This is a genomic window from Flavobacterium labens (assembly GCF_048286755.1).
GTDB lineage: Bacteria > Bacteroidota > Bacteroidia > Flavobacteriales > Flavobacteriaceae > Flavobacterium.
This window is the reverse complement of sequence record NZ_JBLVPL010000001.1, coordinates 1,326,446-1,384,116: the sequence shown is the minus strand read 5'-3', so window position 1 is coordinate 1,384,116 and position 57,671 is coordinate 1,326,446. Positions and strand designations below refer to the sequence as shown.

Below are 57,671 nucleotides of genomic sequence, written 5' to 3'. Positions count from 1 at the left end.
CAAACAGAGAAGAGGCTGTTTTTCTTGAAAGATTTATCAAGAAAATGAAAAGCAGAATTTTTATTGAAAAAATAATTAAAAACCCTTCTATTCTTGAAGACATTTTATCCAAAAAATAATCCATGCATCCCTGGTTCTCCCGAAGCCTCGGGACTGGAGGTACCACAAAACCCGAATAGTCCCGACGCTTCGGGATTCGGGTTTTTTGTTTAACATCATTTCTAAAGATCCATTATCTCCATATTCTTTATTCAAAATCCACAACTAAATATTATGTTGGCGAAACACATAATATAGAAGAGAGACTAATAAAACACAATCAACACACCTATTCTGGATCATTTACAAAAATCGCTAATGATTGGGATTTAACCCTCCTTTTTAATTGTTCAAACAAAGAAGAGGCTATTTTTCTTGAAAGATATTCCCTGTCCAATGCACAAGAAAACATTTTCTCTTATCAATGGATCAAATTTGAATGGAGATGATTTAAAAATCGCTACTTATCCGGTAAAAATTGTTGAAAATGCGGTCTTCGTAGGCTTTTTGGAATAATTATGTATCTTTGATTTTAAACATTTCAAATGACAACAACACCATTCCAGAACGCCAGCACATGGATTGATGCAGAAAATGCACAAGATCCAAATCACGAAATATACCAATCAATTTCTCATCCAAAAGAATTATTATATTCGAATCGAATGTATGAAAGACTGATGGATTTTCATCCAAATGCATCCGAAGCCGTTCAAATTGCATCCAAGGCACAACATATTTGCCGATGGAAAGTAGCCAGAGAATCCTACCCAATTGACCGCGTGGGTTATTTGAAATGGCGTGAAGATTTAAAAAAATTCCACGCTAAAACTACGGCTGTAATTTTAGAAAAAGCTGGATATTCAGAAGAATTCATAGCACGGGTTACGTTTCTTATAGAAAAAAAATTACTCAAAAAAGACACCGAAACACAACTACTCGAAGATGTAATTTGCCTGGTATTTCTAGAATATTATTTAGACGCATTTGTTCACAAACACGACAGGGAAAAACTGAAAAATATCATTCTGAAAACTTGGAATAAAATGTCTGAAAAAGGACATCAGGAAGCCCTAAAAATAAACTTCAGCACTACAAACTTTCAATTGATAAAAGAGGCTTTAGAATTGTAATTCAATTTCTTCATGAAAAAAAAGCTACAACATCCATAGACTCCGTTTCATTCAAAAATTTAAGGAGACTGTATTTATTCGCCTTATTGACGATTGCCATTACCGTATTATTGAGCCAGCTCTTAATACAATACAACCTGTACAGTCAGCAAAGCGATTCACGGATAATCAATATTTCTGGAAAACAAAGAATGTTGAGTCAAAAATTGACAAAGGAGATTTTAATTTTGTGACGGATACTTCCAAAAGCGAGCAGGAAATCATCCGAATCAATGAAATAATCTCGCTTTGGAAATTCAACTACAATGCTTTAAAAAAAGAAAGAAAATACCAAAGAAGCATTGCTACTTTTGGGTCTATTGAAACTATTTTGAGTTTAAATCAGTACAATGTCAAGGTAGAATTGCAATAAATTCCACAAATTATAAAATATAAAAATGGGTAATTATTTCACAAAGCAAGATTGTAAAATAATTACCCATTACTACTATATAACCCGTTGGGTGTAATTCAATTTGTTTAATTTTTTAACCACATAGAAACATAGATATTTAAATTTTGGAGGGTGTTTCACTTTTTTAGAGAAACCCATAGCTATGTGAACCCAAGACCCGAGCGATAACGAACAGGCGAAGCAATTGGGCTATCCGACTCTTTTTTCTATGTTTCTATGTGGTTCAATTTTTTTATTTAAGACTAATTGAAATTTTTATTAATTACACCCAACGGGTACTATATAGACTTTACTTATCAAGAAAGAAAGCCGAAGAACTTTACTAATTTCTATTCAAAGCACTGCTATCCACTCTTGATGGCGTATCTTTTCCGTTAATGATACTAGAAGAACTGATGGCAATGGCTTTAATGATTTGTGTCATGTTAACCATATCTAGAGTTTCTATTTCATCACTTACTTTGTGGTAATTAGGTTCGCTATCCATTTTAGACGTAGAAATCGTATGTGCAGGAACACCCAGTTTTGCCAGAGTCGCATTATCGGAACGATAGAATAATTGTTGTTCCGGATAAGGATCCGGGTAAAATTTAAAAGCTGAACCTTCTAAATTTTTCTGCAATATTTCTCCCATACTTGATTTTTCATAACCTGTAATATAAGCTGAATTTTTACCCCATTTCGATTCGGTTCCAATCATCTCCAAGTTAAACATAGCCATAACTTGATCTGGGTTTAATTGTTTCGAAAAATATTGAGAACCATAACCGCCTATTTCTTCGGCTACAAATGTGGTAAACAATATCGTACGCTCATTATTATTTAGTTTCTTGAAATACTTCGCTAACATGATTACGGCTGTAGTTCCCGCTGCATCATCATTGGCACCATTATAAATAGAATCGGTTGCATCATGTTGCTCCCCTTCTGCAGGCGAACCCACACCCAGATGGTCGTAATGTCCTGAAAACACTACATATTCATTAGGTTTGCTTTTTCCTTTCAATACGCCTACTACGTTATTCAATGCCTTTTTTGTAACGGTATTGGTGCCTTCTATTGAAAACTGCGTCGCCTCAGTAGCGCCAAAAACAAACACCACCGTATTTCCTTCAGGATTAGCGCTCATTTGCGTAATGTGTCTCACATTTGGGATTCGGGCTTTAAAAGAAGCATCTACAAGAACCAACAGGTTTTTAGCGCTCTGGTAATATTCGTAAAACTTCGGGCCAAATTTATCTCCGGCATTTATTTTCACTACCTGAACATCACTTTTTTCAGTCATTGCCATTTGCGGTTGGTAGGAAAACGAAACCACATCCGCTTTATCTATTGCTTTACCATCGATTAAAACTTTCAGGGAAACATTTTTAGACTCCGTCATGAAAAACTCCTGCTTAAAATCTTTCGCACCGTTAAATGTCTGCAGTCCTATTTTCTTAAATTGAGATTCAATAAATGAGGAAGCCTTATCGATACCCGGAGTAAACGCTCTTCGGCCTTGCATATCATCTGCCGAAAGCACTTTCTCTATTTTGGTAACGTCTTTTATTTTGATAATTTTATTGATGGACTGCGCCTGCAACATACAAGCCGAGCAAAGTACAACAGCACTTAAAACAATTTTTTTCATAAAGTATAGCATTTAATGACAATAGATTCCACAGTAAGAGTGCAGTATTGAAATTGTGTTACAGTAAAACTACTAAAAAGATTTTAGAACCGCATTTACAATTTGGAGCAGAATGATTGCAGTTTTCAAGAACGAAACCTCCTGCTGTCCGCTGTATCTCGCAATCCCGTCCCGATGTTTCGGGATCGGGATTACGAGGATGCCGCTACCATCAGGGCTAGGAATCACGAACTATTTTCATAATGACATTTTCAATAGAAACCACACGAAAGGATTGACTTCGTCGAATTTCATTTCGTGCGGTAGCGGGGCGGTGTATGCCTGAAACATCTCTTAATTAAAAATTAAATATATTGTAACACAAGCAATAATTAGAAACAATAAAAGACATCCAATTTTGCGACTACTCTTTTCGAGACCCAATTCGTCAAGTAATTTTATTGCATTTTTTTCTTCAAGAAAGAAACCACGCCAAGCAATATCAGGTATCGATAACCACCAATTAATTCCACATTCAGAGCACTGATAAATACTATAACCAAATTTCGGATATACACCGTCATCTTTTATATACTTCAATTGTCCTTTACTTAATTTCTTTGTTAGCAATATGTCAAAGTCTTCAAACTCTTTTAGAGTTTCAAAATTTTTATATCCTTTATCAAAACAGTTATTACACATTTGGTTTCTTTTCAAATATTTGATTTCCCCGCTACCGCACGAAATGAAATTCGACGAAGTCAATCCTTTCGTGTGATTCGTAGTCATTAAATAGTAAACATTCTAAAAACAACTACATCCAAGAGCTACCGCACGAATCCTTTCGTGTGGTTCGTTGTCGTTAAACACCAAACATCCTAAAAACAACTACATCATCAATTAATCCTTTTTGACCTGAATAATCAATAGCACTACTGTAAGCGTAATCTTCTGCTTTATAAACTAAGCCTCCTTCTACAGGATTATTGTGTACATAGTCAATCTTTTGTTGAATAACTTTATTGCTCCACAACTCAATAGGTTGATTATCATGACGCCAAAATTGATAGTGTTTCACATTTGAACTTTTTTCAGCTTCTTTTTTAAAAAAATCCAACAAGAATTCTTTTCTACTCTCTCTTGGATTTTCTTGTATACTTTTTACAATTGATCGACTGGTAAACCGTTTTAAATCACCAATCAATAATTCAGGTTTCTGCTCTTTTATACTCCTAAAAACTAAATGCACATGATTGCTCATAATACACCAAGCATGAATTTCTAATCCTTTATTTTTTTGACAAAATGCCACACTTTCAAGAAATAAATCTTTGTACTCATTACGAGTAAATACATCTAACCAACCTACAACCGCAAAACTTATAAAGTTCAAACCCTCTGGATTATGAAATTTATAATTTCTACTCATAGTTACTGTTTTTAAGATTAATATAGAAAGTTTAGTTTTAATTTACACGAACCACACGAAAGGATTCGTGCGGTAGCGGGGCAACTAAACTCTAGCTGATAGCGGCAGCAGTTTCACGTTTTATTCGTAGTTTTTTATTGTTGCCAATAATTCAGCTTTATAATTATAAATTTCGTCAATAGAAGATATTTGTTTTTTCTCTCCATTATCTTTACCATTGTTGAAAAGTTCAATGTATTTATTTGATGAATTAAAATGCAAGCGACAAATAGGTTTTCTATTATTATCATCTAATAAAATACCAAAATACGATTGTGTATCTCTAAATGCAATTCTTGAAGCTGGCAAAATTTCTCTTAAAATTGCTTTAATTATTTGAGAACCTTCCATTTCTTCTTCCGTTGTTATGAATTTTGGAGCTTCGATATTATCGTCGATTGCTTTAATTTGTTCAGTTGCTTTTGAAGGAACTGTTTCAGTTATATTTAAAGCATTTTTCAATCTGAAGTTTATTGATTCATTTATTGAACTCGAAATTGCTTTCTTAGTGTATTCTTTAAATGTTGCTAGTCTTGGTGCTGTCAAAGGTTTATTGAAAAATCGATTCACTAAAAGTCTAACTATTTCGTCTGAAGGCTCTTGTACTTCTTTTTCAAATTCGTTTCTAATTGCTTTTATATATTTTAATCCTTCTGCGGAATCTAAAATTTCTTCAAGATTATAACCGTTTTTAGAGAAATTTTCTAAAATTTTTAAACTCGTATCTTTTAAGTTTGAAATATCCAAAGTGAAAAATGGTTTTTCATCCATTATATTTGGTTTCTCTAAATCTGCATAAAAATTATAAATATGTCCGTTTGTTAAAACACCAAAACGTGATTTTGAAACGTGATAATATCTATGAAGTTGAGAGTTATGTGCATCAACATTTTCTTTCCAATTTTTACATTCAATTATTAAAATTGGTTCTCCATCTCGTTTAATTACGTAATCTATTTTCTCTCCTTTTTTAGTTCCAATATCACAAACAAATTCAGGAATTACCTCTGTTGGATTAAAAATATCGTAACCAAGAATTTGAATAAAAGGCATTACAAAAGCATTTTTTGTTGCTTCTTCTGTATTTATTTGGTCTTTTAAGGAATCAACTCTTTGATGTAGTTGTTGCAATTTTAATTTTAAATCTTCCATTTATGTTGGTGTTTTTGTTTTGAATTTCTGACGGTTACAGCTAGCTTGCATATAGGTCTAACGTTATTAAACTTATAACCCTTAAATTGGGTAGATAGACCTGACTGGCGTCAATATTTACTCATTTAAAAATATATAACTTAATACCGTAAATACTGATAAAAACTAATTAAGCTTAATGTCTTTTCCAAAAATAACCCCTTCTTAACTATAAACTTTACGGGAAACCTCATTCACGTTCTTTTTTCCTCAAAATCCCAAGCCCCAGTAGCAGTGGAAACCGGGTTGTAACGAATAACGGGATTAGCTCCTAAAAAAATTTGTAGAAAATTAACCGCCAATAGCAATCATTCGGCGGTTATCTTGACTCAAGGGGGATTGTTCATCCTCGATAGTTGTCATTCCTGCGCGTACTTTCTTTTTGTTTTTAATGGCAAAAGCAATCAAGTTTTCTATCGCTTCGCCATTTTGGAAAGGCGTGAGTAGATCTGTTTCGGAGTTGGAGAACAGACAGTTTTTTATTTGCCGTTTGCTGTAAAGCGAATTCTGTTGCAATGCAAGAACAGCACTGATTTCAATAGTTGCACTTGCAACTGAAGTATATTTATTTTCGAAAGCAAGGGCACAGATAGTATTTGTGTCTGTTTTTGAAACCTCAAATTTCTGTTGTTCGTTATTGAGCATATTATAAACCAATCATTTCACATCACAACGTTATTACGACATCCAAAAGATACTATTGTAAACAAAACGATTTCAAAACACATTTAAGATTCTAAGCTTGGCTTTATTTCAAAAAGGATAAAATTTACCAAACACATACATTTTTTTTAATAAAAATGCACCTTTCATAAATTTAAAACGATTTTATTATACAATTCTCTTTTATATAGTTGCTAAATTACTATATTTATGCAAAATTTATATATATGGAACTTTTAACGTGTCCGAAATGCCAAAACAACCACATTATAAAAAGTGGCATAATTAACAGCAAACAAAGGTATTTATGTAAAAAATGTAATTATTTTTTTACGGTAAATAAAATAGGCAAAAAGATCGATGATTACTATGTAACCAAGGCATTGCAACTCTACCTTGAAGGGTTGAGTTTTCGTGAAATTGAGCGAATTATTGGGGTTTCCCACGTGACCGTAAGCAACTGGGTAAAGACCTTCAATATAAAAAAACCTTCTCACGCCAACTATCATCCTACCTATAAGATTTTTAGCCACTTAGAACTGGTAGAATATTTAAAAAACAAACAATTACTGTCCGGAGCAGGTATGATAATAACAGAACTTGGAGATAAGTTTATGCTTATAAAATGGGAAAGATTTAAAGATTAACTATATACATTTACACAGAAATATATCTAAATTTTTTTTCAGAATAAAATAATAGAATTTGGCACTTTATTAACCAACCATTTAATAACCAAACTTTTATTTATGAAAAAAATATTTTTTATAGCGGCAGTACTCTTATTGTCCCTAAAAGGTTTTTCACAAGGCTCCACAGATTATGGCAGCGGGATGAAATTCAATTTGAACGAAGATGGTTCAAAATTCATGCGTGTAATTGCATGGAACCAAATTTGGATGCGCTCTGCTCAAATGAATCCTGGAACCATGATAGGTGGCGAAGCAACTTCGACCGCAACAGACATTGGTAACCGACGTTTGCGCTTTCTCGCCTACGCACAAATATCAAAAAGATACATGATTGTAACCCATTTTGGGATTAATAACCAAACTTTCATCAATGGTGGAGCGGCAGGGACCTCTGGAACGGGTGGATATGGAGCCGGCAAAAAACCTGGTTTATTTTTCCATGATGCTTGGAACGAATATGCGGTTGTATTACCACAAAAAGAGAAAAAATTTAGCATGTCATTAGGTGCTGGATTGCATTATTACATGGGATTATCCCGCTTAACGATGGCTTCTACACTTAACTTCTTAACTATTGATGCGCCTATTTTTAACTGGCCATTAATTGAAAACTCAGATCAATTTGCGAGACAAGTGGGGTTATTTGCAAAAGGAAAATATGGTAAATTAGAGTACCGTTTGAGCTATAATAAACCATATGCTACAAACCTAGTTCCTACCAATGTAACGACTGCTGAAAATGCTGTAGCCGTTGATAATAGCGGAATGACAAAATGGTCAAAAGCTGGTTATTTTGAATATCAGTTTCTAGAGCAAGAAGCAAACGTACTGCCTTTTAAAGTGGGGAGTTATTTAGGAACCAAAAAAGTATTCAATGTAGGTGCTGGTTTTTACACCGCTCCTGACGCGACAAGATCATCTGTAAACGGAACTGTCAACAAGCATGATATCAAACTTTTTTCAGCTGATGTGTTCCTTGATTTACCAGTAGGAAAAAAAGAAAATAAAATGGCTTTAACGGGATATAGTGTACTGTATGATTATGATTTTGGACCTAATTATTTGCGTAATGTTGGTATCATGAATATTGGATCAGTAGATCCTAATTTCGCAGGAAGCAGAGCAATTGCAGGAGCTGGAAATGCACAACCTACAATAGGATCCGGAAACATATGGTACACACAAGCCGGAATATTATTGCCTAACAAAGAGGCGAAACCTAAAGTTCGTATTCAACCATTTGGAGCTGTTACTTATAAAAACTTTGATGCTTTAGAACAATCAAGCACTCAATTTGATGTAGGATCTAACTTTTTTATAGACGGCCATCATGCAAAAATAACAGCACAATATTCTACTAGACCTGTTTATACCGCTCCAACAACTCGTTCTGGATCATTGGGAGACTTCATAGTACAAATTCAAATCTATCTATAAACCAATTTTAAAAAATATAAATTTATGAGTACAAAATCAACAAAAGGAATTTGGAAAGTCATTTCCGCATCCTCAATGGGTACAATGATCGAATGGTATGATTTCTACATCTTTGGAAGTTTAGCCGTTGTTATTTCAACTAAATTTTTCCCTTCAGATAATCCTACAGCAGCTTTCTTGTCAACTTTGGCAACATTTGCAGCTGGATTCGTAGTTCGTCCTTTCGGAGCTCTTTTCTTTGGTAGATTAGGCGATTTAATTGGAAGAAAATACACGTTCATGGTTACGCTTTTATTAATGGGTGGGGCGACATTCCTGATAGGTTGTATCCCGAGTTATGAAACCATTGGATTCATGGCACCTTTATTAGTATTAATTCTTCGTTTGCTTCAAGGTCTTGCTTTGGGTGGTGAATATGGCGGAGCCGCAACATATGTGGCCGAGCATGCACCAGTAGGACAAAGAGGATATTGGACTTCTTGGATTCAGACTACCGCAACAGTTGGTTTGTTCATCTCTTTAATGGTAATTCTTGCTACAAGAAATATCTTAACACCAGAACAATTTGATGAATGGGGATGGAGAGTTCCGTTTTGGTTATCCATCGTTATGGTTGGAGTTTCGTATTTGATTCGTAAAAACATGGATGAATCACCTGTTTTCGCCAAAGCTAAAAGCGAAGGAAAAACAAGTACAAATCCTTTGAAAGAAAGTTTTGGAAATCGTTACAATATGAAATTTGTGTTATTGGCTTTATTTGGAGCTACAATGGGACAAGGTGTTGTTTGGTATACTGGTCAGTTTTATGCAATGAATTTCATGAAAACAGTAATGGCCATTGACTCCTCTCAAGTGGATACTTTATTAGGAATTGCTTTAATTATTGGAACCCCATTTTTCGTATTTTTCGGTTGGTTAAGTGATAAAGTAGGTAGAAAATACATTATGATGGGCGGAATGTTATTGGCCATTTTATTATACAGACCAATCTACAAACAAATGTACGAAACCACATCGGTGAAAAACAAAACCGAAATGGTCGAAAAAACTACGGTACTTGCTGAATTGAAAGAAAATAAAAAGCAAACCATGGATTCTATCTATACGACTAACAAAGAGTATGTGGATGGAACTACTTTTCAAGAAATAAAAACCGTACATTTAGAAAACGGAGCAGTAATAGTTGTGGATGGTAAACCAAAAGTGGATACCAAAACCACTATTAAAATTAACTCTAGTGACAATTGGGCTTTGATATTTCTAGTATTTGTACAAGTAATATTTGTAACGATGGTTTATGGACCTATTGCAGCATTCTTGGTTGAAATGTTCCCGGTAAAAATTAGATACACATCAATGTCATTGCCATATCACGTAGGAAATGGAATTTTTGGAGGGTTACTTCCTGCTATTTCAACCTATTTTGTGACCAATGCAAAAGACTTAGGCCATCCGGAGTTTTACTTGGAAGGACTTTGGTATCCAATTGTTATTGCTGCTATCAGCTTTGTAGTTGGAATGGTTTACATTAAAAATAAAGACAAAAACGCTCACGTATAAAAAACACAGCTATGAATCAAATAAAAAGAGTTTTAGGATTAGTTTGGATTGCTTGTGCTGCTGCTGCAGCGTATTTTTGCATCTTCACTTTTGGATTGCCAAAATTTATGTCAGGAAAACAAGAGGATCTAGTATTCGGGATTATCATCCTTTTTATACTTACACCATTAATCGTTTTAGGATTAGGAACCTTTGGGTATTTTTCCTTAATGGGTGATTATGATGAAAAAAAATAATTAAATTGCCACAATAGACAGTCTCTGCATGTAATTGCAGAGATTGTTTATTTTTTTTAAACATAAAGATTCAACAACAGAATCTTTAAAAAGCGAAAGCAATACCGCTGAAAAGCAAACTGCATCTTCTTATGAAAAAGAGACATGAACAAAAGTTGGTTATACTTTCAATGCTAATGTTATTAGCTTTGAACGTACCACTCTTGCTGTTATTTGACAGTTCAAAACCACTTTTTGGATTCCCAATCATCTACATTTATATCTTCTCGGCTTGGCTGTTTTCAATCGCCATATCGTACCTAATCATAAAAAGATATTATGAATAGCATTGGACTCTTATTAATATTGGTGCTTTATTTGTCGATTCTTTTTTACATTGCCTATTGGTCCGAAAAAAGAAGCCATTCTAAATGGACAAATAATCCATACATTTATTCCTTTTCATTAGCCGTATATTGTACAGCCTGGACCTATTACGGAAGTATCGGTGTTGCTGCAGAATCTGGTTTGAGTTATTTACCCATTTATTTAGGCCCCATATTAATTATCCCAACGTGGATGATTATTCTTAAGAAAATTATCCGAATTTCGAGAGTAAATAAAATTTCCAGCATTGCAGATTTTATTTCTTTACGATACGGAAACAGTAGATTTCTGGGAGCATTAGTTACCATAGTTTGTATTTCTGGAATTTTACCCTACATTTCCTTACAACTTAAATCGATATCAGATACCTTTCATATTGTTACAAAAACACAAGCAAGTTCAAATATTTTTACTGATACTACAACCTACGTATGTCTTGCTCTAGCCCTTTTTGCATCTTACTATGGAACTAAATATGTTGATGCATCTGAGAAAAGACGCGGAATAGTAACTGCCGTAGCCATGGAATCTATCCTTAAGTTAGTTTTCTTTTTGATTGTGGGGATTTATGTTACCTATTTTGTTTTTGACGGTTTTGATGATATTTATCAAAAAGCGGCTGTCCTCAAGGATTTTGACAAAAAAAATACGATTGGTGGCATTACAAACGGAATCAACTGGTTCTTCCTTTGTATTCTATCCATGTTTGCTATTTTCCTTTTGCCAAGACAATTCCACACGGCGATTGTCGAGAACAATAAAGAAAGCCACATTCGAACTGCCATTTGGCTTTTTCCATTGTACCTGCTACTTTTCAACCTTTTTGTTTTTCCAATAGCTTGGGGCGGCAACATTCTTTTTGAAGGCAAAGGACATAATTCTGATACGTATTCCTTATTGATTCCACAGTTTTTTGACAATAATGTATTGACAGTGATGGTTTTTCTGGGTGGATTTTCTGCAGCGATTTCAATGATTATCGTTTCGTCTATATCTCTAGCCACTATGTTAAGTAACAACTTCTTGATTCCGTATGGCTTTATAGGTTCCTTAGAAAATTCGTCGCAAGAAAAAAACAACAAACGCATCGTAAACAGTCGTAAAATCGGAATTTTTTCTCTAATTATTTTGGCCTATGCCATCTACAGATTATTTATTCTAGACTATTCACTGGTTTCAATAGGCTTAGTAGCATTTGTAGTCATTGCCCAATTAGGGCCCTCCTTTTTTGGCGCTATCTTTTGGCGACGAGGCTCAAAAAATGGTGCTATCACAGGAATCATTTTCGGATTTGCTGTTTGCTTTTATACCTTACTAATTCCGTATGCAACCGGAATGACTAATTCAGTCAGTCTTTTTGTTACCGAAGGACCATGGGGCATTTCCCTCTTAAAGCCATTTCAACTTTTTGGATTGGATTATTTAGAGCCTATTCCGCATGCTGTTTTTTGGAGCTTATTGATTAACATCATGAGTTATGCTGCAGTATCGGTGAGTTTCAAAGGAAATTACAGAGAACGTAATTATGCCGAAATGTTTGTGGATATTGACAAATACATCACCAATCACGAAAACGCTTTTGTGTGGAAAGGAACTGCTTACATCTCGGATATTCAAAAAGTGTTGCAGCGCTTTCTTGGCGAAGACCGAACAAAACGAGCTTTGACTATTTTCAATTTAAAATACAACATCGATAAAAATATTACGACTGCCGATGCCCGATTTATAAAGTTTGCCGAGAATTTATTGACAGGACATATTGGTACGGCTTCCGCCAAAATATTAATATCGAGCGTAGTCAAAGAAGACAAAATCAGCTTGCCCGAAGTATTGCGAATTTTGGAGGAATCCAAAGAAAACATCATCATCAACAAGAAGTTGACGGACACTTCGAATGAATTAAAAAAAATATCAGAACAACTCAAAAATGCGAATCAAGAACTCGTCAATAAAGACATCCAAAAAGATGAATTTCTAGACACTGTTACCCATGAATTGAGAACACCAATAACCGCCATTCGTGCAGCGAGCGAAATTCTTCATGATGATGACGACATTCCGGAGAAGTTGAGAAAGCAGTTTTTGCAAAACATCATATCGGAGTCCGATCGTTTGAATCGTTTAATTGATAAAATTCTGGATTTAGAAAAATTTGAAACTGGAAAACAAAAAATTTATTTGTCTAAAAATAACATTACAAAAACCATTAAAAACACCTTAGAATCCTTAAATCAATTAATTAAAAACAAAAAAATAAGCATTGAATTTGATGATTCGAACAAGGTAATAAGAGCTTTTTATGACGAAGAACGAATTGTTCAGGTGATTCATAATTTGTTGTCGAATGCCATAAAATTTTGTTCAGAAACAAATGGAAAAATAGCTATTTCGATACTTGAAAATGAAACCAATATAGAAGTAAAAATTCACAATAATGGTAAAATCATTAAAGAAGAAGATGCTGAAGCAATTTTTGATAAATTCTATCAATCCAGAAACCAGAATATCAAGAAACCAGTAGGAAGCGGATTAGGATTAGCCATTTGCAAACAAATTATAGAACACCATAAAGGAAGCATTTGGAGTGAAAACAATGTAACTGACGGAGCCACTTTCATCTTTACATTACCCAATTATAATACAACAGAAAATAGTTAAAAATGAAGAAGATTTTAATTGTAGATGACGAGCCAAATATTGTAATGGCTCTGGAATATACTTTCAAAAAGAACAATTTTGAAGTTTTTATAGCACGCGACGGCCAAGAGGCTTTAGATATTTTAGAAGTACAACTTCCAGATGTGATTATTCTGGATGTGATGATGCCCATGGTTGATGGTTTTGCCACATTGGAACAAATAAAAAAAGACGAACGATTGCGGCATTGCAAAGTCATTTTCCTTTCAGCAAAAAACAAAGAAAAACACATTGAAAAAGGACTTTCATTAGGTGCAAATTTATATGTGGTCAAGCCTTTTTCAGTCAAAAAATTAGTAGAACAAGTACAGGATTTAATTCAATAAAGAACAAATTCAACACCATGAAATACGAAGAAATTTATACCCGAAGCATCGACCAACCAGAAGCATTTTGGGCAGCACAGGCCGATGAAATTGAATGGTACAACAAACCGGAAACGATTTTGTCGAAAGATGAAAATGGATATCCGCTTTGGTACAAAGATGGCGAATTGAACATTTGTTATCTCGCATTAGACAAACATATTCAAGACGGATATGGCGATCAAACCGCCTTTATTTATGATTCTCCAGTAACACAAACTATAAAAAAATACACCTACTCAGAGGTAAAAACCGAAGTGGCAAAACTCGCAGGAGGTATGCAGTCGCTAGGATTGAAAAAGGGAGATACTGCCATAATTTACATGCCAATGATTCCTCAAACTGCTTTTGCGATGTTGGCTTGCGCGAGAATTGGAGTGATTCATTCGGTTGTTTTTGGAGGTTTTGCGCCACATGAATTGGCCATCAGAATCGATGATTGCAAACCACGAGCAATCATAACAGCATCATCCGGGATTGAAATAGACCGATTAATTGCTTACAAACCTTTGGTCGACGAGGCCATTGAACTTGCTTCGCACCGACCAAAAAAAGTAATCGTTTTTAATAGAAAATTAGGCGCTAGAATTCCGTTTAAGAAGTATGATGTGGATTACGATGCATTAGTTTACGGGTCCGAAGAAACCCCTTGTGTTCCTTTGAACTCCAATCATCCACTGTATATTTTATACACCTCCGGCACTACGGGAAAACCGAAAGGAATTGTAAGAGATACCGGTGGTTATGCCGTCGCATTGAAATTTTCGATGAAATACATTTATAATGTAAAAGAAGATGAGACTTTTTGGGCAGCATCAGATATGGGTTGGGCAGTTGGGCACAGCTACATTCTTTACGGGCCGCTATTAAACCGAAATACAACCATAATTTTTGAAGGAAAACCCATAAAAACTCCTGATGCAAGTACGTTTTGGAGAATAATTTCGGAGCATAAAGTGGGTACCATGTTTACCGCTCCAACCGCCATCAGAGCCATCAAAAAAGAAGATCCTGACGGAGAATTCATCAAACAATATGATTTGAGCGCTCTTAAAAACCAATTTTTAGCGGGAGAACGTTGTGACAATGCCACATTAGAATGGTACCAACAACACATTCCTATTCCTGTAATTGACCATTGGTGGCAAACAGAATCCGGCTGGCCAATGATTGCCAATTCTCTTGGTATTGAAAAAATGCCGGTGAAATCTGGTTCTGCCACAAAAGCAGTTTGTGGGTATGACATTCGGATTTTTAATGAAAACGGCGACGAACTAAAAGCCAATGAAGAAGGTTTGGTAGTTGTAAAACTGCCATTACCCCCGGGAAATATGTTGGGTATTTGGGAAAACGAAGCACGTTTCAAAGCTGGATATTTCAGCAAATTTGACGGCTATTATTTGTCTGGCGATGGAGGCTATAAAGATGAAGAGGGTTATATTTTCATCACCGGAAGAACGGATGACGTGATAAATGTTGCGGGACATCGATTGTCAACGGCTGAAATGGAAGAAGTTGTTGCTTCCCATCATTCCGTGGCTGAATGCGCTGTTATTGGAATTCAAGATGAGCTGAAAGGACAAATTCCTTTGGCTTTGGTGGTAACCAAATCAGGAGATGACATCGAACATTATCAATTGGAACAAGAAATAATTAAACTGGTTCGACACCAAATTGGGGCAGTTGCTTCATTGAGAAATGTAGTGATTGTACAGAGATTACCAAAAACGCGCTCGGGGAAAATCCTGCGAAAACTGATGCGCAGCATTACCGATGGCGAGGAATTCCAGATTCCATCCACCATTGATGACGAATCCATTGTCGAAGAAATCGTTACCACATTAAAAAAGTATAAAATAGGCGTTTATAATTTATAAAATTTATCAATAATCATGAGTTACTATAAAATTAACAATTTAGAAGAATACTTCAAACATTACAAAAAATCAGTTCGTGAACCCAAAAAATTCTGGGACAAAGTCGCGTCTGAAAATTTTACTTGGTACCAAGAATGGGATAAAGTAGTCGATTTTAATATGGCTGAAGCCGATATAAAATGGTTTACCAATGCAAAAGTAAACATTGTAAAAAACTGTATCGACAGGCATCTTGCCAAAAAAGGAGATAAAACAGCTATCATTTTTGAACCAAATGATCCAAATGAAGAAGCTTTGCATATTTCGTATAATGAGTTGTACGAACGTGTTTGCAAAATGGCAAATGTCTTAAAAGAACAAGGCATACAAAAAGGAGATCGTGTTTGTATTTACTTGCCAATGATTCCTGAATTAGCGATTACCACTTTGGCATGTGCCAGAATTGGAGCCATTCACTCGGTTGTTTTTGCAGGATTTTCCGCTTCGGCAGTTGCAGCAAGAATCAACGACAGCGAATGCAAAATGGTAATCACTTCAGATGGTGGTTATCGCGGGAACAAAACGATTGATTTAAAAAGTATTGTTGATGAAGCCTTATTGAATTGTCCTTGTGTGGAGAATGTTTTTGTGGCTAAAAGAATCAACTCAACTATCAACATGAAAGAAGGTCGTGACCAATGGTTGCAACCACTTTTAGACCAAGCTTCTGATAATAATGTAGCTGAAATCATGGATGCAGAAGATCCTTTGTTCATCCTTTATACTTCCGGTTCTACCGGAAAACCAAAAGGAATGGTACACACTACAGCGGGTTATATGGTGTATTCCGCCTATACCTTTAAGAACGTTTTTAATTATGAAGACAATGATATTTTCTGGTGTACCGCTGATATTGGCTGGATTACCGGACATTCTTATATTCTTTACGGGCCGTTATTGAACGGAGCTACTACGGTAATTTTCGAAGGTGTTCCATCCTATCCAGATTTCAGTCGTTTTTGGCAAACCATCGAAAAGCATAAAGTTACTCAGTTTTACACGGCACCAACAGCCATTAGAGCTTTGGCAAAAGAAAGCATCGAATACGTGCAACGCTACCAATTAACTTCTTTGAAAGTGATTGGATCAGTGGGAGAACCCATCAATGAGGAAGCTTGGCACTGGTACAACAACCACGTAGGAGACAAGAAATGTCCAGTCGTGGACACTTGGTGGCAAACGGAAACCGGAGGAATTATGATTTCGCCAATTGCATTTGTAACGCCAACAAAACCTACTTATGCTTCATTACCATTACCGGGAATCCAACCTGTTTTGATGGACGAAAAGCGCAATGAAATCGAAGGCAATCAGGTTACTGGAAGTTTATGTATTAAATTCCCTTGGCCCGGAATTGCAAGAACCATTTGGGGCGATCACCAGCGTTATAAAGACACGTATTTTTCTACCTTTCCAGGTAAATATTTCACTGGAGACGGCGCTTTGCGTGACGAAGTTGGGTATTACAGAATCACGGGTCGCGTAGATGATGTGGTTATTGTTTCCGGACATAATCTGGGAACTGCTCCTATTGAAGATGCCATCAACGAGCATCCTGCAGTTGCCGAAAGTGCTATTGTTGGCTTCCCACATGACATCAAAGGAAATGCCTTGTATGGTTTTGTAATTCTTAAAGAAACGGGGGAATATCGCGATAGAGAAAACCTGAGTAAAGAAATCAACCAACACATATCTGACCATATTGGACCCATTGCAAAATTGGACAAAATCCAGTTTGTTTCCGGTTTACCAAAAACCCGTTCTGGAAAAATCATGCGTAGGATTCTGCGTAAGATTGCCGAGGGAGATTATTCAAATTTTGGTGACATCTCAACATTATTGAATCCTGAAATTGTGGATGAAATCAAAGATGGTAAAATATAGTTTTTTTTAGTTGTAGTAATTTGTTGAAAACTGTTCCATTTATGGAGCAGTTTTTTTTATACAAAAAAGGCTGTCTTGGTAGAGACAGCCTTTCAAACATTTAAAACAAAACAAACAAACCGTATTATTCCTTAATAAACTTCAATACCTGAACTCCATTATTCTCATTATACGCTTTTACTATATAAAACCCTTGATTCAAATCACTAATTATATATTGATGTCCTTCTGATTGATTTGCATCAAACGTTTTTACCAATTGTCCTGTTATAGAAAAAATTTGAACTTTAGAAGTTGTAGCATTTAAAGTAAAATAACTGGAAGCCGGATTTGGATACAACGCAATCGTTGGTAATTTTTCGTAATCAGTTATTGCCAAAGAAGCCGTTTTGTTTCCATAGATTCGGTATTCACCTGGCGGAATTGTTATCGGGTCATTTACATTAGTCACCGTAATTGTTGTATTATCCATCAAATTATACCACTGTCCCGTGTAAGGAAATCCAGTTGCTACATTTTGCGTGGTTACATTAAAATTAGCCAAGATCAAAACATCTTTAAGTTGGCTTGACGCCAAAGCACTATTGGTAATTTTGATATTTGGATACAACGAACTGGTATTCGACATAGTTGCAGTTCCTGAAAAAACAGGCTCTACCGTTTTCATCGTAATCATTTTGGACCAATCGTTATAAATTTTACTTCTATTGGTATCTCCAAGCCAATTATTAACCCATTGCGGTTGCTGTTTTGTATCTAATTTACAATCCCCAGATATTGCATCGGACGACGTGTTTACCGTTCCATTGTTACACGCAAAAATAGAATTTTCCCAACCTAATTCCCCAAAGTGCCAAATCATCTTTGGTCCTGGAACCAATAAAGAGACAGCTCCAATTGCTGACATTCTAGACAAAGCTACATTTAGTGTTTTTACATTATGGGCTGCATTGGCACTATTCCCGAATTGTAAATTTTTATACATTAGTCGTTCTTCATCATGACTTTCGGCATAACCAATCAATCTATTTGTGGTAAAGCCTCTGCTCGTACTATTCATGCGAGAAATATTTCCAGAATATCCCATAGACAATTCATTGTATTGACTGGTCATTATTCCCCACATCATAATTCCCTTACTAATTCCATCAGACTCACCTGTAATTCTGTAATTCGCCCAAAGTTGCTCTTCATCATCATTCCCTAAGTGTTCAAAAATAGTATAATGTGTTGGGTCTAAACTCCAAGAATAATCAGCATATTTTCGCAATACATCCACTCGATCTTGTTGTTTAACACCAGTGCAAGCTTCTTGACCACCAGTAACATTAGCAGGACAATTTTGAGTAAATCCTTTGGTTAAATCCCAACGAAATCCGTCAATTTTATATTCTTCTACCCATTGTTTAATGACACGCTGCACATAGTTTTGTGTTCTTGGCTGTTGATGATTAAAATCTTCCCCAACATTATAACTGTGCATTGCTGTTGAGTTAAAATATGGATTTTCTGTAGAAGGAGAACCCCAACCATCTCCGTCTGCATCGTTCATCCACATGCGCACCATTGGATTTCTTCCAAAAGCATGATTCAGTGCGATATCAAGAATAACGGCAATTCCGTTTTGATGGCATAAATCCACAAACTCTTTTAACTTATCAGAAGTACCGTAGAATTTATCCAAAGCCATGTGAAAAGAGGTATTGTATCCCCAACTTTCATTGCCTTCATATTCCATCACAGGCATCAACTCAATAGCATTTACTTTCAAATTTTTGAAATAATCGATTTTATTAATCAAGTCTTGATAGCTCCTATTGGCATCAAAATCACGAACCAACAATTCATAAACAACCAGTTTTTCTTTTTCTGGTTTAATAAAATTTGTGGTGGCGCTACTCCAAGCATAAGCTGTTTTCCCAGTTTGCAATACCGTTACTTCTCTGTCTTGACCTACTGGATAAACCGGAAGATTTGGATAATTAGTAGCCGGAATAAAAGGATCATCATAAGGAGACAAAACAAGAGTCGAATATGGATCAGCAGTTTTCACTAATGAAGGCGTTCCTGCAATAGGTGTTGCATCAACTACCCAATACTGATAGGTGTAATTTGTACCTGAAACCAATCCGGTTAATTCTAACCAAAATTTTCCCGTAGCAGGATCTTTTTTCATCGCATAAGTAGCTGTAGGCTGCCAACTATTGAAACTTCCTGCTACGTAAACAAAATCTTTGAATGGCGCATCCAAAACTAAAGTTGCTTTTGTAGCATCGGCAGTATTGTAATTTATTCCATCTTGTAAACCAGCAGGCATTGCCTCACTAACCACATTTGGATTCACTATAGCACTGAACTTTTTAGTAATTACAGTGGTTCCTTGGGTTACGAGCAATTCATAATTTTGATTTCCTGTAATGTTCGTATGATTAAACGAGTAACTGGAAGTGGCAGCATTTGTGTTTAAAGTTGTACCGTTTGCTTTCAATACATAACTGGCATTTCCACCGGTATTAGTAGCTGCTATATTCAAACTTCCACCTGAAGAAATAATTGTAGAACCATTTTCTGCGGGTGAATTTAATGTAACTTGGTACGCACCAACTTCGATATAATTATCTTGAGATTTTTTATCACCGGTTCCATCTTTTGCTTTTACCAAGAACCCTATTCTGCCAATTCCGTTTCTATTGTAAAAGGTATTTGGAGTAAATGTAATTCTATAGATATCTGCACCTGCAGTGTAGGTTAATTTATTAGCTTCATTTGATGATGTCCATGAACCATTTGTCGGACAATCTAAACTGTTAGCATCATTCGTATCATAAGACCAAGCCCACAGATACAAAGAATGATCAGAAATTCCCCAAGCCGCTTCATCTACAGAACTTCCGCTAATAGTTATGGTAATCGATGTGGTTTCTTCAAAAGGATTAGGGCTAATCGTATTTGCCACCGTTTGTTGTTGAGCCGAAGCCAATATTGACAAGAATAGCGATACTAAAAGTATAATTTTTTTCATAGCTTTTGGTTTTATAAAAAAAGGGCTATCCATAAGATAGCCCTTTAAAATTAAAAAATACTAATTCTTTGTAAGCGTGTATTTGTAATTTCTAGGTGAACTTAAATCTAAAGTTATAGTGTAAGTTCCAGCAGAAGTAACTTTGATGTTATCTCCGCCATATTCCATTGTACCATTTGCTCCCGTATCACCAAGATTTAAATCCCAAGAATTGTTAGCTCTGAATTTCATTTCTTTTTGAGAAAGTACAGCAGTAACAGTCCACAATTTTGTCGTTTTATTGTAAGTCATAGGAGTACTAGCATCCCATCCTCCAGGAGTTGCATCACCAATGATTCCCCAAGCTGTTGCAGTAGCTTTGTAAGTTAACTTTTCAGTATCAGCAACAATTAGGTAATAACCTGCAGCTGGAATTTTAAGATTAGCTCCTGTAAGGGCCAATGTTCCAGGAGTAGCTCCTGCAGCATATTCTCCTTTCCACTCCGGGAAACTTGTAAATTTATATTCTGCGTTAGCATCATTAAAATTAACGTAACCTTCGAAATCTACTTTACCATAAGCAGAAGCGGAAAGCTGCGGAGATGTAGCAGGATCCCAATCATTAGGATATCCAGAAGCTTTAGCATAACCACCAGGAACCCATAATTTAGGATTTTCAGTAGTATAAGGAGTAACAACAATTCCAATTACATTAGAATACATTGCAGCCATTGCACCAACGGTTGCTTTAACTCTAACTTCAAATTCACCTGGAGCAAAAGGAGTACTTTTTAATGCTAATGCAGCACCATTCATAACTTCAACTGAAACTGACGCTTGGTTTTCAGATTTTCTAGTTGCTAATTCTTTTGGTGTTTTAAAAGCATTTCCTTTTTTGTCGATTTCAACAGTGTAAACAACCTCTACACTACCACCAAAGTTAGCAGATTTCCATGTAAAACGCTCTGCTTGTGCAGTGGCATTTACAGGTGATAGAACATAAGCAGCACCTGAAGTTGGAGCTGTTAATATTGGGGAATCAACCCCTTCAATAACTGGTCTGTCTTGAACATCTTCTACGCTACAAGACAAAGCAACTACTGCAAATAAAGCAATTATTGATTTAGTTATATTTTTCATTTTTATTGTTTTTTAAAATTAATTAGTATCCAGAGTTTTGTTGTAATTTACTATTTGATGATAATGCCGTTGCAGGAATTGGGAATAAATCTCTGTAAGATTGTGTTGGAGATCCTCCAGCAACATTTCCTTTCCAAGGCCATAAATAACTACCTCCAGAAAATTTACCAAAACGAACTAAATCCGTTCTTCTGTGTCCTTCCCAGTGTAATTCTCTTGCTCTTTCATCAAGAATAAAATCTAAGTTTAAATCTCCTTGATTTACTGCAGCACCTTTCGCTCTTGTTCTTAAAGCATTTACGTAAGTAGTTGCTGTTGCCAAGCTTCCACCTGCGCCTCTTACAGCACATTCCGCATACATTAAATAAGCGTCAGCTAAACGGAAAATAGGAAAATCAGAGTCTGAGAAGTTACCCGCTTTATCTGAACCTTGTTTACCATTCACATCAACATTTCTAAATTTTTGAACTGCATATCCATCTGTGAAATTACCAATGTTTTTAATTTCTTTGGTTTGACCATCAGTGTAGAATTGTCCACGTGTATCTGTAGTGTTTGCAGCAAATTTATCAACAAAAGCAGAAGTCGTTCTAATACCTCCCCAACCACCATTGATACCAAATGAAGCTGCATTCATGCTACCTCCAACTGGAGCGTGCGTTAAGAAAGTAGTTCCACCATACGTTTGTGTATGAAGACCGTCAAAAGCTATTGCAAAAATAAATTCGTTTTGAGAACCATTTTTATCATTATCTGCAAAAAACAATTGATTGTAATTTGTGTGCAATTTGTAGCTTGAACCCGTAATTTTTGTAAGTAATGAAACAGCGTCAGCATAATGATCAGTACCTGTGTATACTTTTGCATTCATGTACAATTTAGCTTGCAACATCCAAGCAGCAGCTTGATCCACACGATAAGCTTCATTAGATTTTGGAGCTTTCATTAATGGAGTAATTGCTGTTAACTCCTCGTCAACAAATTTGTATAACTCAGCTCTTGTAGCATATTCTGGGTAAAAGAAAGTGCTTGGAGAATCTTCAGTTACTAAAGAACCGCCACCAAAAGTGTCAATTAAATGCCAGTACGTCATTGCTCTTAAGAAACGCGCTTCAGCTCTGTAAGTAGCAATTTCTGCTTTCAAAGTAGCATCTACTCCTCTTGCAGCTAATTTCTCATCTGTAGTTTGACGTAAAAACTCATTACAGTTTACAATTTGAAAAGAGTAACGTGCAAAAACAGCCGTTAAAAAACGATCCAAAGATGTCCACGTTTGAGAGTGTAGGTCTTTTATAGTTCCATCATTCCAAGCAATTACTGCTTCATCAGTAGTTAATTCCTGTAACAACCAATATCCTCTAATGTATTGGCTTTCTCCTTCATCTATTCCGGAAATATCTGGAGAACCAGCCGCAGTTTGCCCTGAGGTAGCAAATCCTGCATATAATTTGGCTAGATTTTGCTTATAAGATTCCGGCGTACTAAAAAATTCATCTCCCGGAATTAAGTTTGTACTTTCAGGAGCTTGGTTCAAATCATCTGTACATGATGGGAACAACATCACCAACAGTAACAAAGAAATACCCAATAATTTTATTTGTGTCTTTTTCATTTTTCTTGTTATTTGTATTAGAAATTAACGTTTAAACCTAACGTGAAAGTAATTGGTCTTGGATACAAATTACCATCTATACCTCCAGAAATTTCCGGATCTAATCCGCTGTAATTAGTGATCAACAAAACATTTTGAGCCGCTAATGTTAATTTAACTAATGAATTAGAATTTGGCTTTTGATTAAAAGTATATCCTACGCTAACATTATCCAATCTAACAAAAGCTGCATCCTGAATATAATAATCAGATTCGAATCTTTTAGTATCATTTGAAGTAAATCCTGTTTCTAATAAATTAGCAACACCATTTGATAAATCCGTCTCTCTTATTAATACATTATTATAAGAGCCCTTGCTAGAATCAACATTATTGTAATTAAAATTACCCCAAGATCCTCTCCAACTCATTCCAAAATCAAAGTTTTTGTAGGTTACGCTTGTATTAAAACCGTAAAAAACATCAGCAGCTGGTTTATGGAAACGGTATTTATCTTGTTCCGTAATGATTCCATCTTCGTTTCTGTCAATATAAATTCCATCAAGTGGTTTCCCATCAACTCCGTATGCCTGCTCATACACATAAAACGAACTTGGAGCGTAACCTACTTGATGATTTTGAATTGTATTTCCAGTAGCACCTTCGTATCCTCCTACATTAAGACCCGGTGTATTAGGTTGAGTAGTTGTTAATTTTGTGATTTTAGAATCTTGAAAAGTAACGTTTCCGCCAATTCTCCATTCTAAATCATCAGTACGAACTGGAATAACTTCACCTGAAAGTTCAATTCCTTTATTATCTATAGTTCCTACGTTATAATTGTCATAATTAGAGAATCCAAAGAAAGAAGGATTTTGAGTGTATAACAATAAATCCTTAGTTGTTCTTTTATATAAATCTACAGTACCAACAATTCTATTATTAAACAATCCATAATCAAGACCGGCATTAATAGTGGTTGTTTGTTCCCATTTCAAATTGCTGTTGTATGGCTGTGGTCTGTAAGTCGTATAAAATGTATTTCCGAACTGATATTGAGCAGCGGTATTGGATGCTTGATATAGAGGAATAGAAGGATAAGTTACCCCAATGTTCTGTTGTCCTGTGATACCCCAACCCCCTCTAAGTTTTAAACTAGAAATACTAGCAACATCTTTCAAGAAACTTTCTTCATTTAATTTCCAAGCTACAGCAACTGCAGGAAAATTTGCCCAACGGTTAGATTCTGTAAATCTAGATGTACCATCGCGTCTGTAAGACAAAGTCAATAAGTATTTATCAGCAATAGTGATGTTAGTTCTAGCGAAAAAGGATTGCAAATTTACACGAGATGGGGAACTTGGATCTGCAGTCGTATTATTACTTTGAAAAACAAAATTTGAAGAAGAATACAATTCTCTAAAATCTTGATATGAATACCCACCAGTAACATCAAACTGAGTATCAATAGATTCTACTTTTTTATTAAAATTTAAGAACAAATCCATTAATTTATTGAATCTTGACTGATCTTTAACTGAAGTATTATTAAATCCTGATCCATCAAGAGCATTACGAAAATCAGCTGCAGTTACTTCATTATATTTCCCGCTTAGTTGATCGTAACCAAAATTAGCTACCGCTTTTAATTCCGGTAAGAAGTGCATTTTATATTCCGTTTGTATATTACCTATACTTCTATAAGCAGTTCCAGTTTTACTAATTTGATCAATCATTGAAACTGGATTAACTCCTGCTAATTGGTTTAATTTTCCATCAGCAGTATACCATTGAAAATAAGTTCCGTCTACATTTCTTATAGCTTGTGTTGGGTCAAAACGAATTGCAGCTCCAATAGCATCACGATTACTATAATTACTATTGATAATAGAGGTATTATTATTTAATTCAATTTTCAAATGGTTATCTAAGAAATTCCCTGTAACATTTGCTCCAAGAGTGGTTCTCTCCATATTATCTTTTTTCAAGATACCATTCAAATTAGCATAACCTACAGAGGCTCTATACACTACGTTATCAGTTCCACCGCTTAAAGCAATATTATGATCCGTACCAACAGCTGTTCTATAAATTTCATTCTGCCAATCTGTATTCGCAGCACCAACAAGTTTTTGCTGAGCCACAGTACCGTTAGCCGTAATAAAATCTCTAAATTGAGCAGAACTTAAAGCATCTACTTTTTTAGTGATTTCAGAGACTTGTAAATTAGAATTATAATTGATTTGCAAGTCACCTTTTTTTCCTTTTTTGGTAGTAATAATAATTACCCCGTTTGAAGCACGAGAACCATAAATTGCAGTTGCCGAAGCGTCTTTCAATACTGAAATAGATTCAATGTTATTTTGATTGATTGTAGACAATGGATTTCTACTTCCTTCTACTCCACCAGCCGCGACTGGCACGCCATCAATTACATACAATGGATCGTTGTTAGCAGATAAAGAAGACCCACTTCTAATTCTAATTGTAGCACCCTCACCTGGAGAACCTCCACCATTAATAATTTGCAAACCAGCAACCTTACCTTGAATCATCTGATCCGCAGAAGTTACAGGTCCTTTATTAAAATCTTTAGTTGTCAAAACTGTAACAGCTCCTGTAGCATCTTTTTTCTTAACCGTACCGTAACCTACTTGGATTACAACTTCTTTTAATTGATTCGCATCTTCTTCTAAAGAAACGTTCAATGATTTTTGGGCAACATAATCCACAACAGTATTTTTATATCCTATATAAGAAAATACGATTTTATCGCCTTTCTTAACGCTAGATAACTGATATTTACCATCAAAATCAGTAGAAACACCATTTGCGGCACCTTGTACATTTACATTTACCCCTGGAATTGGCTGTCCTGAGACTTTATCAAGAACAGTTCCGCCAACAGTATTCTGAGCCAGAATACTAAAAGGGAGTAGCAGTAATAAAATTAACAACTTTTTATAAATTGTTTTCATACTTTTTGTTTAAATTAATTTAATTTTTTGTTGAGTTTTCAACCTTAACTATTACTTCGAATGTTAAATTTATGTAAATTTTGTCACGTCCGACAAGGCCCCATTTTATTTGACTTACGAAAACGTAATAGTGTTGAAAACTTTCTGATTTACATAAATTTTTATCAGTTTAATTACCATTTATAAAATTTAATTTTATCTTTATTAAGAAATAATTTTTTACCACATCTTCAACATGAAAAGGAAAATAACGCTTAAACAAATTGCAAAAGAATTAGATGTGTCCATTTCTACCGTTTCAAAATCCTTGAGAAACAGCCTCGAAATAGGCGAAGAAACCAGACTAAAAGTGCAGGCATTTGCTAAATTTTACCACTACAAGCCAAACAACATAGCACTTAGTTTAAAAAACAGAAAAACCAAAACCATCGGAATTATTATTCCCGAAATAGTCCACCACTTTTTTTCAACAGTCATTAACGGAATCGAACAGGTTGCAAATGAAAATGGATATAGCGTTATCATCTGTCTGTCAGACGATTCATTTGACAAAGAAGTACTTAATATGGAAATGCTTGCCAATGGCAGCATTGACGGCTTCATCATGTCACTTTCAAAAGAAACCCAATTCAGAGGTGATTTTCATCATATCACAGAAGTAATCAATCAAGGAATGCCCGTTGTAATGTTTGACAGAGTTACCAATGATATCCTTTGTGACAAAGTAATCATAGACGATAAATATGCAGCTTATGAAGCAGTTCAAAGTTTAATTGATAAAGGAAGAAAAAAAATTGCCCTAGTTACCACTGTTGATTATGTAAGCGTAGGAAAACTAAGGACTGATGGGTACACGAAAGCACTTCTTGATAACGGAATCCCTTTTAATGAAAACCTAATCATCAAAATTGAAGACATCGACACCTGCGAAATAACCATTGGAAAACTATTGGAAGACAAAGCTATTGATGCTGTTTTTGCAGTAAATGAACTTTTTGCAGTTACCATAATCAAAACAGCTAATAAAATAGGACTGAATGTCCCTAATGACTTAGCGGTTATTGCCTTTACAGATGGTATAATTTCCAAATATTCTACACCTACTATTACTACTGTAAGTCAGAGTGGAATAAAAATGGGAAATAAAGCCGCAAAAATGCTAATTGAAAGACTCGAATCTGAAGAAGATGAAGAGGACGAAAACTATAAAACTGAAGTAATTGAAACCCATTTGATAGAAAGAGAATCAACTAATTAATTTTTATTTGTTAGTTTATTCATTACTACAACCTTGTAGTTGAAAATGTTTCCTTTTATTTCTTTCTGAAAAACAAAAGTTTGAAATATATTTTTATATTTACCCGTTCAAAGCTTCAACTTTTACTTCGAAAATAAGATAAGTTTTGATAAGCATAGCGCTTATCGTATTAATTTTTAAATTACGATAATGGAAAAGCGTAAATTAAGTTTCTGGCAAATTTGGAACATGAGTTTCGGTTTTCTAGGAATACAATTTGGTTTTGCACTGCAAAACGCAAACACTTCAAGAATTTTTGAAACATTAGGTGCAAAAGTTGATGAAATCCCTATTTTATGGATTGCTGCTCCTGTAACAGGTTTAGTTATCCAACCCATAATTGGTTATTTTAGCGATAGAACTTGGACAAGATTAGGCCGACGCAGACCTTATTTTCTGATAGGTGCCATCTTATCATCGATAGCCTTATTTATAATGCCCAATTCTCCTTCGTTGTGGATTGCCGCAGGAACATTATGGATGATGGATGCCTCGATCAACATTTCAATGGAACCTTTCCGTGCCTTTGTAGGGGATAATTTACCCGAAAAACAGCGTACTTTAGGTTTTGCTATGCAAAGTTTTTTCATTGGATTGGGTGCTGTTGTTGGCTCCTTACTTCCTTACATTTTCACAAATGTTTTTGGCGTAAGCAATACCGCAGCTGAAGGAATCATCCCAGACTCTGTAAAATGGTCCTTCTATATAGGAGGAGTTGTTTTTCTATTGGCTGTGTTGTGGACTGTTTTTAAATCTACTGAATATTCTCCCGCAGAATTAGAAGCTTTTGAACAAAAAGATAAAGATATTAAAGAAGTAGCTCCAATTGAAACTGAGTTTGAGACTAAAGCGAATATCAAAAGACAATTCAATTTAGGACTTATAATGACCCTGTTAGGAAGTATTATTTCTTTTTTTATTTACGAAAACGGACTTACTAAAGAACTCTATATTTTATTTGTAGGCTTAATTGTGATTGGAATTTTATTCATGATAACCTCCAGACTTAGAGTTGTCCAAATAAAAAATGGTTTCACAATCATCATGACCGATTTATTGAACATGCCCACTACAATGAAAAAATTGGCTTGGGTTCAATTCTTTTCTTGGTTTGCACTTTTCTCTATGTGGATTTACACGACACAAGCAGTTACACAGCATATTTTTGGAACAACAGATACAACTTCAAAAGTGTATAATGATGCTGCTGACTGGGTATCCGTACTTTTCACGGTTTATAACGGAGTAGCCGCTGCAGTTGCTTTTCTATTGCCTGTAATAGCAAAAAAAGTAGGTGTTCGATCCACACATTTATTGGCATTGTGCTCTGGTGGTATAGGATTACTTTCTATTTATTTTATTGGAGACAAATATTTATTATTAATTCCAATGTTAGGAGTTGGTATCGCATGGGCAAGTATTTTATCAATGCCTTACGCAATGTTATCAGGTGTTTTACCCGCTGCAAAAATGGGTTATTACATGGGAGTTTTCAACTTTTTTGTAGTTATTCCTCAAATTGTTGCCGCAACAATCTTAGGTTTTATTGTCAAACAATTTTTCCAAAACGAACCTATTTACGCATTATTAATTGGCGGAGTATCGATGATATTTGCCGGTTTACTAACCCTTAGAGTAAACAACAGAACAAAAATTGAAATTCATGAATAATAGAAAAGCATTCATATTTGACTTGGACGGAGTAATTGTTGACACAGCAAAGTACCATTATTTAGCGTGGCAAAAAATCGCAAACGAACTAAATATTGAATTCACACTGGAACATAATGAATTATTAAAAGGAGTCAGCCGCGTGCGCTCTTTAGATATTATATTAGAATTAGGAAAAGTGGAAGCTTCACAAGAAGATAAAGACCGATGGTTAGTTCAAAAAAATGAGGATTATTTATCCTATTTAGTTGACATGGACGAAAGCGAAATTCTTCCCGGAGTTTTTCCAGTTTTAAAATTTCTAAAAGAAAAAAATCAACCGATAGCATTGGGTTCTGCGAGTAAAAATGCGAGACCCATTCTAGAGAAAACAGGAATATTATCTTATTTTGATGCTATCGTAGATGGAAATGATGTTACCAATGCTAAACCTGATCCTGAAGTTTTCCTTATTGCAGCTAAATTATTAGACACAAAACCGGAAGATGCCTTTGTTTTTGAAGATTCAGTGGCAGGAGTTCAAGCAGCTAATATTGGAAACATGACCAGTATAGGAATTGGGGAATCTGGTATTTTGCATGAAGCAAAATACATTTTTAAAGATTTTACAGCAATAGACACCAACTTCATAGAAGATTTAATAAACAGATAGAATAAAAAATAAGAGGTTCTATAAACGGTGACAAAACCATAACATAGAACCTTTAAACCATACATTTTTCAAACTTTAAACAACAAAGAAAGAATGAATCAAGATTATATAAAACCAGATAATTGGTCCATCATAGAAGAAGGATTTGATGTAGAGAGCGTAAAATCATCTGAAAGTTTGTTCAGCATTGGTAACGGTGCAATGGGACAACGTGCTAATTTTGAAGAAAATTATACTGGAGAAACATTCCAGGGAAGTTATATCGCCGGAATATATTATCCGGACAAAACTAAAGTGGGCTGGTGGAAAAACGGATATCCGGAATATTTTGCCAAAGTTTTAAATGCTCCAAACTGGATTGGAATCGATATCGAAATCAACGGAGAAAAGTTAGATTTGAATACATGTTCCGAAGTGAAAAATTTTCGCCGTGAGCTGAATATGAAAGAAGGATGGTACAATCGTTCTTTTGAAGCGACTTTAAAAAACGGAACCGAAATTGCAGTTACTATTCGCCGTTTTCTTTCTATCGTTCTGGATGAAGTTGGAGTTATTAATTACGAAATCACACCTTTGAACAAAGATTCAAAGATAGTTTACAAACCGTATATTGATGCTGGTGTAACCAATGAAGATGCTAACTGGGAAGAAAAATTCTGGGAACCACTTGAAGTAAAAAAATCAGGAAATGAAGGTTTTGTAACGGCTCAAACATTCAAAACACATTTCAAAGTAACCACTTTCATGCAAAATAGCATTTTGACTAATGGTGAAAAAACGGCTATTTCTCCTTCCAATATTGATGCAACTTCTGATAAAATTCAATTTAGTTATGATGTAATTGTGGCTCAAGGCCAAAAATCATCCATCCAAAAAATTGGAGGTTATACTGTTTCTTTAAACCATGAAAATACCATTACTGCTGCCGAGAAAGTGATTCAATCTGCATTAGCATCAGGATACGAGAAAATGTTACAGGACCAGATTGATGCTTGGGCAAAAATTTGGGAAATGTCAGACATTACAATTGACGGCGATGTAAAAGCACAACAAGGAATTCGTTTCAATATTTTTCAGTTGAACCAAACTTATTTAGGAAAAGACTCTCGATTGAATATTGGTCCAAAAGGATTCACCGGCGAGAAATATGGCGGATCTACGTATTGGGATACCGAAGCCTATTGCATACCATTTTACATGGCGACCAAAGACCAAGAAGTAGCACGAAATCTATTGACGTACCGCTACAATCAATTGGACAAAGCCATTGAAAACGCTGCAAAATTAGGGTTTACTAACGGCGCTGCTTTGTATCCAATGGTTACCATGAACGGCGAGGAATGTCATAACGAATGGGAAATTACTTTTGAAGAAATTCATAGAAATGGAGCCATCGCATTTGCCATTTACAACTTTTACAGATACACCGGCGACTACAGCTACATCCCTGAAAAAGGACTAGAAGTATTAATAGGAATTGCTCGTTTTTGGCATCAAAGGGCCAACTTTTCGACTAATTTAAACCAATACGTAATTCTTGGTGTTACAGGTCCAAACGAATATGAAAACAACGTAAACAATAATTTCTATACCAATTATATTGCAAAATGGTGTTTAGAATATACGTACGAACAAATTCAAAAAGTGTCTCTGGAATATCCTTCAGATCACAAAAGAATTTCGGAAAAAGTAAAAATCTCGGATTCCGAATTACAATCTTGGAAAAAAGTTTCGGATAATATGTACTTCCCATTTTCGGAAGAACATAATGTTTACTTGCAGCAAGACGGTTTCTTGGACAAAGAATTAGTTCGCGTAGCTGATTTGGATAAAAGCCAAAGACCCATCAATCAAAAATGGTCTTGGGATAGAATTTTACGTTCGCCTTATATCAAACAAGCCGATGTTTTACAGTGTTTTTATTTCTTCGAAGATCATTTTTCGAAAGAAGAACTAAAAAATAATTTTGAATTTTACGAATCATTTACGGTTCATGAAAGTTCACTTTCGCCTTGCGTGCACTCGATTCAAGCAGCTTTATTGGACAAAATGGACATGGCATACACGTTCTATTTAAGAACGTCACGTCTGGACTTAGATGATTACAATAAAGAAGTAGAAGAAGGCTGTCATATTACCTCAATGGCAGGAACTTGGATGAGTATCGTAGAAGGATTTGGCGGAATGAGAATTAAAGAAGATACGCTTCATTTTTCTCCAAAAATTCCAAAAGAATGGGAAGGCTACTCGTTTAAAATTAATTTCAGAAATCAAATTTTGAAAGTAGCAATCAATCATAAGGAAACAACTTTTTCAATTGATGGCAACAAAGAATTGAAAATCATAGTAAATGGTCAGCCTGTAGTCGTTAAGTCTGAGGATTTAGTTACTTTATAATAAACAATTGCTAGAACTTGTAGTTAATTCTATCATTTGATTTCAAGCCTCACTAGGCTTACTAACAATCCCAATTAACATTGGGATTGTTTAATTGATAACTGTTCTTAATCCAAATTTGAGGATTTCAATTTTTATAAAATCGACTAACTATTTTAAAGTAAAAAAGACTTTATTTTAAGTGAGTGAAAAATCTAATGCCAATAAAATATATTTAACAATGAATAAAATAGGTTCGTTTCCGTTCATAAATAGGAGCTTTCTAAAAAAAATAACCTTATTCCTTTTTTTTATGTCTTTAACTTTAAACGCTCAAATCGACAAAGTTGAACCGCCTTTTTGGTATGCAGGAATGCAAAATCCAGAACTGCAAATTCTTTTTTATGGTAAAGACATTTCTCAATACCAAGTCACGGTTTCTAATGGTATAAAGATAACCAACGTAAAAAGAACGGAGAATTCCAATTACATTTTTGTTACCATTGACACCAAAAAAGTAGCTGTATCTGATTTCGTTTTTACTTTTAAAAATACCAACAAAGAAACGCTTACACATAAATATTCTCTTAAGAAAAGAAGAGAAAATTCTGCGCAACGCAAAAGCTTTGATTCATCGGATATGATGTATTTATTGATGCCAGATCGCTTCGCCAATGGAAACAGGAATAACGACAGCGAAAATTCGACCCAAGAAAAATACAATCGAGCATTACCCGGAGGAAGACACGGTGGCGATATTGAAGGAATTATAAGAAACTTGAATTACATTGAATCCTTAGGCGCAACAACCATCTGGAGCACGCCGCTTTGTGAGGATAACGACGCCAAATTTTCGTATCATACCTACGGACAATCTGATGTGTATAAAATAGATCCTCGCTATGGAACGAATGCTGACTATGCTAGATTGGCTTCTGAAATGCATAAAAGAGACATGAAACTGGTGATGGATTATGTGACGAATCACTGGGGAATTGAACATTGGATGATCAAAGATTTACCTACAAAAGAATGGATCAATCAATTCGACACGTTCACCCAATCCAATCATAAAAGAACGGTTATTCATGACACGAATGCATCTGAAATTGATAAAAAAATTGCGATAGACGGTTGGTTTGTTCCTTCGATGCCCGATTTAAATTTAAAGAATCCTTTGACTTTAAAATACTTGATTCAAAACGCAATTTGGTGGATTGAATACGCTGATTTGGATGGTTTCAGAGTTGACACTTATAATTATTCCGACCCAAAAGGAATCGCAAAATGGACCAAATCCATTACAGATGAATACCCAAATTTTAATATTGTAGGGGAAGTTTGGATGCAAAGTCAAGCACAAATGGCATATTGGCAAAAAGATAGTAAAATTGCTCAAATTCAAAATTACAACTCGTATTTGCCAAGTGTAATGGATTTTACATTGTATGAAGCAACCACCAAAGCTTTCAATGAAGATGAAGGTGCGTGGGACAAAGGAATGGTCAAAATGTATGACAATTTTACTAATGATTTTCTGTATCCAAACATCAATAACATGTTGATTTTTGTCGAAAATCACGATACCAATCGGTTCAATCAAACGTACGCAAACGACATCAGAAAATACAAAATGGCAATGACTTTGATGGCAACCGTTCGAGGAATTCCACAATTGTATTATGGAAGCGAAATAGGAATGGCCGGTAACAAAGACAAAGGCGATGCTGATATTCGTCAAGATTTTCCAGGCGGTTGGGAAGGTGATGAGAATAATGCTTTTGCCAAAGAAGGAAGAACCCCGGGACAAACTGAATATTTTGATTTTACTTCAAAATTATTCAATTGGAGGAAAACAAAAGCGGCAGTACACTTTGGAAAAATGACACACTATATTCCGGAGAACAATGTTTACGTTTATTTTAGATACAACACAAATGAAACGGTAATGGTTTTAATAAACAACAGCAACGAAACCAAAACTGTAAACACGCATCGTTTTAAAGAAAACATAAAGAACTTTAAAACAGGAAAAGATGTAATTTCTGAACTTACATTTGACGTTACAAACGAAATAATTATAGAACCTAAATCGGTTTTGATTTTAGAATTGAAGTAACACAAACCACATCAAAAAGCTAAGAAACAAATCATTTAATACTAAAAAAAATGAAAAAATATTCAATCCCACTTTTACTATTAACCATGACAATTTTAAGCAGTTGTTCTAGCACAAAAACGATTGCTGAGAGTATCAAAACGCCTTTCGTTTGGGAAGGGGCGAATGTTTATTTCCTGATGACAGATCGTTTTAACAATGGTGACACTTCAAATGATATAAACTTCAACAGAACCAAAACAACGGGAAAACTTCGTGGTTTTGAAGGTGGAGATATAAAAGGAATTTCTCAAAAAATTGACGAAGGTTATTTTGATAAATTAGGAATTAATGCCATTTGGTTTACACCAATAGTGGAACAAATTCACGATGGTGTTGACGAAGGAACCGGTTTGAGTTATGGATTTCATGGTTATTGGGCCAAAGACTGGACTAACTTAGATCCTAACTTTGGAACAAAAGAAGACTTGGCTAAATTAGTTCAAAAAGCACACGCACACGGGATCCGTATTATTCTAGATGGCGTAATCAATCATACTGGCCCCGTAACTGCTGAAGATACAGTTTGGCCAAATGACTGGGTGAGAACGGGACCTAATTGCGATTATAAATCTTTTGAGAACACAACTGCCTGCACGCTGGTATCCAATCTTCCTGATATAAAAACAGAGAGTAATCAAGCTGTGGCATTGCCTCCTTTTTTAATCGAAAAATGGAAAAAAGAAGGACGCTACGAACAAGAAATGAAAGAACTAGATGCGTTTTTTGCACGTACCGGTTATCCAAGAGCGCCAAAATATTACATCATAAAATGGTTGACGGATTATATTGCAGATTACGGAATTGACGGTTACAGAGGCGACACCGTAAAACATACTGATGAAACCGTTTGGGCAGATTTTAACACCCAATGTGATTACGCTTTTAAAACTTGGAAGAAAAACAACCCGACAAAAGTTTTGGACAATAATCCTTTTTACACCATTGCTGAAGTCTATAATTATGGCATCAGTGGCGGACAAGATTTTGATTTTGGAGACAAAAAAATAAACTATTTTAAAAATCGTTTCAACAACATGATCAATTTCGAATTCAAATGGGACGCGCAAAAAGACTATGAATTTATATTCTCCAAATATTCAAACAAGCTCAACAATGACTTGAAAGGATATAGTGTTTTGAACTATTTATCTTCTCATGATGACGGCGGACCATTTGATGGAAATCGCACCAAAACTATAGAAAGCGGAACAAAATTATTACTGAGTCCAGGACTTTCTCAAGTATATTATGGTGATGAAAGTGCTCGTTCGTTAGTAATTGAAAGCACTCAGGGCGATGCTACATTGCGTTCATTTATGAATTGGGAAGCTATCAAATCAAATCCTGAAACCCAAAAAACACTTTTGCATTGGCAAAAATTAGGGCAATTCAGAAAAAATCATCCATCAGTTGGAGCAGGAATTCACAAGCAAATTTCGGCCCAACCCTATACTTTTTCCAGAACTTTTTCTAAAGGAGATTATTCGGATAATGTTGTAGTTGGATTGAATTTAGCAATTGGCACCAAAGAACTTGCTGTAGATTCAATTTTCGCAAACGGCACCTTATTAAAAGATGCGTATTCCGGCAAAGAAGTACGTGTTGTAAATGGAAAAGTGACAATCAATACTGAATTCGATATTGTTTTATTGGAATTAAAAAATAATTTTAATCAGTCGAATTAAATTAATAAAACATCAATCAATATTAAATAAAAAATTGAAACACATAGAAACATAGAAAAAAGAGTGGTATAGCCCAATTGCTTCGCCTGTTCGCTATCGCTCGGGTCTTGGGTTCACATAGCTATGGTTTTCTCTAAAAAAGTAAAACGCCTTTTAAATTTCAAAATCTATGTTTCTATGTGGTTAAAAGATTAATCAAATTGAATTATACCCACAAGATTAATTTTTAAAATAATTTAATCCAAACGTCTTTAGAAATGAAGGCGTTTTTTTTATGTTTACCTTTACCAAAAAATAAAAGACAATGCTCAAAATTGGACATCGTGGCGCAAAAGGTTATGAACCAGAGAACACCTTTGTATCGTTCCAAAAAGCATTAGACATGCAAGTGGACGGCATTGAACTCGACGTGCATTTGAGTGCTGATGGCGAAATAATCGTTATTCACGACGAAACCATTGACCGAACGACCAATGGAAAAGGTTTTGTAAATGCATTATCTTTGCGCGAATTGAATGCTTTTCGAATAGATGGGAAATACGAAATTCCAACGCTGAAGGAGGTTTTTGATTTGGTAAACCAAGATTGTTTTATCAATATTGAACTCAAAAGTTATGAGGCAACAGATAAAGTAGTTTCACTGATTGAAAAGTATGTCGCTAAAAAAGGCTGGAAATATGACCGATTTTTAGTTTCCAGTTTTGATTGGAATGCACTGCAGCAAGTGGCATTTTTAAATGATAAAATTCCCATAGGAGTTTTAACTGAAACCGATTTAGACTTGGCTTTAGCTTTCGCCAAATTCATACAGGCAAAATCCATTCACCCTCATTTTCATTTATTGACAAAAGAAAATACGGCGCAAATACAAGAAAAAGGATTGCAGGTTTTTCCTTGGACCATCAATGAAGTAGAAGACATTCAAAAAATAAAAACATTCAACGTAAACGGAATCATCACTGATTTCCCAAATAGAATATGAACCAGAATTTCGATATAATAATAGTAGGCGGAGGCGCAGCAGGATTTTTTACAGCGATTAATATTGTGGAGAAAAACCCAAAACTGAAAGTCGCAATTTTAGAACGCGGTGCTGAAGTATTGCAAAAAGTTAGAATTTCCGGCGGTGGAAGATGCAACGTCACGCACGCTTGTTTTGAACCGAATGAATTAGTGAAATTTTATCCACGTGGCGAAAAAGAATTGCGAGGTCCATTTCATCAGTTTTGTTCTGGCGATACGATTGAATGGTTCGAGAAACATGGCGTAGAACTCAAAATTGAAACGGATGGACGCATGTTTCCCGTTTCGAATTCGTCTCAAACGATCATTGATTGTTTCCTGAAAGCGACACAAAAACTAGGAATTGCTGTTTTTACGGGACAAAGTGTGCAATCTATTTTTAAAAAAGAAGATGAATGGAAAATTGAAACCCAAACTGAAAATTATCTTGCCGAAAAGCTAATTTTAGCCACAGGGAGCAATCCTAAAGTATGGGAAATACTACAGATTTTTGGTCACGCAGTTATCAGCCCGGTTCCTTCCCTATTCACTTTCAACATCAAAGATTCCAGAATAAAAGAATTACCCGGAGTTGCGGCACAAGTTACCGTAAAGGTTAAGGACACCAAACTTACTTCAACGGGACCGTTGTTAATTACCCATTGGGGAATGAGCGGACCCGCAATTTTGAAACTCTCCGCTTGGGGCGCTCGAATCTTACATGACAAAAATTATCAGTTTACCATTTTCGTAAATTGGTTGAATGATGAAGACACTGCAGATGTCGAGAAAAAATTAAAAGAATTAAAACAGGAACACGCAAAAAAATCGGTTTCTAAGAAATCACCATTCGAAATCACCAATAGACTATGGGAAAGTTTAGTACTCGCTTCAGGAATTGAGGTGGAAACAAAATGGGCTGATTTGTCTAAAATACAATTGCAAAATCTAGCGAATCAGTTGACCAATGGAACTTTTCAAGTCAACGGAAAAAGCACCTTTAAAGAAGAATTTGTAACTGCCGGTGGAATCGATTTAAAAGAAATCAACTTCAAAACCATGGAAAGCAAACTGCATGAAAACCTATATTTTGCTGGTGAAATCGTCAACATTGATGCTATTACAGGCGGTTTTAACTTTCAGAATGCATGGACAAGCGGGTTTATTCTAGCAAATAATCTATAACTAAATTCTTCGCAAATTTAATTAACAAGATTTTACCGATTTTATAAGTTTTCGTTAAGACAAATCTAATAACTTTACCTTTAGCTTATTAGAAATCTATGACCCTAAAACTACTCAGTGCCCTACTCTTTTTTACTTGCCAAGTAAGTTTCTCACAAACCGAAAAAACACTAAAAGGAAAAGTCTTTTTTGAAAATAGTACTGTTCCTGATGTAGAAATCATAAATGCAAACTCAAAAAAAATGACAGTTTCAGACGCTAATGGTGATTTTTCTATTGTAGTCAAAGCAAAAGATTTACTTGTATTTGTTTCAAAGAAATACGAACTAAAAAGTGTTTTATTAGAAAAAGGAGCTCTTGACAAAGCTATTTTTACTGTTTTTTTAAGCCTAAAACCAGAAGAATTAAAAGAGGTTATGGTTACAAAAATGCCTTCCATTAAATTAAGCACTGATAAAGCGTATGAACAAGGAAAGCTTGATAAATTAGCTTTAGAGAAAGCCGCAAGAACTCTAAAAAACCCTGGAATTTATACCGGAACTATTGAAAACGGAATGGATTTTATGCGAATTGGCAGAATGATTTTAGGACTATTTGCAAAAGAAAAAGAGCCAGTTAAAAAACCCGTACCAGAAATTCAATTCAAATCATTGGCAAAAAGTAGCTGTGATGAAAAGTTTTATCTTCAAACTTTAAAAATAAATCCTGACCAAATAGAGCTGTTCCTAGAATTTTGCGATGCTGATCCTAAATCAAAAACAGTTGCCGAAAGCAACAATGTATTGACTGTAATGGATTTTTTGCTTTCGAAAAATATTGAATTTAAAAAACTATAAACAGAACACTATCGATTCAACAACCAAATACTTCCATTTAAAACGGCAGCAAAACTTACCCAAGCCAAATACGGAAGGAATAAATAGCCCGCAATTTTATTGATTTTAGAAAACTGAACGTACGTTTCAAAAATCATCAACCACAGTATGATAATTTCTAATCCCGCTAACATTGGGTTGTGTAAACCAAAAAATAAATAGGACCATAAAGCATTTAATGCCAATTGTATCGCAAAGAAAACCAAGGCTTTTTTAACGACTTCCTTTTCAGTTTCTATTCGGTCCCAAACTAATCCTGCAGCAACACCCATCATCACATAAAGCATACTCCAAACAGGTGCAAATATCCAATTGGGCGGATTAAAACTTGGCTTGATTAAAGTGGGATACCATGTTGTAATAGCAGAACGAGTAACCGTTCCAGATAAATATCCAATCGCAAGACACGTAACAACAACAGCTAATATTCGGGTGATTTTGTTCATTTTTATATTTTTCTAATGTGAACCAAATTTAATCAAAAGTTTAGTATAATTCGACAAATAAACAAATCTGCTTGTAAATCAAAAAAAGTATCTTTGCATAAATTTACACATTCATGATTTCAGCAAACGATTTTATTCCATCAAAATATACGCATTCGGTTGAAAAGGGAAATTTTCAATGGAGTGCACCCAGCAACATTGCCCTCGTAAAATATTGGGGAAAAAAGGACAATCAAATTCCAGCGAATCCTTCGGTGAGTTTTACCTTGAATAATTGTAAAACGATTACCAAATTGGCTTTCGCCAAAAAAGGAAATAATGGTACATTTTCATTTGATTTACTTTTTGAAGGACAACCAAAAGAAGATTTCAAACCGAAAATTCAAAAATTCTTGGAACGTATCGAAATCTATTTGCCTTTTTTAAAAGACTATCATTTTACGATTGACACGGAAAACACCTTTCCGCACAGTTCCGGAATTGCTTCATCAGCATCTGGAATGGCAGCTTTAGCGATGAACTTGATGAGTTTAGAAAAAGTGTTAAACCCTGAAATGAATGAGGAATATTTCTATCAAAAAGCGTCGTTATTAGCACGTTTGGGTTCCGGAAGTGCTTGTAGAAGTGTAAAAGGACAAGTAGTGGTTTGGGGAAATCATGCAAATATCTCTGGAAGTTCTGATTTATTTGGAGTTGAATTTCCAAATGCGATTCATACTAATTTTAAGAATTTTCAAGATACTATTTTACTGGTTGACAAAGGTGAAAAACAAGTTTCAAGTACAGTGGGACATGATTTAATGCACAACCATCCTTTTGCCGAAAGGCGATTTGCACAAGCGCATGAAAATTTAGACCAACTAATTTCAATTTTTGAAAGTGGAAATCTAGACGAATTCATCAAAATTGTAGAGAGCGAAGCCTTGACGTTGCATGCTATGATGATGACCTCGATGCCTTACTTTATGTTAATGAAACCGAACACTTTGGAGATTATAAATGCGATTTGGAAATTTAGAAATGAGACTAAAATTCCGGTTTGTTTCACGCTGGATGCCGGTGCTAATGTGCATGTTTTGTATCCTGAAAATGTTGCCGAAACAGTTTTACAATTTATTAAGAACGAATTAGTTGGCTATTGTCAAAATGGTCAGTACATTTGTGACGAAATTGGAAATGGTGCTGTGTTGATTTAATTTGTTTTTTACCTATCTTTATTTTTTAAAGAGCTAAAATTATGGATATTCAATCAGATAAATTAGAATTGATTAAAATGCTGTTAGAAACTGACGATACGACTATAATCGAGGTTATCAAAAACATTTTCAAATCACAAAAAAAAGACGTTTGGAAAGATTTATCTCCTGAACAACAAGAAGAAATTGATCTGGGAATTCTAGAGGCAAATCGAGGAGACCAAGTTGATTTATAAAGACTATTTGTTACAACATATAATTATCAAGCTTAAATTGTTAATTTCCAACCCAATATGAAAGGACCTTTATTTTATTCAAAAATATTACTCTTTGGAGAATACGGAATCATTCGTGACTCAAAAGGGCTTTCAATTCCATACAATTTTTATAATGGTGCGCTTAAAAGAGATGAAAATCCATCTGAAGAAGCCATCAAATCAAATGGTCACTTGAGACGTTTTGTAACTTATTTAGAAACTTTGCAAAACGAACAATCTGACTTAGTTACTTTTGACCTGACTGCATTGAAAAACGATGTTGAAACCGGAATGTATTTTGATTCAAGTATTCCTCAAGGATATGGTGTAGGCAGCAGTGGCGCACTTGTAGCCGCTATTTATGATAAATATGCAAATAACAAAATCACGGTTCTGGAGAATTTGACTCGTGAAAAATTATTGCAGTTAAAAAATATATTTTCTCAAATGGAGAGTTTTTTCCACGGAAAAAGTTCTGGTTTAGATCCATTAAATAGTTATTTGAGTATCCCGATTTTGATTAATTCGAAAGACAATATTGAAGCTACCGGAATTCCAACACAAAGTTTTGATGGAAAAGGCGCGGTATTTTTATTAGATTCTGGAATTGTGGGCGAAACGGCTCCGATGGTAAATATTTTCATGGAAAACCTGAAAGACAAAGGTTTCCGTGCGATGTTGAAAAATCAATTTGTAAAACATACTGATGCTTGTGTAGAAAACTTCCTTGGCGGAGACATGAAATCATTGTTCATGAATACCAAGAAATTATCAAAAGTAGTTTTGAATAACTTTAAACCAATGATTCCGGAACAATTTCACGGAATTTGGCAACAAGGAATTGACAGTAATGATTATTATTTAAAACTGTGCGGTTCTGGCGGTGGAGGTTACATCTTAGGTTTCACTGAAGATTTAGAAAAAGCCAAAGCATCTTTAAAAGATTATAAACTAGAAGTAGTATATCAGTTTTAAACATCCTATCCTCAACCCTCTCCAAAGGAGAGGGAAAAGAAAACCTAAAATAGCATCCTTATATTGGGAGCACATTCTTAAATACATCTAAATGTTAAGCAGGCAGCACAAACTTCTTATAATGAAAATTGCAAGTTTGTTCTCTGTGGTTAGAGGCTATAACATTCCCATCATTATTTTAGCGCAATACCTTTCGGCTATATTTATTTTGGCTCCAGAAAAAAGAGCGCTTGATATTTTACTCGATTTCAATTTATTCATTCTGGTTTTTGCTTCTTCCCTTACGATTGCTTCTGGATATATCATCAACAACTTTTATGACAGTCAAAAGGATTTAATCAATCGTCCTAATAAATCGATGCTAGACCGATTAGTGAGTCAAAAAACAAAATTGAGCGTGTATTTTACAATCAACTTCATTGTGGCTTTAATGGCATTGTTTGTTTCCTGGCGCGTGTTTTTATTTTTTTCAGGATATATCTTTTTCATCTGGTTCTATTCTCATAAAATAAAAAAATACCCAATAATAGGAAACCTGACTGCTGCATTACTGGCTGTTTTACCTTTTTTTGCCATACTGTTGTATTTTTATACACGGATTCCATATGAAGAGATTGAAAATTACAAAAGACAATTAGGTGTTATTTTTTCGCATGCTGCTTTTTTATTTTTGCTGTTGTTGATTCGGGAAATGATCAAGGATTTAGAAAACCTAAAAGGGGATTTAGTTAATGATTACAAAACGATTCCTATTGTTTACGGTGAAGAAATATCAAAAAAAATCATTACAGTTTTAACAATTCTGACTATTCTTCCTGTGTACGCATTAATCGATATATACGATGTGGGTTACATGGATATTTATTTTTATTGCTGTCTAATTGTCCTCATTTTTTTCTTGGTTTACTTATGGAAATCAAATGCGAAACCACAGTTTTTATTACTTCACAACATCTTAAAATTCCTTATTGTTGCTGGTGTTTTCTGCATTGTTTTGATTAATCCGAGTGTTTTATGGCATGGAAAACGATTGTTGATGACGGTTTAAATTCTTTTTGTTTTGCGATTATTAAAGGTTAAAAACAATTTTCTCAAAAACTCCCAAATACCTCCATTTGATTAGCCCCGATAGTCCCGAAGCATCGGAGAAATCCTTTTATTTTTTGCTGCCAAAAAATAAAAGATTACTTCACAATATTTTATTTTTATTGGAGTTCAGTGAATTCCATTTGAAACGATAGCGGGAAATAGCTCCAAAAAACCATACTAAATCATATTAATTAGCTTATTAACTAGATAGTTAGCGTTTTTATAATTGGTGGTTATTGATTGTCAAGTATATAAATAGTATCTTTGCACAAATTATTGGAATATTATGAATAACAAGGAAGGCAATAATAAGAAAAGTGGTCCAAGAGCAGCTAGCTCTAGACCAAGTTCGAATAAGCCAAAACCTGCCATGCAGAAGCGCGCTCAAGGGCCGAAAAAAGTTAAAGTAAATACTAAAGTTGCCGATATCGCTACTGATAAAGTAGAGAAAAAACCAAATCAAGCACCAAAGAGACCGAAAGTAAAAGACGAAATTCGTTTGAATAAATACATCGCTAATTCTGGTGCGTGCTCGCGTCGTGATGCGGATATTTATATTCAATCCGGAACTGTAAAAGTAAACGGAATTCCTGTTACCGAAATGGGATACATGGTAAAACCAGGTGATGTTGTTAATTTTGACGGTGCTACTTTGACTCCGGAGAAAAAAGTATACATCTTACTGAACAAGCCTAAAAACTTTACAACTGCGATGGACGAAGGTCAGGAATATCGTAATGTATTGGAACTGGTAAAAGGTTCAACTACTGCAAAAATTGGTGCAGTAGGAAGAATGGACAAGAATACAACTGGTTTGTTATTGTTCACGAATGACACGGATATGATTCGTAAATTTACTTTACCAAGTCAAAAATCATCTAAAATTTACCAAGTTTCACTTGATAAAAACTTGAAATTTGAGGATTTAGAAAAAATAAACAAAGGTTTGACTCTTGATGGACACCGCGTTTTTGTGGAAGATGTAAGTTACATTGACGGAGAAGCTAAAAGTGAAATTGGTCTACAATTAAGATCGGCTAACGTGAAAGTGGTTCGTTCTATTTTTGAACACTTTAGTTATGATGTATTGCGTATTGACAGAGTTTCTTTTGCTGGTTTGACCAAAAAGAATTTGCCAAGAGGAAACTGGAGATTGCTTACTGAACAAGAAATTATCAATTTGAAGAACGTTTAATATTTCTTTGAAATTATAAATATGAAATCCCTTCCGTTTATACGGAATGGGATTTTTTTAATAAAAATTCAATCCTAAATAAGTATGACACCAGAAAAATTACAATCAATTGCTTTTAAATGGTTTGAAACTTTCAATAATAAAGAATTAGAAAAATTATTGTCTTTATACGATGACGATGCCGTTCATTTTAGTCCAAAACTAAAAATGTACAAACCAGAAAGTAACGGTTTTGTTACCGGTAAAGTAGCATTACGAGAATGGTGGAAAGATGCTTTTGAGCGTTTGCCAAGCTTGAATTACAAAGTAAAATCGCTTACCGCCAATGGCGACCGCGTTTTTATGGAATACACAAGAACAGTTACCGGTGAAGAAGATTTGCTGGTAGCGGAAGTATTAGACATCAAAGAAGACAAAATAATTGCTTCGAGAGTTTATCACGGATAAAAAATAATTTTTTTTCAAATCTGGTATCGTAAGGATATCCCAAAATTGAAACCTAAGACCCCATTCGTTTTAAACCGAATGGGATTTTTTTTGACCGATAAGGAATGAAAATATAAAAAGTCCCTGTACAGCATTACATTAGAAATATATTTGGGTAATAATCAATTATTTTTGGATAAATTAGCTTTTCCAATAATCACATCTAAACTATGAAAAAAATAACCACTCTTTTACTTTCTGTAACCGCGTCATTATTGCTGGTTAACTGTAAATCCGAAGATAAGAAACAAGACTTCAGCAGTCTGACGAAAAATTATTTTGACGACAAAAATGCGATGAGCCCATTGGATGCGACACAAAGTGGTCAAAACCAATACAACGATCAGTTGCAGTTTGAAATGACGGACAGCTATAGAAAGTCGCAAGCAGCTTTCTTTGACAAATACCAATCTGCCCTGCAAAATATAACTGTAGAAGATTTATCCGATGAAGAAAAAAACAGTTATGAAATCATCAAATGGGAAGTTGAGATTGGTAAAGACTTATTAAAACAACCTACAAATTTGCTTCCTGTTCATCAATTTTGGGGAACACATTTGACTATGGGGCAATTTGCAGGCGGAACCAGCGCGCAACCTTTTAAAACCGAAAAGGACTATACCAATTTCCTAAAAAGAATGGATAAATATGCTGTTTGGATTGATTCAGCGATGGTGTACATGAAAAAAGGACTTGATAAAGGTGTTGTATTACCAAAATCGTTAACGGTAAAACTGATTCCACAATTTGCAGAAATGGCTACGCCAAATATAGAAGACAATCTATTTTACTCAGCAATAAAACTAATGCCTGCCTCTTTCTCTGACAGCATAAAAGAAGATTTAACAGCAAAGTACACGTCGACAATCAACACCAAACTGATTCCACAGTATCAGAAAATGGCTGATTTTCTGAATAAAGAATATCTTCCTGCTTCCAGAACAACCAGCGGAATAGGAAGTTTGCCTTTTGGAAAAGAGTTATATGCCACTTACGTAAAACAATGGACCACTACTGAAATGACTCCCGAACAAATTCACGAACTGGGATTGAAAGAAGTTGCCCGTTTAACAGCCGAAATGGAAAAAGTAAAAACTCAAGTGGGTTTTAAAGGCACTTTATTGGAATTCTTTGAAGAGGTTCGAAATAAAAAAGAACTAAAACCATTTACAAAACCAAAAGAGGTTATCGCTAATTTTCAAAGTATTTATACTCGTATTAAACCCAACGTAGACAAATTATTTGCATTACAACCGCAAACAAAATTTGAAATCAGACGAACAGAAGCCTTTAGAGAGCAAACAGCCAGTGCTGAGTACAATCAAGGAACTGCTGATGGTACGCGCCCCGGCATTTTCTATGTTCCAATTCCTGATGTAGCAAATTATAATATGTATGGCGATGAAGATTTGTTTTTGCATGAAGCGATTCCGGGACATCACTTTCAAATCTCTTTGCAACAAGAAAACGAAAGTCTTCCTGACTTCAGAAAGTTCAATTGGTTTGGTGCAAATGGCGAAGGTTGGGCTTTGTACACGGAAAGCTTAGGAAAAGAACTTGGATTGTATCAAGATCCGTATCAGTATTTTGGAATGTTGGGCAATGAAATGCACCGAGCAGTTCGATTAGTTGTTGATACCGGCTTACATTCCAAGGGTTGGACTAGAGAACAAGCCATCAAATACTCATTAGCAAACGAAGCCGAAAGTGAAGCGAGCATTATTCCTGAAATAGAGCGTTATATGGCGATTCCGGGCCAAGCTTTGTCTTATAAAATTGGCCAGTTAAAAATCATGGAGCTACGCAAAAAAGCAGAAACAAAAATGGGTGCAAAATTTGACATAAAAAAATTCCATGAAAAAGTATTAGAATCCGGAGTAATGCCATTGGCATTATTGGAAAAGAAAATTAATGCCTGGATAGAAAATAAATAATTTTCAGGTATAGGTATAAAAAAAGCTTCTCGATTGAGAAGCTTTTTTTGTGCGGATAATAGTTCTACAACTTCTTAATTTGTAAGAATCTTTAAAACCTTTAAAAATCCAGTAAAAACAATCCTTTTAAAGGTTTTAATTATTTTATTCCTACAAGTAAATTAACCCAAATTCAGGCTAATTCAAAATAATTAAGATATTTTCGGCAATATTTCGGCAAAAATATTATATTTGATTTCCTATTAAATCAACTATGAAAGTACGCTTCTTCGTTATAAAATCGAAAACTGATTTGACCAGCATTCATGTCCGTTTTTGGGACAGTAATAAAATTGACCAGAAAACCAAAACTGGATTGATGGTGAAATTCAGCAACTGGAGCCCTACCAAAGAACAGGTCAAAAGTATAGATATTACTCCTGAAAAAGATTTAATCAATAGTACTATACGAAAAATAGAGAATTATCTCGTTGAACAATACAATACCGAGTATATTAATCAGCAATACATCAATAAAAATTGGCTTAAAGACAAAATCAAAGACTTCTTTGGGAAGGCTGATAAAACCGAATTGCACAAAATCTATTTTACAGATTGGGTACAAAAATACATTGACGAATCCCCTACCCGACTTTACAAAGGTTCACCGGTTAAAAAGAGAACGATTCAACACTATCAAACTACAAAGTATAAATTAGATGGTTACGAAAGTTTTTATAAAACTAAACTGAGGTTCCAAGATATCAACCTTGAGTTTTATAGAAATTTTTTGTTCTATTGTCAAAAAATAGAAAAAATAAATAACAATACTATTGGAGGATATATTACTAATTTCAAAAAGTGGTGTAAAATTTTAGACATTGAAGGACTCCCTATAAATCAACAATACAGACATTCCGAATTTGCAACAATATCAAATGAAACCAAAGATGTTTATCTCACGGAGGAAGAAATCAACAAAGTATATAATCATGACTTTAGTGACTCTGAACGATTAGACAACACGAGAGATAATTTCATATTTGGATTACGTACAGGGTTACGAATTTCTGACTTCATGAGTTTAGAAAAATATAATTTCGTTGGCGATTATATTGAAATAGTAACAAGGAAAACAGCTCATCCTGTTGTTATACCTATGCATCAACAACTAAAAGAGATCTTGGCAAAAAGAAATGGTGAATTACCCAAGCAAATATCTGATGCCAAATTTAATGACTATGTAAAAGATGTTTGTCAAGAAGTTAAACTAGAGGAAATGATTGAAGGTGCTAAAATGATTGTCAAAACTGCAGATGATGAATTTTTCCCCGACATAACTCTTATTTCAAAAAATAAAAGCCGTAAGGTATTTGGTACATACCCGAAACATGAACTTATTACTTCACACACCTGCAGGCGTTCATTTGCTTCAAATCTATATGGTAAATTACCAAACGCTACGATAATGGCTATTACAGGACATAAAACAGAAGCTCAATTTTTGAAATACATTAAAATTACTCCTAGAGAGAACGCAGAAAAATTAAAAGAATATTGGGAAAAACAAGATGAAAATGACAAATCAATATAAATATATTAGCAAGCCTTATACATTGGATGAATTAGTTAATGGTAATCCAATTTTTAAATTTTATTGCGACTTTTTTAATGAACTTTATGATTGGAAACAAGAACAAAACTATTCAGAAGACTCTGACTTCATCTGCATTGATCATCTTGAATTAATTTTTAATGAGTTTTTAAACTTTACTTCTTTGTTAATGTATGATAAGTCAAGTTATAACGACACTTTGAAAAAAGTATCACTAACGTCAGATGAGCTAGAAAATTTTTGGTTTTTAGCAAGCATAATTCCATATGTGTTAGAAAATAATTATTTACTATCTGATTCGAAAATAGCTGAGAAAGCGTACAATCATCTATTTAAAGTTACCGATTCTGATTATGTATTTGATGTCAATAATAAATTACATAACATTATACATAACTATATTGAAAATCTTAAAAATACTCTTACTAAAGAAAACATACACGATTTGATTTATTTCTTTGATTTATCTCAAATAAAAATAATTAATGACCTCAGTACAGCACTCTTGGCTAAAGGGAAGAGAAAAGGAAATCCTCTTGAATTTATATCTACCAAATCAGAATCAATTAAATTATTAGACACCTCTCTACAAGTTTTGCTCTTTGAACAAATAATGAAAATTGAGAACTGGGATCAAGTATCTTCGAATAAAAAAGGACAACTTTTATGCCTCTTAATCAGCAAGAATGACAGCAATATAAAAAAAGTATATCTTGAGTTGGAAAAAAAACCATCTCAAAATACAAAGAAAATTTTAGAGGACAGGGAAAAAGCCTTCGAGATTATAAAAGAAATTTTGGGGTGATTTATAGGGTCACCCCAATGATTTTAAACAGAATCATCCGAGTTAATTTTGGATAATATTCATTAAAGAAATGATTATTTATCTAATCAAAATTAACTAAAATGTCAAAAGAAATTCTTCAAGTCGAAAACACCAACTCTGATGATTTAACCAACAAAATCGTCAAAGACGTTATTATTGGACTGAAAACTTTTTGGAGCCAAAATCAAAACAACAGCGAAATCATTCTCTCCAGGGAAGAAGCGGCAAAGCTACTTTCTATTTCCCTTGTGACTTTATGGGACCTCACCCGTAAGGATAAAATCCCCGCTTTTCGTATCGGTAACAAAGTCCGATATAAAAAAAGCGATGTGCTAAATGCACTAACCAAAAAAAATCAATTTTAATCCTTTAAAACTGATTTTTATGGAGCCGTATAACCAAGATTTATTGCCGGATGCCTTCTATCATCTTGACAATTTGAAATTTAATTTAACAAAACTAAAATTAGCATATAATAGAGACCGGGCAATAGTGAACCATATTGATAATTTGCTCAAAGACTGCGAACTCATACAACTTATCGTTCAAAGTTATGATAGTTACAACTTCCGACTTTTATGTAATATGATAAATAATTCCTTTGCTGACCCTAACTCTCATGGTGTATTAGTATTCATTATTAAGAAACGATTTGGTGAAAATTACGATAGAGGCAAATTGAATCACATAAAATTTCCAGCATGAAAGAGTATATCCGTGTTGGAACTGAATACTTTAAGCTAGTAGATTTCCCACTGATGAGTGGTGATTCTTCAAAATCATTAATAAAATGGAACAAACAAACCATAATTGATGATTTTGGAAAAGACTCGTTAAAGAAAATAAAAAAATACGAAACGTTTTGCACCTTTCCATCCCATTTTGAATACAAAAGAGAAATTAACAATTTTTACAATAAATATGAACCTTTGTCTTACCAATTTCAAGAAAAAGGAGAGTGGAAAAATATCGAGATGTTTTTACATCACATGTTTGGAGAACAATATGACATCGGTTTAGATTACCTAACAATCCTTTGGAAACATCCAACGCAAATATTACCGATCCTTTGTTTTGTAAGTACAGAAAGAAATACAGGCAAGAGTACCTTTTTAAAATTACTAAAATTAATTTTTGAAGGGAACATGACGATCAATAAAAACGAGGATTTTAGAAGTCGATTTAATTCCGATTGGGCTAACAAACTAATCGTTGCTGTAGATGAAGTACTTTTGGATAAAAAAGAAGATAGCGAACGCATTAAAAATCTGTCGACTTCTAATCATTACAAAAGTGAAGGAAAGGGAGTGGACAAAGTGGAAATAGAATTTTTTGGCAAGTTTATTTTATGCTCTAACAATGAAGAAAATTTTATTAAAGTAGATGATTTAGAAATTCGGTATTGGGTTATTAAAGTAAGTTGTTTTTCAGGTGAAAATCCAGATCTTTTGGAACAAATGAGAAAAGAAATTCCATATTTTGCAAACTATTTGACAGATAGAGCTATCATTTCAAAAAGAGTTAGTCGCATGTGGTTTGCAAAAGAACAAATCTACACTGAAGCGCTTGAAATATTAGTTAGAGGCAACCGCACTTCAATTGAAAAAGAAATCGAAGAATTTTTAATTGATGAGTTCAGTAAGCTAGGAAAAGATGAACTATATTATTCGATTTCAGATTTAGTTGAGCAACTCAATAAGAGAAACATCAGAGCTAATAATAGCTATATTTCTAAAATTCTAAAAGAGCATTTCAAACTTGAATCTAAAAATAGCAGTTATAAACTTTACAAAATGGATTATAGCAATTCTTTGAATGAAAACTTCACCGTTTATTTTGAAACCAAAGTTGGTCGATTTTATACCTTTAAGAAAGAAAATTTTATAATTAACTGTTGAATTGTTTACAATTGAACGTAAACCTCGCACTAATAGCATCTCACATATCAACTATAAATCAACAATTGTTCAACGAAATCTAATTGGCAAAAAATCATAAAATTAATTGTTGAAACCTTGTTGAAAAAATGTTGCAAAGTCAACCTGATAATAGATAGGCTTTGCAACGTTTTTCAACACATCAACGATTATTAAGCAATTAGTATACGCTAAACAAAAAAATTAGTAATTAATTGAGTAAAAGTATCCGTTTCTTTTGGTAAACACTTTGCATGCATATTTTTAACACTGTTTGTATAATTATTGCAATCATGATGTTGTGTATTAATTCAAAAATCACGTTAACGGTAGAAAAATCCCCGTTAACGGTTTTCTGTTTACATGGTCAAAACATGGTTTTATGTAAGAATACTACATCGTGATCCCGTTAATTCCCGTTAACGATACAAAAAAAACCCGTTAACGGGATAAAAATTTCACGTTAACATGATCTGTATAAAAACGCCACTTTTTTATACTACACAACAAATCAATATCACTAAAAGTGGGTATAGTAAAATCTCATAAGACACCATTTATTTACACAAATGACTTTCGAATCAGTCAAACGGCATGTGATTTATTAGTAAAATTGTTCAGTTTACGGTTTTCCTCATTCATCTTAGTTAAATATTCGATACTTTAGCAATCGAATTATCAGATTTTAATTTAAAATCAATCCCTTAATGACATTCAACGAAGATTCCAGAGTAAAAATACCCACCTTACTCCATTTAACCCGTTTAGGATATACTTACATTTCGCTGAAAAATGCAGTATGGGATGAAAACACCAACATTTTTATTACTGTTTTTATAGACAGTATTTCTAAAATTAATTCGGGAATTGAGCCTTCTGATGCAAAACGATTATTGAATGAAGTTTCCTTATTGCTCGATAATGAAGATTTAGGAAAAGCTTTTTATGAAAGAATTACGGAAAGGTCTGGAATTCGATTAATTGATTTTGAGAATTTCGAAAACAATACGTTCAACATTGTAACCGAACTGACCTGCAAAAAAGATGATGAAGAGTTTCGGCCGGATATTACGCTATTGATTAATGGAATGCCATTAGTCTTTATTGAAGTTAAAAAGCCTAATAACCAAGATGGTATTTTAGCGGAACATAAACGAATTGAAAGACGTTTTCAAAATAAAAAATTCAGAAAGTTTGTTAATAGTACCCAATTGATGGTTTTTTCCAATAATATGGAGTATGACGATAATTCGCCAATGCCAATTGAAGGGGCTTTTTATGCTACGGCATCGTATCAGAAACCATCATTTAACTATTTTAGAGAGGAAGATAAATTTGATTTAGATTCACTTCTTTCCATTTTTGATGATGAAAATGAAACTTTAATTTTAAAGGATAATAATCTCGTTGGGATAAAAAATTCACCTGAATTTATAACTAATAAAAATCCGAATTCCCCAACCAATAGAATTTGCACTTCATTATTCCAAAAGGAACGTTTGCAATTTATGTTGCAATATTCCATTGCCTATGTTAAAGGTTCTAAAGGTTTGGAAAAACACATTATGCGTTATCCACAGCTTTTTGCCACGAAAGCAATTGAAGCCAAACTGGAAGAAGGAGTTAAAAAAGGAATTATCTGGCATACACAAGGAAGTGGGAAAACAGCTTTAGCCTATTATAACGTTAAATACCTCACTGATTATTTTCAAAGTAAAAAAGTTATCCCAAAATTCTATTTTATTGTAGATCGGTTGGATTTATTAATTCAAGCAGGAAAAGAATTTAAAAGCAGGGGTTTAGTCGTTCATAATGTAAATTCAAGGGAAGAATTTGCAAAGGATATTAAATCAACCAGTGTTATTCATAATAATTCTGGTAAAGCGGAAATTACCGTAGTTAATATTCAGAAGTTTCAGGATGATCCTGATGTGGTACGGAATACCGATTATCAACTCAATATTCAACGGGTGTATTTCTTAGATGAAGTACACCGAAGTTATAACCCAAAAGGAAGTTTCTTGGCCAACCTTAACGAATCAGATTCCAATGCGATTAAGATTGGTTTGACTGGTACACCTTTGTTGGGTACTGATTATAATTCTAAAGTATTATTTGGTGGTTATATTCATAAATATTACTACAATTCCTCTATTGCGGATGGCTATACTTTACGTTTAATACGGGAAGAAATTGAAACCAATTATAAGCTAACACTGAAACAAGCTTTAGAAGAAATTGAAATTCTAAAAGGAAATGCCGACAAGAAAATTGTCTATGCGCATCCGAAGTTTGTGGAACCCATGCTTGATTATATTGTTCAGGATTTTGAGAAAGCCAGAATTGCCATGAACGACAATACAATTGGTGGCTTGGTGGTTTGTGATTCTTCGGAACAAGCTAAAATGCTGTTTGAAATATTCGAATCGAAATATGCTATAAATACGACTAATGATAGTGGATTGTTGCAAGCTGCCGAACCCTCAGAAAGTTATGGATCTAAAAAGAAAGCCGAAAGTAAAGTAACCACTGCTGCGGTGATCCTTCATGATATTAGCACCAAAGAAGAGCGCAAAAATAAAGTAGAAGAATTCAAAGACGGCAACATTGATTTTTTGTTTGTGTACAACATGCTTTTGACTGGTTTTGATGCACCACGATTAAAGAAATTATACATTGGCCGTGTGATTAAAGCACATAATTTATTGCAAACCTTAACCCGTGTTAATAGAACTTACAAAGAGTTTAGATACGGTTATGTAGTCGATTTTGCCGATATTCAAAAAGAGTTTGATAAAACCAATCAGGATTATTTCAACGAATTGCAATCAGAATTAGGGGATGAAATGGAGCATTATTCCAATATCTTCAAATCGCAGGAGGAAATTAATGCTGAAATCAGAGAAATAAAAGACGTCTTGTTTCATTTTGATACAATGAATGCTGAGGTTTTCTCACAACAAATTACCCAAATCAACGACCGAAGTGAAATTTTAAGAATCACCCGAGTGTTGAATAATGCCAAGAGTTTGTATAACTTGATTCGACTGTCCGGAAATTATGAGCTGTTGGAACAACTCGATTTTCATAAACTGACAGTTTTATCCCGTGATGCTAATAATCGTTTGGCATTGATTAATGCAAAAGAAGCCTTAGAAAGTAATATTGATACCTCTAATCTTTTGAATATTGCTCTTGAAGACGTTATTTTTGCTTTTGTAAAAGTCAAGGAAGAAGAAATGGTATTAGCAGACCAACTCAAAAACATTCTTCAAAAAACCAGAGAAATATTAGGTGGTAATTTCGACCAAAAAGCACCCGAATTTATTTCGTTGAAAGAAGAACTGGAACGCTTATTCAAAAAGAAAAATTTGAATGAAGTGACCAAAGACGAAATGGAAAGTAACATCGCAGCACTAGAAAAGATTTATGTAAAAGCAAAGGAATTGGAACGAAAAAACCAATTGCTGAGAGCCAAATATGATAATGACGAGAAATACGCTCGCCTGCACAAACGCTTAATGGAAAAAGATCCTTTGACGGATAGTGAAAGTAAATTGTTTGATGCTTTGCAAGGATTGAAGAAAGAAGTTGATGCTCAAATTATTCAAAACTCGAAAATGCTTGAAAACGAGAGTTTTGTAGAACGAATGATGATGCGATTGGTGATTGATCAATTCAAAAACAAACAAAAGATTCCACTGGATGCCAATACAACTAAGCGCATTAACGGAATGATTGTAAAAGAATACATGAATGAATTTTATGGAAGAACAGCCTAATATGAATACGGGAGAAATACTTTTATATCAAAATCAAGATGGCAGCATCAAAATTGATGTTCGGCTCGAAGAAGAAACTGTTTGGCTAACTCAAGACCAAATGGCACAATTATTTGGCAAAGCTAAATCTACAATTAACGAGCATATTAAAAATATTTTTGAAGAAGGAGAACTTCAAGAAGAATTGTGCATGCACAAATTCGGAATTTCCGAATTTCAGCAAAAAGCACCTAATTATTACAATCTTGATGTTATAATATCGGTAGGTTATCGAGTAAAATCGCTGCAAGGAACTCAATTCCGTATCTGGGCAACCCAACGCTTAAAAGAATACATTGTAAAAGGTTTTGCCTTGAATGACGATCGTTTCAAATCGGGTTCGTCAATGAATTATTTCAACGAATTGCAACAACGCATTCGGGAAATACGAATATCCGAAAAATTCTTCTACCAAAAAATAAAAGACATTTATACCACAAGTATTGATTATGATTCCAAAGATGAAAAAACAATTGCTTTTTTCAAAATAGTGCAAAACAAACTGCTTTGGGCAATATCTCAAAATACAGCTGCTGAATTAGTCTATCGAAGAGTGGATGCGACGTTACCACTTTTAGGGATGCAATCCTATGATAAAAAAGAAGCCAAATCAATTGCAAAAACTGAAGTTAGTGTAGCCAAAAACTTTCTCAATGAAGATGAAATGATACTATTGGGATTGTTAGTCGAACAGTATTTGGCATTTGCCGAAACCATGGCGCAACAGCAAACCCCAATGTATATGAAAGATTGGACCGCCAGATTAGATAGCATTCTACAACTCAACGGAAGAGAATTACTGACACATGCGGGGAAGATAAGTCATCAAATGGCTTTGGATAAATCATCTGGTGAATTTGAAAAGTTTAAAGAAAAACAAAAATCAATTGAGATCGAACAAAGCTTAAAAGAAATTGAAGCCGATATCAAAAAATTAAAAAAATAAAATGACTACTACCATACAGTTTGAAAAGCAAACCAAAAACCTCATAGACGATTTAAAAAGTGTTTGTGCCAATTATGGTTTGGGAAATGACGGAAACGAATTCAAGATTATCACCCAAGTATTTTTATATAAATTCCTGAACGACAAATTTGTTCATGAAGTGAAACAACTCGACGACAAAATAGCAAAAGCCGACAATTGGGAAGCAGTTCTAAGAGAATACAATGAAAACGACTATGAAATGCTGATGATGCAAATGAGCGAAAGTACCGCCCGCTTGCAACCCAAACATTTTATTTCCAGTTTGTTCGAAAGACAAAATGAAGCCAACTTCTCGGATATATTTGACAATACCTTACTGGATATTGCAAAAGAGAATAGTGCTCTGTTTTCAGTCATTACCGAGGGTGGCGAGAAAATTATCTTGTTCGAAAACATCAGTAAGTATGTAACGGACAAACGTGATGATTTTTGTAAAGCCATTATCAATAAGCTGATTAATTTTAGTTTTGAGAATATCTTTCATGAAAAGTTTGATTTTTATGCTACGATTTTCGAATATTTAATCAGCGATTACAACACCAACAGTGGCGGAAAATATGCCGAGTATTTTACCCCACATGCAGTAGCCAAAATCATGGCACGTTGTTTAGTGAGCGAAAACGTGAGCAATGTGACTTGTTATGATCCAAGTGCGGGTTCCGGAACGCTTTTGATGAACTTGGCGCACCAGATTGGTGAAGACAAATGCACCGTGTATTCTCAGGATATATCGCAAAAGTCCTCCAACTTGTTGCGACTGAATTTAATCCTGAACGATTTGGTACACTCGATACCGAATATTGTAAAAGGAAACACAATCCTCGAACCGTACCATAAAGACAAAAACGGACGTTTGCAACAGTTTGATTATATCGTGAGTAATCCACCGTTTAAGTTGGATTTCTCAGATTATGTGGAGGATTTGGACAGCAAAGAAAACCACGAACGCTTTTTTGCAGGAATGCCCAATATTCCAAAAGCCAAGAAAGACAGCATGGCTATTTATCCTTTGTTTGTACAACACATTATGTATTCGCTTACCGCCAAAGGGAAAGCGGCCATTGTAGTACCAACGGGATTTATCACCGCACAAAGCGGTATCGAACGCAAAATACGCGAGCAAATGGTAGAACGCAAAATGCTACGAGGTGTAGTAAGTATGCCGAGCAATATTTTTGCTACTACAGGAACCAACGTTTCTATTTTATTTCTCGACAAAGAAAACACTAAAGGCGATATTGTCTTAATGGATGCTTCTAAACTAGGAACTACTGTAAAAGAAGGCAAAAACCAAAAAACATTATTATCACCACAAGAAGAAGATTATATCATTGATACATTTAACCAACACGAAGCCAAGGAAGATTTCTCGGTTGTGGTTTCCTATGATGATATCAAAGCCAAAAATTATTCCTTGAGTGCCGGACAATATTTTAAAGTAAAAATTGAATATACGGATATTACTGCTAAGGAATTTGAAGACAAAATGAAAACTTTTGAAACCAATTTAAGTTCGCTTTTTGAAGAAAGTAAAACTTTGGAAATGGAAATTCAGAATAATTTGAAAGGATTGAAGCATGGAATATAAACTTTTAAGTGATATTACAACTAAAATTGGTAG

At 34.5% G+C, this 57,671-nt stretch carries 46 protein-coding genes and 2 pseudogenes (2 of these 48 running past the window's edge); 38 read left to right on the top strand and 10 right to left on the bottom strand.

Annotation, left to right across the window (positions count from 1 at the left end; all coding sequences use genetic code 11):
* The 6 genes and pseudogenes from ACNQF8_RS06040 to ACNQF8_RS06015 form a co-directional block, all read left to right on the top strand.
* Positions 1-119: the final stretch of a GIY-YIG nuclease family protein gene (locus tag ACNQF8_RS06040; protein WP_417951182.1), read on the top strand. 163 nt of this gene lie to the left of the window's left edge; 119 of the gene's 282 nt are visible here — the last part of the coding sequence; the start codon falls outside the window, past its left edge; the stop codon is at positions 117-119.
* Between the two features lie 75 nt (positions 120-194).
* A pseudogene (locus ACNQF8_RS06035) lies at positions 195-377 on the top strand (GIY-YIG nuclease family protein); the annotation flags it as partial.
* 46 nt (positions 378-423) lie between these two features.
* Positions 424-555 (top strand): annotated as a pseudogene (locus ACNQF8_RS06030) (nitrite reductase (NAD(P)H) small subunit); the annotation flags it as partial.
* Positions 556-584: 29 nt separating this feature from the next.
* Positions 585-1,172 carry a DUF4202 domain-containing protein gene (locus tag ACNQF8_RS06025; protein WP_417951181.1) on the top strand — a complete coding sequence of 196 codons (588 nt, stop codon included), beginning with the start codon at positions 585-587 and terminating at the stop codon, positions 1,170-1,172.
* A gap of 86 nt (positions 1,173-1,258) precedes the next feature.
* A complete protein-coding gene (locus ACNQF8_RS06020; protein WP_417951180.1) occupies positions 1,259-1,405 on the top strand; it encodes a type IV pili methyl-accepting chemotaxis transducer N-terminal domain-containing protein in 147 nt (48 codons plus the stop codon).
* Positions 1,402-1,584 (top strand): hypothetical protein, encoded by a 183-nt coding sequence (locus ACNQF8_RS06015; protein ID WP_417951179.1) that lies wholly within the window; start codon positions 1,402-1,404, stop codon positions 1,582-1,584. The genes ACNQF8_RS06020 and ACNQF8_RS06015 overlap by 4 nt, the downstream gene beginning before the upstream one ends.
* Before the next feature lie 364 nt (positions 1,585-1,948).
* On the opposite strand, the gene ACNQF8_RS06010 is transcribed toward ACNQF8_RS06015, so the two are convergent.
* The 5 genes from ACNQF8_RS06010 to ACNQF8_RS05990 all read right to left on the bottom strand — a co-directional run bounded on the left by ACNQF8_RS06010 (position 1,949) and on the right by ACNQF8_RS05990 (position 6,542).
* The gene (locus tag ACNQF8_RS06010; RefSeq protein WP_417953060.1) at positions 1,949-3,259 is read right to left on the bottom strand and encodes a M28 family peptidase; all 1,311 of its coding nucleotides are present in this window, start codon (positions 3,257-3,259) and stop codon (positions 1,949-1,951) included.
* Between the two features lie 333 nt (positions 3,260-3,592).
* Positions 3,593-3,955, bottom strand: coding sequence for a hypothetical protein (locus tag ACNQF8_RS06005; RefSeq protein ID WP_417951177.1), 363 nt, complete (start codon positions 3,953-3,955; stop codon positions 3,593-3,595).
* Positions 3,956-4,100: 145 nt separating this feature from the next.
* Positions 4,101-4,667, bottom strand: a complete 567-nt coding sequence (locus ACNQF8_RS06000) for an REP-associated tyrosine transposase (protein ID WP_417951176.1) — start codon at positions 4,665-4,667, stop codon at positions 4,101-4,103.
* Between the two features lie 120 nt (positions 4,668-4,787).
* On the bottom strand, positions 4,788-5,858 hold the full coding sequence (locus ACNQF8_RS05995; RefSeq protein WP_417951175.1) for a type I restriction endonuclease: 1,071 nt from the start codon (positions 5,856-5,858) through the stop codon (positions 4,788-4,790).
* Between the two features lie 330 nt (positions 5,859-6,188).
* Positions 6,189-6,542: a hypothetical protein gene (locus ACNQF8_RS05990; protein WP_417953059.1), complete on the bottom strand. Its 354-nt coding sequence runs from the start codon at positions 6,540-6,542 to the stop codon at positions 6,189-6,191.
* Positions 6,543-6,787: 245 nt separating this feature from the next.
* On the opposite strand from ACNQF8_RS05990, the gene ACNQF8_RS05985 reads away from it, so the two are divergent.
* The 8 genes from ACNQF8_RS05985 to acs all read left to right on the top strand — a co-directional run bounded on the left by ACNQF8_RS05985 (position 6,788) and on the right by acs (position 17,713).
* Positions 6,788-7,207, top strand: a complete 420-nt coding sequence (locus tag ACNQF8_RS05985; RefSeq protein WP_315208593.1) for an IS1/IS1595 family N-terminal zinc-binding domain-containing protein — start codon at positions 6,788-6,790, stop codon at positions 7,205-7,207.
* A 102-nt stretch (positions 7,208-7,309) separates the two neighbouring features.
* Positions 7,310-8,689, top strand: a complete 1,380-nt coding sequence (locus ACNQF8_RS05980) for a porin (RefSeq protein ID WP_417951173.1) — start codon at positions 7,310-7,312, stop codon at positions 8,687-8,689.
* Between the two features lie 24 nt (positions 8,690-8,713).
* Entirely contained in the window at positions 8,714-10,249 is a 1,536-nt protein-coding gene (locus ACNQF8_RS05975; protein ID WP_417953058.1) for an MFS transporter, read from the top strand.
* An 11-nt stretch (positions 10,250-10,260) separates the two neighbouring features.
* Positions 10,261-10,485, top strand: coding sequence for a DUF6814 family protein (locus ACNQF8_RS05970; RefSeq protein WP_417951171.1), 225 nt, complete (start codon positions 10,261-10,263; stop codon positions 10,483-10,485).
* 318 nt (positions 10,486-10,803) lie between these two features.
* Positions 10,804-13,509, top strand: a complete 2,706-nt coding sequence (locus ACNQF8_RS05965; protein ID WP_417951170.1) for an ATP-binding protein — start codon at positions 10,804-10,806, stop codon at positions 13,507-13,509.
* A 2-nt stretch (positions 13,510-13,511) separates the two neighbouring features.
* Positions 13,512-13,874: a response regulator transcription factor gene (locus tag ACNQF8_RS05960; RefSeq protein WP_315208579.1), complete on the top strand. Its 363-nt coding sequence runs from the start codon at positions 13,512-13,514 to the stop codon at positions 13,872-13,874.
* Positions 13,871-15,790 carry an acetate--CoA ligase gene (locus ACNQF8_RS05955; protein WP_417953098.1) on the top strand — a complete coding sequence of 640 codons (1,920 nt, stop codon included), beginning with the start codon at positions 13,871-13,873 and terminating at the stop codon, positions 15,788-15,790. The genes ACNQF8_RS05960 and ACNQF8_RS05955 overlap by 4 nt, the downstream gene beginning before the upstream one ends.
* A gap of 15 nt (positions 15,791-15,805) precedes the next feature.
* Positions 15,806-17,713, top strand: a complete 1,908-nt coding sequence (gene acs / locus ACNQF8_RS05950; RefSeq protein ID WP_417953057.1) for an acetate--CoA ligase — start codon at positions 15,806-15,808, stop codon at positions 17,711-17,713.
* A 124-nt stretch (positions 17,714-17,837) separates the two neighbouring features.
* Here the strand turns inward: acs and ACNQF8_RS05945 are convergent, their stop codons facing one another.
* The 4 genes from ACNQF8_RS05945 to ACNQF8_RS05930 are packed head-to-tail and all read right to left on the bottom strand — an operon-like array spanning position 17,838 to position 26,423.
* Positions 17,838-20,735 (bottom strand): alpha-amylase family glycosyl hydrolase, encoded by a 2,898-nt coding sequence (locus tag ACNQF8_RS05945; protein WP_417953056.1) that lies wholly within the window; start codon positions 20,733-20,735, stop codon positions 17,838-17,840.
* A 60-nt stretch (positions 20,736-20,795) separates the two neighbouring features.
* A complete protein-coding gene (locus ACNQF8_RS05940) occupies positions 20,796-21,854 on the bottom strand; it encodes a SusE domain-containing protein (protein WP_417951165.1) in 1,059 nt (352 codons plus the stop codon).
* A 22-nt stretch (positions 21,855-21,876) separates the two neighbouring features.
* The gene (locus ACNQF8_RS05935; RefSeq protein ID WP_417953055.1) at positions 21,877-23,466 is read right to left on the bottom strand and encodes a RagB/SusD family nutrient uptake outer membrane protein; all 1,590 of its coding nucleotides are present in this window, start codon (positions 23,464-23,466) and stop codon (positions 21,877-21,879) included.
* Positions 23,467-23,483: 17 nt separating this feature from the next.
* The gene (locus ACNQF8_RS05930) at positions 23,484-26,423 is read right to left on the bottom strand and encodes a SusC/RagA family TonB-linked outer membrane protein (protein WP_417953054.1); all 2,940 of its coding nucleotides are present in this window, start codon (positions 26,421-26,423) and stop codon (positions 23,484-23,486) included.
* Positions 26,424-26,658: 235 nt separating this feature from the next.
* Here ACNQF8_RS05930 and ACNQF8_RS05925 point away from each other — a divergent pair, with 235 nt between their 5' ends.
* The 9 genes from ACNQF8_RS05925 (at position 26,659) to ACNQF8_RS05885 (ending at position 39,288) form a co-directional block, all read left to right on the top strand.
* A complete protein-coding gene (locus ACNQF8_RS05925) occupies positions 26,659-27,681 on the top strand; it encodes a LacI family DNA-binding transcriptional regulator (RefSeq protein WP_282731121.1) in 1,023 nt (340 codons plus the stop codon).
* Positions 27,682-27,870: 189 nt separating this feature from the next.
* Positions 27,871-29,391 (top strand): MFS transporter, encoded by a 1,521-nt coding sequence (locus ACNQF8_RS05920; protein WP_417951163.1) that lies wholly within the window; start codon positions 27,871-27,873, stop codon positions 29,389-29,391.
* On the top strand, positions 29,384-30,043 hold the full coding sequence (pgmB, locus tag ACNQF8_RS05915) for a beta-phosphoglucomutase (protein ID WP_417953053.1): 660 nt from the start codon (positions 29,384-29,386) through the stop codon (positions 30,041-30,043). The genes ACNQF8_RS05920 and pgmB overlap by 8 nt, the downstream gene beginning before the upstream one ends.
* A gap of 93 nt (positions 30,044-30,136) precedes the next feature.
* The gene (locus ACNQF8_RS05910) at positions 30,137-32,440 is read left to right on the top strand and encodes a glycoside hydrolase family 65 protein (protein ID WP_417951161.1); all 2,304 of its coding nucleotides are present in this window, start codon (positions 30,137-30,139) and stop codon (positions 32,438-32,440) included.
* 292 nt (positions 32,441-32,732) lie between these two features.
* Positions 32,733-34,538, top strand: a complete 1,806-nt coding sequence (locus ACNQF8_RS05905) for a glycoside hydrolase family 13 protein (protein WP_417953052.1) — start codon at positions 32,733-32,735, stop codon at positions 34,536-34,538.
* A 50-nt stretch (positions 34,539-34,588) separates the two neighbouring features.
* A complete protein-coding gene (locus tag ACNQF8_RS05900) occupies positions 34,589-36,265 on the top strand; it encodes an alpha-amylase family glycosyl hydrolase (RefSeq protein WP_417953051.1) in 1,677 nt (558 codons plus the stop codon).
* 304 nt (positions 36,266-36,569) lie between these two features.
* Positions 36,570-37,247 carry a glycerophosphodiester phosphodiesterase gene (locus tag ACNQF8_RS05895; RefSeq protein WP_417951158.1) on the top strand — a complete coding sequence of 226 codons (678 nt, stop codon included), beginning with the start codon at positions 36,570-36,572 and terminating at the stop codon, positions 37,245-37,247.
* The gene (locus tag ACNQF8_RS05890; RefSeq protein ID WP_417953050.1) at positions 37,244-38,452 is read left to right on the top strand and encodes a BaiN/RdsA family NAD(P)/FAD-dependent oxidoreductase; all 1,209 of its coding nucleotides are present in this window, start codon (positions 37,244-37,246) and stop codon (positions 38,450-38,452) included. Before ACNQF8_RS05895 ends, ACNQF8_RS05890 begins: the two co-directional genes overlap by 4 nt.
* A 98-nt stretch (positions 38,453-38,550) precedes the next feature.
* Complete coding sequence (locus ACNQF8_RS05885; RefSeq protein WP_417953049.1) at positions 38,551-39,288, top strand: hypothetical protein; 738 nt, start codon at positions 38,551-38,553, stop codon at positions 39,286-39,288.
* 8 nt (positions 39,289-39,296) lie between these two features.
* Here the strand turns inward: ACNQF8_RS05885 and ACNQF8_RS05880 are convergent, their stop codons facing one another.
* The gene (locus ACNQF8_RS05880) at positions 39,297-39,773 is read right to left on the bottom strand and encodes a TspO/MBR family protein (RefSeq protein WP_417953048.1); all 477 of its coding nucleotides are present in this window, start codon (positions 39,771-39,773) and stop codon (positions 39,297-39,299) included.
* A gap of 113 nt (positions 39,774-39,886) precedes the next feature.
* Between ACNQF8_RS05880 and ACNQF8_RS05875 the strand changes: the two genes are divergently transcribed.
* The 15 genes from ACNQF8_RS05875 to ACNQF8_RS05805 all read left to right on the top strand — a co-directional run.
* Complete coding sequence (locus ACNQF8_RS05875; RefSeq protein WP_417953047.1) at positions 39,887-40,969, top strand: diphosphomevalonate decarboxylase; 1,083 nt, start codon at positions 39,887-39,889, stop codon at positions 40,967-40,969.
* Positions 40,970-41,010: 41 nt separating this feature from the next.
* Positions 41,011-41,205 carry a hypothetical protein gene (locus ACNQF8_RS05870; RefSeq protein WP_417953046.1) on the top strand — a complete coding sequence of 65 codons (195 nt, stop codon included), beginning with the start codon at positions 41,011-41,013 and terminating at the stop codon, positions 41,203-41,205.
* Between the two features lie 57 nt (positions 41,206-41,262).
* Complete coding sequence (locus ACNQF8_RS05865; protein ID WP_417953045.1) at positions 41,263-42,201, top strand: mevalonate kinase family protein; 939 nt, start codon at positions 41,263-41,265, stop codon at positions 42,199-42,201.
* A 91-nt stretch (positions 42,202-42,292) separates the two neighbouring features.
* Positions 42,293-43,249 carry a geranylgeranylglycerol-phosphate geranylgeranyltransferase gene (locus ACNQF8_RS05860; RefSeq protein WP_417953044.1) on the top strand — a complete coding sequence of 319 codons (957 nt, stop codon included), beginning with the start codon at positions 42,293-42,295 and terminating at the stop codon, positions 43,247-43,249.
* 327 nt (positions 43,250-43,576) lie between these two features.
* On the top strand, positions 43,577-44,485 hold the full coding sequence (locus tag ACNQF8_RS05855; protein ID WP_282713203.1) for a pseudouridine synthase: 909 nt from the start codon (positions 43,577-43,579) through the stop codon (positions 44,483-44,485).
* An 84-nt stretch (positions 44,486-44,569) separates the two neighbouring features.
* A complete protein-coding gene (locus ACNQF8_RS05850; RefSeq protein WP_315208526.1) occupies positions 44,570-44,932 on the top strand; it encodes a nuclear transport factor 2 family protein in 363 nt (120 codons plus the stop codon).
* Between the two features lie 209 nt (positions 44,933-45,141).
* Positions 45,142-46,905 carry a DUF885 domain-containing protein gene (locus tag ACNQF8_RS05845; RefSeq protein ID WP_417953043.1) on the top strand — a complete coding sequence of 588 codons (1,764 nt, stop codon included), beginning with the start codon at positions 45,142-45,144 and terminating at the stop codon, positions 46,903-46,905.
* Between the two features lie 253 nt (positions 46,906-47,158).
* The gene (locus ACNQF8_RS05840) at positions 47,159-48,478 is read left to right on the top strand and encodes a phage integrase SAM-like domain-containing protein (RefSeq protein ID WP_282717506.1); all 1,320 of its coding nucleotides are present in this window, start codon (positions 47,159-47,161) and stop codon (positions 48,476-48,478) included.
* Positions 48,462-49,304: a hypothetical protein gene (locus tag ACNQF8_RS05835; protein ID WP_417953042.1), complete on the top strand. Its 843-nt coding sequence runs from the start codon at positions 48,462-48,464 to the stop codon at positions 49,302-49,304. The genes ACNQF8_RS05840 and ACNQF8_RS05835 overlap by 17 nt, the downstream gene beginning before the upstream one ends.
* Positions 49,305-49,405: 101 nt before the next feature.
* Positions 49,406-49,690: a helix-turn-helix domain-containing protein gene (locus ACNQF8_RS05830; protein ID WP_282717509.1), complete on the top strand. Its 285-nt coding sequence runs from the start codon at positions 49,406-49,408 to the stop codon at positions 49,688-49,690.
* Positions 49,691-50,026: 336 nt separating this feature from the next.
* A complete protein-coding gene (locus ACNQF8_RS05825; protein ID WP_282717511.1) occupies positions 50,027-51,223 on the top strand; it encodes a primase-helicase family protein in 1,197 nt (398 codons plus the stop codon).
* A 725-nt stretch (positions 51,224-51,948) separates the two neighbouring features.
* The gene (locus ACNQF8_RS05820) at positions 51,949-55,023 is read left to right on the top strand and encodes a type I restriction endonuclease subunit R (RefSeq protein ID WP_417953041.1); all 3,075 of its coding nucleotides are present in this window, start codon (positions 51,949-51,951) and stop codon (positions 55,021-55,023) included.
* A complete protein-coding gene (gene rhuM / locus ACNQF8_RS05815) occupies positions 54,998-56,008 on the top strand; it encodes a RhuM family protein (protein WP_282717519.1) in 1,011 nt (336 codons plus the stop codon). Before ACNQF8_RS05820 ends, rhuM begins: the two co-directional genes overlap by 26 nt.
* 1 nt (position 56,009) lies before the next feature.
* A complete protein-coding gene (locus tag ACNQF8_RS05810) occupies positions 56,010-57,638 on the top strand; it encodes an HsdM family class I SAM-dependent methyltransferase (protein WP_282717525.1) in 1,629 nt (542 codons plus the stop codon).
* A protein-coding gene (locus ACNQF8_RS05805) for a restriction endonuclease subunit S (protein ID WP_282717527.1) crosses the window boundary here: on the top strand, positions 57,628-57,671 show its 5' end (the start). Its footprint extends 1,864 nt past the window's final position; the window shows 44 of its 1,908 coding nt (coding positions 1-44); the start codon lies at positions 57,628-57,630; its stop codon lies beyond the right edge, outside the window. The genes ACNQF8_RS05810 and ACNQF8_RS05805 overlap by 11 nt, the downstream gene beginning before the upstream one ends.

Excerpts from the sequence above, each read along its gene's own strand:
- ACNQF8_RS06025 (WP_417951181.1), top strand. The coding sequence starts at position 585 with ATGACAACAACACCATTCCAGAACGCCAGCACATGGATTGATGCAGAA.
- ACNQF8_RS06010 (WP_417953060.1), bottom strand. The coding sequence starts at position 3,259 with ATGAAAAAAATTGTTTTAAGTGCTGTTGTACTTTGCTCGGCTTGTATG.
- ACNQF8_RS06000 (WP_417951176.1), bottom strand. The coding sequence starts at position 4,667 with ATGAGTAGAAATTATAAATTTCATAATCCAGAGGGTTTGAACTTTATA.
- ACNQF8_RS05995 (WP_417951175.1), bottom strand. The coding sequence starts at position 5,858 with ATGGAAGATTTAAAATTAAAATTGCAACAACTACATCAAAGAGTTGAT.
- ACNQF8_RS05990 (WP_417953059.1), bottom strand. The coding sequence starts at position 6,542 with ATGCTCAATAACGAACAACAGAAATTTGAGGTTTCAAAAACAGACACA.
- ACNQF8_RS05985 (WP_315208593.1), top strand. The coding sequence starts at position 6,788 with ATGGAACTTTTAACGTGTCCGAAATGCCAAAACAACCACATTATAAAA.
- ACNQF8_RS05980 (WP_417951173.1), top strand. The coding sequence starts at position 7,310 with ATGAAAAAAATATTTTTTATAGCGGCAGTACTCTTATTGTCCCTAAAA.
- ACNQF8_RS05975 (WP_417953058.1), top strand. The coding sequence starts at position 8,714 with ATGAGTACAAAATCAACAAAAGGAATTTGGAAAGTCATTTCCGCATCC.
- ACNQF8_RS05970 (WP_417951171.1), top strand. The coding sequence starts at position 10,261 with ATGAATCAAATAAAAAGAGTTTTAGGATTAGTTTGGATTGCTTGTGCT.
- ACNQF8_RS05965 (WP_417951170.1), top strand. The coding sequence starts at position 10,804 with ATGAATAGCATTGGACTCTTATTAATATTGGTGCTTTATTTGTCGATT.
- ACNQF8_RS05960 (WP_315208579.1), top strand. The coding sequence starts at position 13,512 with ATGAAGAAGATTTTAATTGTAGATGACGAGCCAAATATTGTAATGGCT.
- acs (WP_417953057.1), top strand. The coding sequence starts at position 15,806 with ATGAGTTACTATAAAATTAACAATTTAGAAGAATACTTCAAACATTAC.
- ACNQF8_RS05945 (WP_417953056.1), bottom strand. The coding sequence starts at position 20,735 with ATGAAAAAAATTATACTTTTAGTATCGCTATTCTTGTCAATATTGGCT.
- ACNQF8_RS05940 (WP_417951165.1), bottom strand. The coding sequence starts at position 21,854 with ATGAAAAATATAACTAAATCAATAATTGCTTTATTTGCAGTAGTTGCT.
- ACNQF8_RS05935 (WP_417953055.1), bottom strand. The coding sequence starts at position 23,466 with ATGAAAAAGACACAAATAAAATTATTGGGTATTTCTTTGTTACTGTTG.
- ACNQF8_RS05930 (WP_417953054.1), bottom strand. The coding sequence starts at position 26,423 with ATGAAAACAATTTATAAAAAGTTGTTAATTTTATTACTGCTACTCCCT.
- ACNQF8_RS05925 (WP_282731121.1), top strand. The coding sequence starts at position 26,659 with ATGAAAAGGAAAATAACGCTTAAACAAATTGCAAAAGAATTAGATGTG.
- ACNQF8_RS05920 (WP_417951163.1), top strand. The coding sequence starts at position 27,871 with ATGGAAAAGCGTAAATTAAGTTTCTGGCAAATTTGGAACATGAGTTTC.
- pgmB (WP_417953053.1), top strand. The coding sequence starts at position 29,384 with ATGAATAATAGAAAAGCATTCATATTTGACTTGGACGGAGTAATTGTT.
- ACNQF8_RS05910 (WP_417951161.1), top strand. The coding sequence starts at position 30,137 with ATGAATCAAGATTATATAAAACCAGATAATTGGTCCATCATAGAAGAA.
- ACNQF8_RS05905 (WP_417953052.1), top strand. The coding sequence starts at position 32,733 with ATGTCTTTAACTTTAAACGCTCAAATCGACAAAGTTGAACCGCCTTTT.
- ACNQF8_RS05900 (WP_417953051.1), top strand. The coding sequence starts at position 34,589 with ATGAAAAAATATTCAATCCCACTTTTACTATTAACCATGACAATTTTA.
- ACNQF8_RS05895 (WP_417951158.1), top strand. The coding sequence starts at position 36,570 with ATGCTCAAAATTGGACATCGTGGCGCAAAAGGTTATGAACCAGAGAAC.
- ACNQF8_RS05890 (WP_417953050.1), top strand. The coding sequence starts at position 37,244 with ATGAACCAGAATTTCGATATAATAATAGTAGGCGGAGGCGCAGCAGGA.
- ACNQF8_RS05885 (WP_417953049.1), top strand. The coding sequence starts at position 38,551 with ATGACCCTAAAACTACTCAGTGCCCTACTCTTTTTTACTTGCCAAGTA.
- ACNQF8_RS05880 (WP_417953048.1), bottom strand. The coding sequence starts at position 39,773 with ATGAACAAAATCACCCGAATATTAGCTGTTGTTGTTACGTGTCTTGCG.
- ACNQF8_RS05875 (WP_417953047.1), top strand. The coding sequence starts at position 39,887 with ATGATTTCAGCAAACGATTTTATTCCATCAAAATATACGCATTCGGTT.
- ACNQF8_RS05870 (WP_417953046.1), top strand. The coding sequence starts at position 41,011 with ATGGATATTCAATCAGATAAATTAGAATTGATTAAAATGCTGTTAGAA.
- ACNQF8_RS05865 (WP_417953045.1), top strand. The coding sequence starts at position 41,263 with ATGAAAGGACCTTTATTTTATTCAAAAATATTACTCTTTGGAGAATAC.
- ACNQF8_RS05860 (WP_417953044.1), top strand. The coding sequence starts at position 42,293 with ATGTTAAGCAGGCAGCACAAACTTCTTATAATGAAAATTGCAAGTTTG.
- ACNQF8_RS05855 (WP_282713203.1), top strand. The coding sequence starts at position 43,577 with ATGAATAACAAGGAAGGCAATAATAAGAAAAGTGGTCCAAGAGCAGCT.
- ACNQF8_RS05850 (WP_315208526.1), top strand. The coding sequence starts at position 44,570 with ATGACACCAGAAAAATTACAATCAATTGCTTTTAAATGGTTTGAAACT.
- ACNQF8_RS05845 (WP_417953043.1), top strand. The coding sequence starts at position 45,142 with ATGAAAAAAATAACCACTCTTTTACTTTCTGTAACCGCGTCATTATTG.
- ACNQF8_RS05840 (WP_282717506.1), top strand. The coding sequence starts at position 47,159 with ATGAAAGTACGCTTCTTCGTTATAAAATCGAAAACTGATTTGACCAGC.
- ACNQF8_RS05835 (WP_417953042.1), top strand. The coding sequence starts at position 48,462 with ATGACAAATCAATATAAATATATTAGCAAGCCTTATACATTGGATGAA.
- ACNQF8_RS05830 (WP_282717509.1), top strand. The coding sequence starts at position 49,406 with ATGTCAAAAGAAATTCTTCAAGTCGAAAACACCAACTCTGATGATTTA.
- ACNQF8_RS05825 (WP_282717511.1), top strand. The coding sequence starts at position 50,027 with ATGAAAGAGTATATCCGTGTTGGAACTGAATACTTTAAGCTAGTAGAT.
- ACNQF8_RS05820 (WP_417953041.1), top strand. The coding sequence starts at position 51,949 with ATGACATTCAACGAAGATTCCAGAGTAAAAATACCCACCTTACTCCAT.
- rhuM (WP_282717519.1), top strand. The coding sequence starts at position 54,998 with ATGAATTTTATGGAAGAACAGCCTAATATGAATACGGGAGAAATACTT.
- ACNQF8_RS05810 (WP_282717525.1), top strand. The coding sequence starts at position 56,010 with ATGACTACTACCATACAGTTTGAAAAGCAAACCAAAAACCTCATAGAC.